Origin of the sequence: Arthrobacter zhaoguopingii (genome assembly GCF_009828605.1) — a bacterium.
Classification (GTDB): Bacteria; Actinomycetota; Actinomycetes; order Actinomycetales; family Micrococcaceae; genus Arthrobacter_D; species Arthrobacter_D zhaoguopingii.
The window spans coordinates 1-55,754 of sequence record NZ_WIAE01000017.1 but is presented as its reverse complement, the minus strand read 5'-3'; the positions used below and the strand labels follow the sequence as shown (position 1 = coordinate 55,754).

The following is a 55,754-nucleotide window of genomic DNA, read 5'->3' as shown; positions in this document are numbered from 1 at the left end:
GTGCCCCGCCGGCCCCGGCGGGGCACGGACAGCGGATCAGCGACAATGGAGTGTGCCAGTTCTTACCGAAGCCCCCCTCACCGATCCCGCGGCCGTCCGGCGCGAAGCCTCCCGGCGCCGCACCTTCGCCGTGATCTCCCACCCCGACGCCGGCAAGTCGACCCTGACCGAGGCCCTGGCCCTGCTGGCCCGCGCCATCCAGGACGCCGGGGTAACCCACGGCAAGTCCAGCCGCCACGCCACGGTCTCCGACTGGATGGGCATCGAGCAGGAGCGTGGAATTTCGATCAGCTCGGCCGCCCTTCAGCTCACGTACCGGGACACGATCCTCAATGTCGTCGACACCCCCGGCCACGCGGACTTTTCCGAGGACACCTACCGGGTGCTCGCCGCCGTCGACTCCGCCGTGATGCTCATCGACGCCGCCAAGGGCTTCGAGCCGCAGACGGTGAAGCTGCTGGCCGTCTGCAAGGCCCGGAACATCCCCATCATTACGGTGATCAACAAGTGGGACCGTCCCGGCCTCGACGCACTGGGCCTGATCGACGACATCGGCGAGCGGACCGGCATGACGCCGGTGCCTCTCACCTGGCCCGCGGGGATCGCCGGGGACTTCCACGGGCTGCTCGACATTCCGGGTAAGCGGGCGTTCCGGCTCGAGGCCGTCGACGGCGGTGCCCAGGCGGCGACGGAGACCGAAGTGCGGCCCGCGGAGCTCGACCCGATCGAGGCGGCGCGCTGGGTGGACGCCGAGGAGGAGGCCGGGCTCGTCGAATCCTCGAACGGCGCCTTCGACACCGCCGAGTTCGCCGCGGCCAGGCAGACCCCGGTCCTGTTCGCCGCCGCCGCGAAGAACTTCGGCGTCTCCCAGCTGCTCGACACCCTCGTCGACCTGGGCCCGGCGCCCTCGCCGCGGGAGACACTCAGCGATGCGCCCCGCCCGCTGGAATCTCCGTTCTCCGGGTTCGTCTTCAAGGTCCAGGCCGGCCAGGACAGCTCCCACCGTGACCATATCGCCTACCTGCGGATCTGTTCCGGCAGCTTCGAACGCGGCATGGTCATCACCAATCAGCGCACCGGCAAGCCCTTCGCCACCAAGTACGCCCACCGCGTCCTGGGCCGCAGCCGCGAGGTCGTCGACACCGCCTGGCCGGGCGACGTCGTCGGGCTGGTCAATGCCACCAGCCTGCGCGTCGGGGACAGCCTCTTCGCCGAGGAACCGGTGCGTTTCCCCGACATCCCCCGGTTCTCCCCCGAGCTGTTCGCCGTCGCCCGGGCCAAGGATCCGGGCCGGTACAAGCAGTTCCGCCGCGGGATTGAGCAGCTTGAGCACGAGGGCGTGGTGCAGGTGCTGCGCTCGGACCTGCGTGGCGACCAGGCGCCCGTGCTGGCCGCGGTGGGCGCGCTGCAGTTCGAGGTCGCCGCGCAGCGGCTGGGCACGGAGTTCAACGCGCCCACCTCGCTCGACCACATCTCCTACACCCTGGCCATGGCCGTGGCCCCCGAAAGCACCGGGGTCCCGGAAACCTTCCGCGGCGGGGAGATCCTGCACCGCGCCGACGGCGAAATCATCGCCGTCTTTGGCGACAAGTGGAAGGTCGGACACTTCCGCAAGGACTACCCGGGCGTGGTGCTTGAACCGATCGGCGCCGCAATCGACTAGGCCGGCATCGAGAAAGTCGGCATCGAGAAAGACGGCCGCAAACACATCGGCTTCACGGAAAACGGCGGGCCCGGTTGTACCGGGCCCGCCGTTCTATGTGTTGCTCGTAGGCGCTGTTACGGGGTGATGCCGCCGGAGCAGGACGCGCCGGGCTCGGGGGTCTGCTCGCCCTGGATGTACTTCTCCATGAACGCCGCCAGCCGGGGATCGTCGGCGGAGTCGACCTCGAGCTGCAGGCCCCAGGCGCTGGCCGCGATCGGGGATTCCTGATCGGGGTGGGGGCTCAGGACCACGTAGCTGCGGGTGCCGACGAGGTCGGTGAGCGCAGCGATTTCGGCCGAATCCAGCCCGGGCTGGTAGCTGATCCAGACGGCGCCGTGCTCGAGGGAGTGGACGGCGTTCGTGTCGGGCACCGGCTCGGTGTAGACCCCGCAGTTGAGCCAGATGGGACTGTGATCCCCGCCGACCGGAGGCGACTGCTCGTAGGTGACCTCCTCCTCGGTGTGCTCCCGGCCCAGGTCCTCGAAGGTTGCCACGCCCTCGATCGGCTTGGCGGCGGCCTCCCTGGCGGCGTTGTTGGCCTGGACCTGATTGACGATCACCAGGGTCACGGCGATGATGATCGCGAGGATGACAGCGCCGATGCCGCCGAAAATCAGAGCGCTGCGCTTGCGTTCACTGGCCCGCTGCTGGGCCTGGATGGCGGCAAGCCGTGCCTGGCGGTCCGAGTTCTGCTGGGCTCTCTTCTTATTCAACGGTTATCTGTCCTTCGTGGCGGGATGGGGAGCGCCCTGCACAGGGCGTACCGGCTGTAGTCCAATCTACCGCCGGTGCCGGCTATCGCCGGTCAAGCAGGTCCTGCAGGGCACCGATTTCCGACTGCTGCGCCGTGGCCATCTTGGTGGCCAGCGAGCGCACCTGTTCGGTCTCGGCCAGTTCCGCGCCGGCCTCGGCCATGTCGGCCCCGGCGGTGTGATGGTCGATCATGAGTTCAAGGAAAAGGCGTTCGGCCTCGACGCCGGAGGAGGCCTCCAGCTGGGCCAACTGCTCCGGCGTGGCCATCCCCGGCATGAGTGCTCCGGCGGTGTGTGCCGGGGCGCCGTCCTTCCCACCGTGGTGGCCGTCGGCGGAGGAGTCAAGCCATGCCATCGCCGGCGCGGAGCTGCTCTGGGGCAGGCCCCACTCCTGAAGCCATGCGTACATCTGCCCGATCTGGTGCTGCTGGGTGAGCGCGATGTCGTAGGCGACGGCCCGCAGGTCCTCGTCGGTGCTGCGGTCGCGGATCAGCAGGGACATCTCGACGGCCTGCGCGTGGTGTACCTGCATATCGCGGGCGAACCCGGCGTCCGCGCTGGCCCCGTTCGGGTGGTCCTGTCCGGCAGAGATGCGCCCCGCGGTGAAGACCAAGCCCAGCAGCGCCAGCACCGCGACTCCGGCCAGGATGAGCAGCAGCCGTTTTTGCCAGGAGAGCAGGGAGTTCGTCATGGGTTTCCTCGGTGGAAGGTGGGGTTCAGCCTTCCACCGTAGGCCATCAGGCTGGAAGTTCCCTTGATGCCCCTGCTCCAGGAGTGCACGTGGTTTGGGATTGCAAGTGGTTCGGGAGTGCAGGCAGGAGTGCAGCCTGCACGGAGTGGCCGGCGGTGCCGGGCCTCCGGCACCGCCGGCCGTGGGGAGGGCGGGCGTCCTCCTATCCGGCCTGGCCGGGGACCAGCCGCAGGGTGCGCTGGGCGAGTTCGTCGATGGTGATGTGGTCGTAGCCGCGCACGTCGCTGCGTACGTGCTCGTGCGTGGTGCCCACGAGGTCGGCGGGAACCGCGTTGGCCCCGTGCAGGGCACCGTAGGCGCTGCCCACCGTGGCCGCCGTTGAGTCGGTGTCACGCCCGCCGGAGATCGCGATGGCGACGGCGCCGGCGAAGTCCCTGCCCCACAGCAGGCCGATCGAGATCAGGGCGGCGTTGTGGATGGTGTGGACCCAGCTGTAGTGGCCGAGCGTCTCGTCCACCCAGTTCAGGGCCTCCTCGGAGGACGCACCGCCGTCGAAGAGCCCAAGGACCCCGCGGAGGGCCTCGGCCAGCCGGGAGCGGTCGGGGACAACACGCAGTGCGGTGCCCAGGGCGTCCCGCGCCGAGTCGGTGGTGAAGGCGGCCGCCAGGAGGGCTGCGGCCCACATCTCTCCGTAGGCGCCGTTGGCGGTGTGGCTCAGGCGGGCGTCGACCAGGGCCAGGCGAGCGGCCTCCGCCGGGTCTCCGGGGTTCACGTAGCCGAAGATGTCCCCGCGGATGAGTGCGCCGATCCACTCCCGGTAGGGGTTGGCCTCGGTGGCGGTCGCCGGTGCCTGCAGGCCGGCGATCAGGTTGCGGTAGGCGGCGCGTTCGGCCGTGTAGATCTGGGTGAACGGGAGCCGGCCCAGCCACTCCGCGGCGATGTGTTCGGTGGTGAGGCCGCGCCCGTACGTTTCGAGCAGGTTCAGCCCAAGGATGGTCCAGTCGATGTCGTCGTCGCGCGGCACCTCGGTGAAGGTTCCCTCTGAGGCCGTCGGGGCCGACGGGTGGAGCCGGTCCACCCCGGCCGGCAGTGGGTCGAGCAGCCGGACGAAACCGGTCTGGGGCCACTGGTCGGCGGCCCGCAGGTAGGTCTCGACCTCGCCCCGGGTCAACCCTTCGATCGGCTTACCCATGGTATTGCCCACCGCCCGGCCCAGCCAGGCACCCCGGACCCTGCCGGGGAGTTCGGATGGCTCGTACGCCGTCTTCTCCACCTGGCGGGCCAGTTCGAGCAGGACGGCCTCGTCCCCGGGCTCCTCGTAGGCCCAGTCCGGGTCGCGCTGCAGTCCGGCGAGGGTCTGCCCGATGGCGGCCAGGCGGAGCAGGTCGGAGGCCTCCGCCGCTTCCCGGGCCTGCTGTTCGAGGTCGCCGACGGCGTAGCCGGAGTGCGCCAGCTGTTCGGCCTCGTCGGGAATGATGTCGCGGGGATCGAGTACGTCGTGCATGGTTTTCCTCGTTGCTGGTCAGGAGTGGGGAGATTTGGCGGGGAGTTTGGGAGCGGGGCCCGGGATGGAGCCCCAGGGGGTCCTGGGGGACGGCCCGGGCCGTCCTCCGAGCGTGTTACTGCTGAAAGGCGGCGTCAAGATCGGCGGCGACGTCTTTCGCGCTCTTCTGGTTGGTCAGCATGGCCTGCACGCCCTTCCACATGGCGTCGTTGAAGACGTCGGTGGACAGCACGTCGACGTTGGAGCCGAACTCGCCGGTTCCGTCCGAGATCTTCGAGGCGTCCTCGATGACCTGCGCGAACAGGGGGTCGGCGTCGATGCCCTCGGTGTCCACCGGGAACGGCGGGATGGTGTTGAAGTTCTCAACGGTCCACCGTCCGTGCTCCGGGCTGACCAGGTAGTCGAGGAACTTCTCGGCCGCCTCGGTGTTCTTCGAGGATGCGGAGATGTACGGGCCGGAGCCGAGGCCGCCGCTGAAGATGCCCGGGCCGTCCTCGGCCGGGAAGGGGATGAAGCCGACCTCGAAGTCGGTGTTCTTGGCGATCTCGTCGGTGGCCCAGCTGCCGGTGGGCAGGATGGCGGCCTCACCGGAGTAGAACAGGGCGTTCCCGCCGTCGTAGGTTAGGGACGTGGGGTAGTCGGGCAGGTACCCGGCCGCGTTGAAGGACTTCCACGTGTCCAGGGCCGCTACGACCTCCGGGGAGGTCCAGGGCATCTCACCGCCCAGCAGCTTGTCCACTCCGTCGGCACCGACCCGGCTGGACAGGGCCATGCTCAGCAGGTGACCGCCCTGCCAGCCTTCCTTGTCGCTGGCCGCGATCGGGGTCTGCCCCTCCTTGGCGATGGCGGCTGCAGCGGCCTCGAGTTCGCCGAGGTTCGTCGGTTCGCTGATGCCGAGGTCCTCGAAGACCTGCTTGTTGTAGAACAGGCCGATGGTCTCGATGTCCCCGGGCACCCCGTAGACCTTGCCGTCGAAGGTCACGCCCTCCTTGGCGAACTCGTAGACGGGCCAGTCGTGCTCCTCGTAGGCGTCCGTCAGGTCGTGGAGCAGCCCGGCGTCGGCGAGCGCGCCGGCGTAGCCGGGGCCGGATCCCCAGCTGAAGATGTCGGGGCCCTCGCCGGAGCGCAGCTGGGTCTGGAGCACGGTGCGCATGTTGTCGGTGGGCAGGACCTCGAGTTCGACGTCGATGTCGGGGTTCTGCTTTTCGAAGACGGCGATGTCCTCGTTGATCAGGTCGACGGCGGCCGGGTCCTCGGGCTGCTCGATGAGATAACGGATCTGCTCACCATTCCCGCTGTCGTTCTCTGCGGCCGACGAGGTGCCGGTGCATCCCGTGACGGCGAAGGCGAACGCGGCGGTGACCGCGGGGATCCGGAGAGCTGCAAGGCGTTTCATAGGGTGCTTTCTGGTCGAATCGGTGGGGTGCGTACGGGTGTGCCTGGGGTGCTGCCCGGTCAGGCCGGGGGGTCCTGGAACCAGCCGCGGGCCGGGTTGGTGACCGCGGGCGGTGTCCGCCCGGCGGAGGGCTGCGCCGCCCAGCGGACGCCGTTGGCCAGGACCGTCCGGATCTGGGGATGGTGGTAGACGGGATACGCCTGGTCTCCGGGGCTGAAATAAAAGATGCGTCCGCGCCCCCGGGTGAAGGTCACTCCCGAGCGGAAGACCTCGCCGCCGCTAAAGGAGCTGATGAACACCAGGTCATCCGGGGTGGGGATGTCGAAGAACTCCCCGTAGGTTTCCTGTTTCTCGATCACCAGCGGACCCTCGATCCCCGCCGTGATGGGGTGGGTGGGGTTCACATTCCAGACGAGTTCCCGCTCCGCCCCGTTGCGCCACAGCAGGGAGCAGGTGGTGCCCATCAGGCGGGTGAAGATCTTGGAGAAGTGGCCCGAATGCAGCACGAGCAGGCCCATCCCGCCCAGGACGTGCCGCTGGACCCGGTCAACCACGTCGTCGGACACCTGGTCGTGGGCGATGTGGCCCCACCACAGGAGGACGTCGGTCTCCGCGAGGACCTCTTCGCTGAGCCCGTGGTCGGGATCGGCCAGGACGGCCGTCCGGATCACCGGGTCCCCGTCGAGGAGGAGCCGGAGGCCTTCGGCGATGGCGCCGTGGATGCCGTCCGGGTAGATGGCGGCGACCTCCGGTTCGGTTCTCTCGTGGATGCCCTCGTTCCAGACGGTGATCCGCAGGGGCGGGATGGTGTTGTGCTGCATGAGAATCCGTTCGTCGCGGCTTTCGCCTAGTTCTTCAGCAGGCCTAGTTCGCCAGCAGGGCCGGGCTCTTCAGCAGGGCCGAGACCTTCGGGAGGACGTCGCGGACCGGGCCGCTGAGGCGGCACTCCATGGCGAGCCACCCGTCGTAGCCGATCTCCTCCAGCGCGGCGAGCGTCGCGGGCCAGTCGTAGTGGCCGGCGCCCGGCTCAAGCCGGTTGCTGTCGCCGAGCTGGACGTGGCGGATATGCTTCCCGGCGGCCCGGATGGAGGCGGGGATGTCCGCCTCCTCGATGGACATGTGGAAGGTGTCGGCGATGACGGCGACGCCCGGGGAGGCCACCTCCTCGACGATGGAGACGGCGTCGGCGAGGGTGTTGACCATGAAGTCCTCGTACCGGTTCAGGGGTTCGAGCAGGACCAGGGCGCCTTCGGCCTCGGCGTGGGCGCCGAGCTCCGCCAGGGCCTCGACGAGGACTGCACGCGATTCCTCGTCGCTGCGGGGCGGCTCGAACGGGGGAAGCCGGCGGCTGAACAGGGCGTAGGCGTTGGGCGTGACGGCGCCGAACCCTCCGGCCTCGGCGATGCCTGAGAGCAGGTGCTTCATCTGTTCGCGTGCGTCCTTGGCCCGGGCGGGATCGAAGTCACCGATGAAGTGGTCCATGTTGACGCAGACGCTGGGCAGGACGACCCCGGCGGCCCGGGCCTCACGGAGTTCCGCGGAGCGTCCGGCGAAGATCCCGTCGCCCTTGCCCAGCAGCTCGATGCCGTCGAAGCCGCGTTCCTGCGCGAACTCGAACTTGTCCATGAGGTTCCTGCCCTCGAGGAAGTGTTCCTGGATTGCCAACCGGAAAGTCACTGGTTCTCCTCAAAGCTGAGGACGACCTGGAGGGCGTCCTGAGGGTTTTCGTCGAGCATGCTGAAGGCGGCTGCGGCGTCGGCCAGCGGGACGGTGTGGGAGATCAGGTCCACGAGGTTCAGCTTCCCGGCGACGGCCAGGTCGATGGCGGTGGTGTTGAGCCGGTAGGTGTCCCACCGGTGCTGCAGGGCCGGGGACACGCCGGAGATCTGCGAGGAGATGACCTGGATGCGGTTGTGGTGGAACTCCTCGCCGAGGCGCAGGCCCATGCCGTCGCCCTGCAGGAAGCCCGCGGCGCAGACGCGGGAGCTGTAGGCCACCGAGCGGATGGCCTCGTGGAGGGCCCGGTAGTTGCCGGTCACCTCGAGGGCGGCGTCGGCGCCGCGGCCTCCGGTGAGCTCGCGGATGCGCTCGGCGACGTTCCCGTCGGCCGGGTCGAGGACGATGTCCGCGCCGAGTTCCTCGGCGAGCTTTCGCCGGCCGGCGATGCCGTCGACGGCGATCACGCGGGCGCCGTTGAGCCGGGCCAGCTGCGCGACGATCTGGCCGGGAACTCCAAGGCCGAAGACGGCGACCGTCTCGCCGACGTGGATGTCGGCGTCGAGGACGACGTTCAGGGCGATGGCGCCGATCTGGGAGAAGATGCCGATGCGGGGGTCCGCGGAGGGGTCGAGGATGCGCGCGGCGGCGTACTCCTCGGTCTTCACGGTGGAGGACCGGTGGCCCCAGGTGCCCCAGATGCGGTCGCCGAGGGCGACGGTGGTCACGTCGGAGCCGATCTCGACGACCTCGCCGACCTCCTCGTAGCCCCAGCCGTGGACCGGGTAGGAGAGGGTGGATTCGCCGTCGACGAACAGCCGCCGCTCGGGGCTCCACTGCTTCTGCAGGTAGGGGTTGCTGCCGCGGTAGGCGGTGAGCTCGGTGCCGGCGGAGATGCCGGAGTAGAGGGTCCGGATGCGGACCTCGTTGCCGGCGAGTGCTGCTTCGGACTCGTCGGTGATTTCCGCGACGCGGGGGGAGGTGAAACTGACAACGGATGCCATGGGGGCGGTGTCCTTCGTGTGTTGGTGATTCTCGATCTGGTGGGGAAGATGTGTCCTGGTCAGCCCTTGACGGCGCCGGAGATGAAGCCCTCGGCCACCTGGCGCTGCATGAGCAGGAACAGGACGACGACGGGGATGATCGTGATGAGGGTTCCGGCGGCCAGCGGACCGATGTCCAGGGAGCGTCCGCCGGTGAACTGGTACAGCCCGGTGGTGAGGGGCCGGAACTCCCCGCCCGGCAGGTACAGCAGGGGCACCAGGAAGTTGTTCCAGTTCTGGATGAAGGTGAACACGCCCAGCGCGCCGGCACCGGAGGAGACCAGGGGGAGCATGACCTTGATGAAGATCTGCCACTCCGAGGCCCCGTCCACCCGGGCCGCCTGCTCCAGTTCCAGGGGGAGGTCCGAGAAGAACGCCCGCATGAAGAAGGTTCCGAAGGATACGCCGGTGGAGGTCAGCACCAGGATCGCGCCGGGGAGGGTGTCGAGGAGGCCGAGCCCGCGGAGCTGGAAGTACAGCGGGATCATATAGGCGAAGAACGGAACGAGCAGGCCAAGGACCACGAGGTAGAAGGCCGCGGTGCGCCCCCGGAACGGAACGCGGGCGAAGGTGTAGCCGGCCATGGTGGAGAGCAGGACGACGAGCAGGGTGCTGGGCACGCTCAGCAGGATGCTGTTGAGCAGGTAGCTGCCGAAGTCGCCCACGACCCAGGCGTTCTGGAGGTTCTCCAGGGAGAACGAGGTGAACAGCCCGAAGGGATTGGTGCGCACGTCCTCCTCGGACTTCAGCGCCGTGGAGATCACCAGGATCACCGGGAAGAGGGAGACCGCGGAGAGCACGATCAGCAGGAGGTGTTTCCCGGTCAGGGCCGTGCGGCGGCGGGCCGACATGGTGTTGTCCTGCCGGGCATCCCGTGCCTGGCGTCGGGGGGTGGGATCCGTTTCGGGGGTGGTCGGTGCCGTTGTGGTGGTCATGCGCCTGTTCCTTGGAGAGAGAGCCGCCGCTGCAGCCGGTTGAGCGCCACGGCGAAGGGTACCGAGAGCGCGGTGATCAGCAGGGCCAGGGTGGTGCCGTAGCTGATCTGGCTGAGCTGGAAGGCGTTGGTGTAGGCGTAGGTGCCAATGACGTTGGTGGCATTGGCGGGGCCGCCGCCGGTCATGATGAAGATGATGTCGAAGACGCTGAACCCGCCCACGAGGGTGACGGTGGTGACCATGAGGAAGACGGGCATGATCTGGGGCAGGATGATGTACACCAGCTGCTGCACGGCGTTGACGCCGTCGAGCCGGGAAGCGTCCATGAGCGCTCCGTCGACGTTGCGCAGCGCGGACAGGAAGATGATCAGCACGAAGCCGGTCGTGGCCCAGATCGCGGTGACCAGGACCGCGTAGAGCGCCGTGTTCGGGTTGCCCAGCCAGCCGGTGGCGAGCTGATCCAGACCCACCACCTGCAGCGCCTTGTTGACCCAGCCGCTCACCGGGTCATAGATCCAGCCCCACACAATGCCGATGGCCACCTGGGGAAGGACGTACGGGAGGAAGAACGCGAGCCGGTAGAAGATGCCGGCGTTGCGGACCTTCCACAGCAGCAGCGCCTGCGCGAGTCCGATCAGCAGGGGTGCGGCGGTGCCGATCACGATCCAGATGGCGTTGTTGCCCAGGGCGTGCCACACCTCGGGGTCCGTGAGCAGCCGGGTGTAGTTCTGCAGGCCCACGAAGGCAGGCGTCGGGTCGATTCCGTCGAAGTCGACGAAGGAATAGTAGATCGCGTTCCCGAGCGGGAAGAGGAAAAACACGATCACCAGCAGCATCAGCGGGCTGATGAGCGCGATGCCCAGGCGGGTCTGGGCCCGCCGGGTGACCTTGGGGGTCGTCAGAGAAATAGGTGTGCTCATGTCACTTGTCCTCGGCAGCTTGCTTGCTTGCGGTCTGGAGGTCCTGGGCGACGGCCTCGGCGGTCTTCTGGCCCGTGAGGATGCCCTGGAAGCCGTCCCACATGGTCTTGTTGAAGGTGTCGGTGGTCAGGACGTCGATGTTGTAGCCGAACTCGCCCGTGCCTTCGGCGATCTTCGCCGTGTCCTCGATGACCTGGGCGAACAGCGGGGAGACTTCGAGTCCTTCGGTGTCCACCGGGAAGGCCGGGATGGTGCCGATTTTTTCGACCTGCCAGCGCCCGTGCTCTTCGGACTGGAGGTAGTCCAGGAGCTCGACGGCTCCTTCGGGGTTCTCCGTGTCGGCCGAGATGAAGCTTCCGCCGCCGAGGCCGCCGGTGAAGATACCGGGGCCGTCCTCGGCAGGGAAGGGCAGGAACCCGACCTCGAAGTCCACCGTCTCCTGCAGTGAGGAGATGAGCCAGCTTCCGGTGGGGTTCATGGCGGCGTCGCCCTTGTAGAACAGGGCGTTGCCGTTGTCGTAGGTCAGGGCGTTGGGAGAATCGGGCAGGTGTCCATCCTTGGCGAAGCCGCTCCAGGTCTCCAGGGCGGCAACCACCTCGGGCGAGGTCCACGGCATGCTGCCGTCGAGCAGCTTCTCCATGCCGTCCGGACCGACGCGGCTGGACAGGGCCATGCTGAACAGGTGGCCGCCCTGCCAGCCTTCCTTGTCGTTGACGGCGAAGGGGGTCACGCCCGCCGCGGTGAAGGTTTCCGCCGCCCGCTGGAGGTCGGAGAGGTCCTTCGGCTCCTGCACACCGTGCTTCTTGAACAGGTCCTTGTTGTAGAAGATGCCGACCTCCTCCAGCTGGGTCGGCACGCCGGAGATCTTCCCGTCGAAGGTGACCCGCTCACGGGCGAAGTCGTAGATTCTCCAGTCGTTTTCCTTGTACGCGTCGGTGAGGTCGTACAGGAGGCCCGCTTCGGCGAGGGTGCCGGCGAAGCCGGGGCCCGTGTCGTAGTTGAAGACGTCCGGGCCTTCGCCGGAGCGCAGCTGCGTCTGCAGGACGGTGCGGAGGTTCTCCAGCGGCAGGACGTCGAGGGTGACCTCGATTCCGGATTCCTTCTCGAACTCCTCCAGATCGGACCGGATCGCATCAAGTTCCGAGGGGCGTTCGGGCTGGCTGATGAGGTAGCGCAGGCCGTCGGATCCCTTCCCCGCGGCATCCGGCGCGGCTCCGGTGCATCCCGTCACTGCCAGAGCCAGGATTGCTGCGGCGGCTGCCGCCGCCCGGGTCGAAGCTGGTTTCTTCATCGTTGACTTCCTTGTCGTGGTGTTGTGCATGGAGGAACGCTGAGGGAGCTGCGGACGGCTAGCTTTCCGGCAGGGAAGCCCCGGCCGTCGACGCGGTGACCAGCACCGGGGAGAAGTCCCCGACCCGCACCCAGGTTCCGCGCTCGGCGGAGGCAAGAACCGCCTCGGTGATCGCCACCGTCCGGAGTCCGTCCTCGAAGGTCGGCATCCGGTCCACGGCAGCGCCGCCGGAGACACTGGCATAGACATCGGCGACGAAGGCCCGGAAGGCGTCGTGGTAGCCCTGGGGATGCCCGGCCGGAAGCGTCGACAGTTCGGCCGCCTCCGGGGAGAGCGTGTTCGGGTCGCGGGTGAGAACCTGGTTCCCTTCGCGTCCACCCACCCACAGGGTCTCGGGCTGTTCCTGGTCGAATCCAACGCTCACGTTGGCCGTACTGATCTCGAACCACAGCCTGTTCTTGCGCCCCGGCGACACCTGGCTGATCACGACCGAGCCGACGGCGCCCCGATCGGTGCGGAAGGCGACGCTTGCGATGTCTTCGGTGGATACCGTTCCGGCCGCACCGGGCCGGTCCGCGTAGGCAGTCTTGGTGAGTGCGGAGACCTCCTGGATGCGGTGGCCGCTGACCCACTCGACGAGGTCGCACCAGTGGGACCCGATGTCGGCGAAGGCCCGCGATGCGCCGCCCTTCCCGGCATCCACGCGCCAGTTGGTGTCCTCCGGGTTGGAGAGCCAGTCCTGGAGGTAGGAGCCGTGGATGAGGTGGATGCTGCCCGCCGAACCGGCCTGGACCCGCGCCCGGGCCTCGGCGACGAGCGGGTGGTAGCGGTAGATGAACGGAACGGCCGCGGTCAGCCCCGATGTGCGGGCGCTGCCGGTCAGGGCGCGGGCCCCGGCGAGGTCCAGGGCGAGGGGCTTCTCGCAGACAACGTGCTTGCCGGCCTCGAGGGCCCGCGCGGCGAGCGGCTCATGGAGGTGGTTGGGCACGCAGAGGTGCACAACATCGACATCAGGGTGGGTGATCAGGTTCTCCACTCCGAGGGCGGCGCTGCCCCCGGCCCATTCCCGCACGGCCCGCTCGGCCGAGGTGCGTGAGGATCCCGCGACGGCAACGACGCGTGCACCGACCCGGCGCGCGGCGTCTGCGTGGATCCGGCCCATCATGCCCGTTCCCACAATGCCAATACCCAGCTGTGTCACATGGCTCCCAAAGTTGAATGGATGACCGAAGTATCACTGGGATCACCAGCAACATTCTGAGCATATGTTCTGTTTGATATGTAGACAAATGGTGGAAGTTATCCAAATCTTGGCTAAACAATGGGAGGATACTTGCATGACCTCCCCTTCCGGACGATCCCGCCCCGAGGCCCTCCCGTCGGTGCACGCCGACCTCAGCGCCCTCCTGCACGCCATCGCCCGGCGGCCCCGGTGCACCCGGGCCTACCTGACCCGGCTCACGGGCCTGTCCCGGGGAACGGTGGCGACCCGGATCGAGGAGCTGATTGCCACGGGCCTCGTGGTCGAGGAGGCGGGCGCCTCCAAGGGCGGCAGGCCCCCGGGGGAACTGAGGCTCAACGGGGCGGCCGGGGTGATCCTGGGGGCGGATCTGGGATCCTCGCACTGCCGGGTCTCGGCGAGCGACCTCGCAGGTGTCCCCCTCGCATCCGCTTCCTACGACCTGCGGATCGCCGACGGCCCCGCCGCGGTCCTCGGGGGCCTTGATGAGGCATTCCAGGGGCTGCTGTCCTCCGCCGGAAAGCGTCCCTCGGACGTCCGCGCCATCGGGATCGGCGTCCCGGGCCCGGTCGAGCACAGCACCGGCACCGTGGTGCGCCCGCCGATCATGCCGGGCTGGGACGGATTCGCCATCCCTGAGTTCTTCGCGGACCGGTACGCCGTCCCGACGCTTGTGGACAACGACGCCAACCTCGCGGCGCTGGGTGAGTACTGGGCGCGCAAGGAGGACTCCGAACACATCCTGTACGTCAAAATCAGCACCGGCATCGGCTGCGGCATCGTCAGCGGAGGCGCCCTGCACCGGGGCGCCCAGGGCGCGGCCGGGGACATCGGCCACATCCGGGTGCCCGGCGGAGAGGACCTGCTGTGCTCGTGCGGGAACATGGGCTGCCTCGAGGCCGTCGCGGGAGGAGACGCCCTGGCGCGCCGGCTGCGCGACCAGGGGGTGGCGGAGGCGCGGACCAGCCGGGACGTGACCCGGCTGGCCGCCGAAGGCAACCCCTTCGCGCGGCGGGCCGTGCGCGAGGCCTCCGAAAGCATCGGAAGGGTGCTCGCGACTCTCGTGAGTTTCTACAACCCGAACGCGATCGTGGTCGGCGGGCCGTTCGCTGAGCTGAACGAGGAACTCCTGGCCGGGATCCGCTCGGCCATCTACCACCGCGCGCTGCCCCTGGCCACCCGGTCGCTGCGCGTTGAGTCGAGTTCCCGTGCCGAGACGGTGGGCGTCCGGGGCGCCGAGGTACTGGCGCTACAGCAGGCGCTGTCCCCGGCGGGCCTGCAGCAGCTGCTGGCGGCGCGCGTCGGCTCCTGAACGGCGCCAGGTGAAGGCCCCGCAGCCCGCGCCCCGCGGATCGGCCGGCCGACACCTGCGCACGCTTTCCCTCCGATACCCCCTCGGGGTATGATTGAGCGGAGGAGGCACCCATGACCCAGGAAATCACCACAGCATCAACCGCTGCGCCGGCCGGCGCACCGACCACGCACGGCTACAGCGGCGAGAAGGACGCGTACCTCAAGCGTCTGAAGCGCATCGAGGGACAGGTCCGCGGCATCGCCCGCATGGTCGACGAGGAAAAGTACTGCATCGATATCCTCACCCAGGTGGCGGCGATCAACAAGGCCCTCCACGCGGTCAGTCTGGGCCTGCTCGAGGACCATATCGCCCACTGCGTCGTGGACGCGGCCCAGGAATCCCAGGCCACGGGAAACCCCGATCTCGTCCAGGACAAGGTCCAGGAGGCTGCTGCGGCCATCGGCCGCCTGCTGCGCTGAGTCCCACCCATCACCCGCTAAGGAGCACACACCATGACAACCACCACGGTCAGCATCTCCGGCATGACCTGCGGCCACTGCGTCGACGCGGTCACCAGCGAACTGCAGTCCCTCGACGGCGTCCAGGGCGTTGAGATCGACCTGAACAAGGAGGGCATCTCCACGGCCACTGTCACCTCCGCGGGCCCGCTGGCCCCGGCCTCCATCGGCGAAGCCGTCGCCGAGGCCGGCTACCTCGTGGTCTCCAACGACGCATGACAACCCGCGCTGACAGGCCGGCGCCGGCCGCGGAGACCCGGGTCGTCGAACTGGCGATCCAGGGAATGACCTGCGCCTCCTGCGTCAGCCGTGTCGAGCGCAAACTGGGCAAGCTCGAGGGCGTCGAGGCCAGCGTCAACCTCCCACTCGAGTCGGCCGTGGTGCGGGTTTCGGCCGGCGTGCCGGACCAGGTGCTGCTCGACACGGTCAAGGCCACCGGCTACTCGGCCCGCCTCAAGGACCCCGAGGGGCCGGGAGTCCAGGACGGCGGCGACGGAGCTCCTCCGGCCGCCCGGCTGCGCCCCCGCCTGCTCACCGCCGCCGTCCTGACAGTGCCCGTCCTGCTGGTCTCGATGGTTCCCGCACTGCAGTTCCCGGGGTGGGGCTGGCTCGTGTTCGCCATGTCGGCACCGGTGGCCACCTGGGCCGCCTGGCCCTTCCACCGCGCCGCCCTCGTCAACGCCCGCCACGGCGCCTCCACCATGGACACCCTGGTGTCCATCGGGGTGGCCGCAGCGTTCGGTTTCTCGGCGTGGCAGCTCCTCTCGGTGCCGGACCTGACCGCGCACCCCGGCATGGACATGGGGGCACACGCCCTCTACTTCGAGGTGGCTGCGGTTATTGTGACCTTCCTCCTGCTCGGCCGCTACCTCGAGGCCAACGCCAAGCAGCGGGCCGGGAGCGCCCTGACGTCGTTGCTGAACCTCGGGGCGAAGGACGCCCGCGTGCTGCGCACCGTGGACGGCGAACGCATCGAGCTCGGCATTCCGGCCTCCCAGCTCATCCCGGGGGACGAGATCGTGGTGCGCCCTGGGGAGAAGATCCCCACCGACGGCGTGGTGGCGCACGGGCACAGCGCCGTCGACACCTCCCTGCTGACCGGTGAGTCGGTCCCGGTGGAGGTCGGACCCGGTGACCGCGTCACCGGCGCCACGATGAACACTTCGGGCCGCCTCGTCGTTCAGGCCACCCGGGTCGGCAGCGAGACGACACTGGCGCAGATGGGCCGGCTGGTCAGCCAGGCCCAGAGCGGCAAGGCCCGGATTGCACGCCTTGCCGACCGCATCAGCGCCGTCTTCGTGCCGGTCGTCCTCGGCATCGCCGTCGTCACCTTCGCCGCCTGGATGCTCCTCACCGGGGACCTCCAGGGCGCCTTCACCGCAGCGGTGGCCGTGCTGGTCATCGCCTGCCCCTGCGCGCTCGGCCTCGCCACCCCGACGGCCCTGCTGACCGGGTCCGGGCGGGGCGCGCAGCTCGGCATCCTGATCCGCGGCCCCCAGGTGCTCGAGGACACCCGCACCATCGACACCATCGTGCTGGACAAGACGGGCACCGTCACCAGCGGCCGGCTGTCGGTCAGCGGCGTCGAGGTTCTCGGCCGCTACGGATCCGACGAACTGCTGCGCCTCGCCGGAGCGGTCGAAGCCGCCAGTGAACACCCCATCGGCACGGCCATCGCCGCCCGGACCGCGGCCCTGCCCGCGGTCACCGCATTCACCAGCGCCCCCGGCGGTGGCGTCCGCGGCACCGTCGAGGGGCAGAACGTGGTCGTGGGCCGGTCCGGCTGGCTTCAGGAGCACGGCATTCTCCCCGGAGCCGCCGAGGCCGAGGTGTTCGGGGCGGCCGAGGGCGCGGGCGCCACGGCCGTCTGGGTCGCCGTGGACGGCGCCGTGGCGGGGGTGATCTCCCTGACCGACACCGTGAAGGACGGGTCGGCACGGGCTGTCCGGCAGCTGAAGGAACTGGGCCTGCGGCCGATCCTGCTCACCGGGGACAATGCGGCCGCCGCGGCCCGCGTGGCCGCAGAGGTCGGCATCCCCCCGGCCGATGTGCGTGCCGGTGTGCTGCCGGAAGGCAAGGTGGCGGTGGTCCGTGCGCTCCAGCAGGAAGGTGCGACAGTCGCCATGGCCGGAGACGGCGTGAACGACGCCCCGGCGCTCGCCCAGGCCGACCTCGGGATCGCGATGGGCTCGGGCACCGACGTGGCCATCGAGGCCGCGGACATCACCGTGATGGGAAGCAGCCTCGAACAGGTGGCCCAGGCCGTTCGGCTGTCCCGCCGCACCCTGGCCACCATCAAGACGAACCTGTTCTGGGCCTTCTTCTATAACGTGATCGGAATACCTGTTGCCGCGCTGGGCCTGCTGAACCCCATCCTGGCCGGCGCCGCCATGGCGGCAAGTTCGGTGCTGGTGGTGGCCAACTCCCTGCGCCTGCGCCGCTTCGGCCGCTGAACCGCTGACCGCACGCACCCCGGCCGGCCGCCGGGGTGCGCGGCCGGCTCCTGGTATTCACTGGAGCTTCCCCCACCAGCCACCTTCCGGACCCGGCCTATCACCGTAGGAGTGCGACGGTGATCCGGTGAGGATCGTGGTCGTCGCCGAAACATTCCTGCCCGCCGTCAATGGGGTCACCCACTCCGTACAGAAGATGCTCGAGCATTTCGCCGTGCGCGGAGACGAGGTCCTGGTCATCGCGCCCTCCGCCGGCGGCCCTCCGGGGCCGTTGCCGGGAGCCGCCGCCCGGGTCGTGCTGCTTCCGTCGGTTCCCCTGGCCCGCTACGCCAGCGTCCGCATCGCGGTCGGCGGCGTCGCTCGAATCCGCCGGATCCTCGCCGAATTCGCTCCGGACGTGGTCCACCTCGCGTCCCCCTTCGAACTGGGCTGGCGGGCCGCCCGCGCCGCCGAGCAGCTGGGACTGCCGGTCATCGCGGTCTACCAGACCGATATTCCCGGCTACGCGGCCAGGTACGGCGTGCCGTTCCTTGAGAACTGGGCCTGGCAGCGGGTCGAGAACATCCACGGCGGTGCCGCACGCACCCTCGCACCGTCGGGCCCGGCCGTTGCCCAGCTGCACGACCGGGGCATTCCGAGGGTCCGCCTGTGGCGGCGCGGCGTCGACACGCACCGGTTCCACCCCTCTCGACGCAGCACCACACTGCGGGCCGGCATCGCTCGGGACGGGGCCCGGCTCATCGGCTATGTGGGACGGCTCGCCGCCGAGAAACAGGTGGAGGACCTGCGGGCCCTGGCCGGTATCGACAACACCCGCCTCGTCATCATCGGCGACGGGCCCCAGCGGCCGGCCCTTGAGGCAATGCTTCCCGACGCCGCGTTCCTGGGGTTCCTGGGCGGGAATGCGCTGGCCGCGGCGATGGCCAGTCTCGACCTCTTCGTCCACCCGGGTGAGCTTGAGACGTTCTGCCAGACCATCCAGGAAGCGATGGCCTCGGGCGTCCCGGTCGTCGCCACCGCCCGGGGCGGTCCGCTGGACCTGGTCGACAATTCCCGGACGGGCTGGCTCTACGAACCGGGCAACCTTGACGAATTCCGGCGCTACGTGGAGGACCTGGTCGGAGACGACGCGAAACGCGCGGCCTTTTCCGCCGCTGCCTTCGCAGGCGTCCAGGGGCGCACCTGGCCGGTCGTGTGCGAGCTCCTGGTCCAGCACTACGAAGAAGCCATCAACGATCATGCCCTCCTTCACCTCTGAGCTTGGGGAAACACCATGAAGATCTCCGTCATCGGATGCGGCTACCTGGGTGCCGTCCACGCCGCCGCACTGTCCTCGCTGGGTCACACCGTCACCGGCATCGACACCGACCCGGCCCGGGCCGCGCAGCTGGCGGCCGGTTCGGTGCCCTTCCACGAGCCCGGGCTTGAGCCGCTGCTTCAGGCAGGACTCCGGGGCGGTACGCTGCACTTCACCACGGACCCCGCCGCCGCGGCCGCCGCCGACGTCCACTTTCTCTGCGTCGGCACCCCGCAGGAGAAGACAACCCGGCGCGCCGATCTGGGCTACGTCACCTCGGCGGTCGAGGACCTCGCTGCCCACCTGAGCCCCGGGTCGACCGTGGTGGGCAAGTCGACAGTCCCCGCCGGGACCGGCGCCATCCTCACCCGCCTCCTCGCCGGAACCGGGGCGGACCTGGGCTGGAACCCCGAGTTCCTCCGCCAGGGCACCGCGGTCGCCGACTCCCTGCAGCCGGACCGGCTGGTCTACGGCGTGCCCGACGGCGCGGCGGGAGCGCGGGTGGCCCGCGTCCTGGACGAGGTCTACGCTCCCCTGCTCCACGACGGTGTGCCCCGCATCATCACCGGCCTCGCGACGGCCGAACTCACCAAGTCGGCGGCCAACGCGTTCCTGGCCCTGAAGATCTCCTACCTGAACGGCATCGCCGAGCTGTGCGAGAACGCGGGCGGCGACGTCGTCCACCTGGCCCGGGCCCTCGGCCTCGATGCCCGGATCGGTCCGAAATACCTGCAGGCCGGCGCCGGCTTCGGCGGCGGATGCCTCCCGAAGGACATCCGCTCACTGCAGGCCCAGGCCGAGGATGCCGGTGCGGGCTCCCTCGGGCGGCTGCTGGCCCTGGTCGACACACTGAACACCGAAACCCGGCACCGGATCCACGAGACGGCCCGCCGGATGTGCGGAGGGCAGCTGGCCGGGCGCCGCGTCACGGTGCTGGGGGCCGCCTTCAAGCCCGACACCGATGACATCCGCGACTCCCCTGCCCTCGACATCGCCCTTCGGCTCGCCGGCTCCGGCGCGGTGGTCACGGTCACGGATCCCCGGGCGGCAGGCCAGCCGTGGTTCCGCTACCCGGAGCTTCGCTTCGAGCCGGACACGGCAGCGGCACTGCGCGGTGCCGAACTGACGGTCCTGCTCACCGAATGGGCCGAGTACCTCGCGCTCGACCCGCGCGAGGCCTCGTCCCTGGTGGACCGGTGCGCGGTCCTGGACGGACGCAATGCGCTCGATGCCGCCGCGTGGCGGTCTGCGGGGTGGTTCCACCGGGGTATCGGACGCGGCCGACGTGCTGGACTCTCCACCGTCGACGCGGCCCACTCGGGCGTGGGGTCCTGAGGCCGGGGCCGCTCATGCACCTCCAGCCGCCGGGGCTCCCGGGGCGCTACGTCGCTCTCGGCGATTCATTCACCGAAGGAGTGGGGGATCCGAGCAGGGTCCTCCCCAACGGCGTCCGCGGCTGGGCAGACCGGGTGGCCGAGCGGCTCGCGAAGTCCGCGCCCGGATGGGAATACGCAAACCTCGCCATCCGAAGCAAACGCCTGCGCCACATCGCCGCCGAACAGCTCGGCCCAGCCCTGGCCATGGAACCCACCCTGATCACGCTGTACGCCGGAGGGAACGACATCATGGATGCGGGGACCAATATCATCGAACTCCTCTCTTCCTATGAGCGGCTCGTTGCCCCCCTTTCGGCGACGGGGGCCCGGCTCCTGCTCTTCACCGGATACGACGTCGAGGTCTCCCCGGCGCTGCGCCTGCTCCGGAAACGCAACCATGCCTACAACGACGGGGTCCGCGCCATCGCCGACCGGCATGGTGCGGTCCTCGTGGACTTCTGGGCCATGGATGCCTACCGGGACCGGAGGATGTGGGCGGCCGACCGCCTCCACATGTCGAAGGCAGGACACAAATACATGGCCGCGCAGGTCCTGAACCTGCTGGGCGTGCGGCACTCACTCACGCCCAAGGAATGGGACCCGGTACCCCCGCGGACGCTCCGCGAATGGGAGTATGCCCAGCGCCGGTGGGTGCATGACTGGGTCCTCCCACTGGCGCACCGGAAGCTCCGCCGGATCACCCTTGGCGATCACCTCCAGCCCCGCTGGCCCGAGCCGGTCCGGGTGCCCCCGAAGGGCGGCCTCCGCAGGCTGGCCAAGGCCGCGCGGTGACACCGCGCCGGTCGGCCTGCACACCAGAAGAGGTGTGCTGTTCAGGTACCTGTCACGCCGCCGTCCGGCCCTGTTGGCCCCGGCTTGGAACCCTGAAGGTGCCCGCCCCGCAGCGCCGCAGCGACGGAAAGACCCTGCCCGCCCCGCCAGGAGACCGCTGATGAATTTCGTCCTGACCGCACCGCCCGGCCCGCCGGCCCCCGCAGCGGCGCCGCCGACCGCACCACCCCGGCAGGACCTCCCGCCGCGCATCGACAGCGGGATGTGGCGCGCCGGGCACGTCCAGGGCATCGCGGTCGACACGGCCCAGGGCTTCGTCTACTTCTCCTTCACCACCCTGCTGGTGAAGACCGACCTTTCCGGCACCGTCATCGGTTCAGTCACGGGGTTCACGGGCCACCTGGGCGATGTGGCCCTCAACCCGCACGACGGCCGGGTCTACGCTTCCCTTGAGTACAAGGCTGCGGCGTCGTTCTACGTGGCCATCTTCGAGGTGGACCGGGTGACCCGCCGGGGAATGGACGCGGAATCCGACGGGGTGGTCACCACCGTGTACCTGAAGGAAGTCGCCGACGATTTCACGGCGACCGTCCGGACCGACGACGGACGGCACCTGCCGCACCGGTACGGCTGCAGCGGGATCGACGGCATCTCCTTCGGCCCCGCCCCGGGCGATCCCGGCGGCCCGTGGCACCTCATGGTGGCCTACGGCATCTACTCGGACACCAGTCGAAACGACAACGACCATCAGGTGCTCCTGCAGTACAACCCGGCGGCATTGAGGCCCCACGAGCGGACCCTGCAGCAGGACCATCCCCACCGGAACGGCCCGGACAGACCACAGGACAAATTCTTCGTCCGCACCGGAAACACCCGCTTCGGGGTGCAGAACCTGAAGTACGACCCGCACACCGGGCACTGGTTCCTCGGTGTGTACCAGGGGGCCAAGGACGCCTTTCCCAACTACCGCCTGTTTATGGTCGATGGAACGGTCCCGCCGGTGCGGGCTCCGCTCCGGACGGACGCCGGGCCGGCGCACGGCCGGATGCTGCAACTGCACCCGTCCGGGCTCCACGATCCCGCCTCGGGCATCAGCGGCTGGGATTTCCGCGCCGACGTCGGATTCGAGGCGCTCGGGAACGGCTACTACTACGTCTCGGAGCAGCGCACGGGCCCGGCGGGCAGCGGAAGCCTCCTGCGCCTCCACAGGTGGACGGGGAACGCACCGGCACCCTTCGACCCGGCGCCTCCCGGTCCGTTGGACCGGACGGCCCGACCAGCGCCGGTGCCGGTTCGGCCTTCGGCCCCCATGCCGGCCCGGCCGCCGGTCCGGTCCTCGGTTCAGGTCCGGTCCGCGGTGCCCGTCGACGGCGGGCTCAGGCGCGCGGCAGCGGCTCCACAACATTCGGCTGGTTGAGCGGATCGCGCGCCGCCCTCCCGGCGGCACGCAGTTCATCCACCCGCACACACACCACGCCCGCGACGATCAGGGCGCCGCCGGCCAGCTGGATCAGCCCCGGGAGCTCCCCCAGGATCAGCCAGGCCGCGAGGACGGCGAAGACCACCTCGGTGAGCGCGGCGAAGGACGCCACCTTGGAGCCAAGCCGCTGGGCGGCGATGATGCCCGCGACGTACGCGGCAACCGTGGAGATGAGGACCAGACCGGCCACCGGCACCAGCCAGGATGTCTGCCAGCCCGCCAGCACCACGTCGGTGAACACGAAACGGAACGGCATCAGGCCGGTCAGGCCCAGGACCATGATGGTGAGTGCCCCGGCCACCATGCCGCCGCCGGCCATGACCAGCGGCGGGAGGGAGTCCTGCACCCGGGCCGACATCAGGAAGAAGACGACGAGGCACACCGCCGCGGCGAGTCCGAAGAGCACCCCGACGGGGTCGAGCCGTTCCTCGGCGCCCAGGTCGAGCACCAGCAGCAGGCCGAGGACGGCGACAACGGAGCCCGCGGCGGTCAGCCGGTGCGGTGCCCGCCGCGAACGGATCCACAGCCAGCCCACCAGCAGCACCGGAGCCAGGTATTCGAGCAGCAGTGACACGCCGACCGACATCCGGGCCACCGCGTTGAAGTAGAAGAGCTGGCACAGGGCGATCGCCGTGACGCCGTAGATGGTCAGGGTCAGGGCGTTGCCGCGCAGTGTCGACCAGCGCCCCCGCAGGGACACGAGCACCGGCACCAGGAGCACCAGGGCCGCACCGCCGATGCGCACACCGACCGCCGCACCCGGGCTCCAGCCGATCTCAAGCAGGGACTTCGCGAATGGTCCGGAGACCCCGAAGGTTGCAGCGGACAGCAGCGCCACCCAGATGCCGGACGGTGGACGCTGTGCCATACGCTTGCCTCTCAGGTGACGATCCGCGGGTTGCCCCCGCCTACCGTGGTGTAATGACCAAAATATGGTTATGGTCGTGACACTAGTGGGCCGATTTGTCAGGAGTCAAGATGTCTTTCGCCTATGACACGGAAGTTGCGCTGGTGTCCGCTGCGGCGCTGATCAACACCGCCGCGGAGGACCCGGACGGGCTTTCCACGCTGGCCGACCTCGACGCATTCCTTGCCGCCCAGCAGTTCTCCGGATCCCGGACCCACACGCAGGCCGAGCTCGACGACGTGCGCGCGCTCCGCACCGAACTTGAGGCCATCTGGCATTCCCCCGAGGACGAGGCCGTTGAGCGCGTCAACCGCATCCTCCGCGCGGCGCACGCGCTGCCGCAGCTGGTGCGCCACGACCATTGGGACTGGCATCTTCACGCCACGGGGCCGGAGGCGCCCCTCGCGGACCGGATGGCCACCGAGGCAGCGATGGCCCTCGCCGACGTCATCCGCGGGCACGAGCTTGAGCGGCTGCGCACCTGCGCGGCGGAGGACTGCGCGGCCGTCGTCCTTGATCTCAGCCGCAACCGTTCCAAGCGCTTCTGCGACACCGGAAACTGCGCCAACCGGACGCATGTGAAGGCCTACCGGGCCCGCCGGGCGGGGGCCTGAACCGCGGGCAGGACCGAAGGCACCGCCGCCGGAGTCCGGCGACCGACGGGCCACATGAACCCGACCGGCCGCCCGAAACCGGTTGGCCGGCGAACCATTCCTAGGGAGCGGGCGGCACGGGACTCCCGGTGGTCGACGGCGTCAGGACAGAAGTTGTGCTGCGCCGAAGGAGACGCCGAACTGAACGCACCACAGGTCGACGGCCACATATCGGGAGAGGTCGACGTCAGGCGGGATGTTGTAGAGCTGGTCACCCTGGTTGCCCTTGATCGGGCCCAGATCAACGAAATCAGCACCGCCTGCGGTGTACCAGCCGTCGCGCCCCTCGACGACGTCCGCGGCGCTGAGCCAGACATGGATGTCGGGACCGGTCGTGGTGTCGAGGCCGGTGATGGCCAGGAGACGGCTGCCGTCGGGTTGCTCGATAATCCTCACGCCGCCCGTCGTGGGGTGCTCATGGCTGATGAAGGTGCCGGCGCTGAGTTGACGTGGCTGCGCCTCAGCGGTCGCAGTCTCCGGGCGTCGGAGGGCATCCGGGGTGCCGGGCTGCAACGGTGCCGCGGAAGCCGGCCCGGGCCGCGCTTCGCCCGAGCCGAGGGGCTGGGCGACCTGCGGGATGGTGTCGTTGACCCGCGAGTCGACGAACAGCAGCCAGGGCTTGAAGACTAGACCTGCCGCCGCCACAGCGAGGACGCCAACCAGGACCACCAGCATGGTGAGGCGGCGGCGCGTCACCTCTGGGCCCCGTCCGGCCCAGAGGCGGTGGGCGGGGCAATCAGCAAGGGGACGGCGGTACCGGGGGCCGGGCGCAGCACCCGTGCTGAATACTGACCCCGAGAGCATGAATCCGTCCGCATGAGCGCAGGGGAAAGTCTTGGGCGGGGACTGGGCAACGGATGTGCGGGGCTGGCTGCTCTCACAGCGGTCCTATCGGTGGATGGGCCCGCCAGGAGCGACGCGGCGGTCGGTGTCGGTGGGCTGCACCGGTCGGTAGATTAGCAGTGGATCCAGATTTCCGACAGAGCCGTCGCATGGCACTCAACGACCGACCGCGTCGGTGACGCCTTGGTTTTCAGGCGTCGGGGCTGCGCTGCCCGTAGCGCGGCTCGTCCGTTCCGCCTTCCGGCGCCGTCGGCGTGCCCGCGGCGCCCGACATTCCGGGCCCGCCGGCCCCGGCCGAGGACCGGTTGACCCCGGAACCTTTGCCCATGTGTTCAGGGTTGGGCTTGGCGGAGATCATGAGCATCGCACAGATGACCAGGGACACGATGAAGGCGATGCCTGCTGCCGTGATGCCGAGATCAACGCGCAGGGCCCTGCCTCCCCCACCGGTCGCGAAAACCGTGGTGGCGACGCCGGCCACGACCGCAAGGACCGCCGAAAAGACGAGGGGCCCCTTCACGCCGAGGCGCTCGCTGCCCTGGCCGGGCTGCCCCGGTTGGCTCTTAGCCACTGTCAATCCTTCCGGTGGAGCATAGATGGTCGGGGCTTCTACGACCAGTAGAAGCACCGCTCCTAGTTTACGGCGTTCCCGGAGGGGCGCGCACCGCCCTCCCCGGTGCCGGCCGGCCGGCCTCCTGCCGGTAACTCAGGGCGGCGATGCCCAGCACGACGGCGGTCAGCAGCGCTCCCCCACCGGCCACGCCGAGGAGCGCATGGGCACCAAGCAGCACGACGAAGGGCAGGACGTAGACGGACGGCTCCTGCCAGAAGATGGTGAGCAGGCCGAAGACCGCGGCCGTGGCGGCCCGGAGCAGGAAGGGCTTCTAGATAGAGGAACCGTCCCGGCTGTCCGGCCCGGAGGCGCCGTCGGCACGGGAAGTCGTGGTCATCCCGCTCTACCTTTGGGGGGAACCGGGCCGCAAAAACCACCTCCGGCACCGACAAGTGGAGGCGGCCGCACGGGCCTGTTCACGCCGGACGGCCGCCGGGGCCGGTGACCATCCACCGGTCATCGCGCACGCGCCAGCCCAGGGTGGCGGCCCGTGCCGCCATGTAGCCGAGGGCGAAGGCGGCCCACAGCCAGACCAGGCCGGCAGCGCCGGTGAGCCCGGTGCTGTGCAGCCAGGCGAGCAGTGGAAGATAGACGATCAGGTTGAGGACTCCGGCGAGGGCGAGGTAACGCGCGTCGCCGGCTCCGATCAGCACGCCGTCGAGCACGAACACGAATCCGCACACCGGTTGGGCGGCGGCGAGCACCCAGAGGCCCGCGGCGAAGGCCGCCTGGACCGATTCGTCGGGGGTGAAGATCCAGCCGGCGAAGGGCGCGGCCAGGGCCAGCAGGGCGCCGGTGAGCACGCCGAAGCCGATGCCCCACACGATCATGCGCCGGGTCAGGGCACCGGCAAGGGTTTTGTTTGCCGCGCCGAGTTCCTTCCCGATCAGCGCCTGGGCCGCAATGGCCAGAGCGTCGAGCGCGAAGGCGAGGAATGTGAACACCGTCATGACCAGCTGGTGGGCCGCGAGGGACACCGGACCCTGCGCGGTGGCGACGAAGACCGTGGCCAGGATGGCCAGGCGCAGGCTGAGCGTCCGCAGCATCAGCCACGAGCCGACAGTGGCGGTGGACCGCACCCCGCGCCAGGACGGCCGCAGCGGCACCGCGCCGGCGCGTGTGGACCGGAAGATGATCGTCAGGAAGGCCGCTGCCATGCCGCACTGGGTGATGCTGGTCCCGAGGGCGGATCCGGCGACTGACAGTCCCGCTCCGTACACGAGCAGCAGGTTAAGCACGATATTGACTCCGAAGCCCACCGCGGCGACGATCAGCGGTGTTCGGGTGTCCTGCAGGCCGCGCAGCACCCCGGTGGCGGCCAGGACCACGAGGATCGCGGTGAGCCCGGGCATGGACCAGCGGAGGTAGTCGACGGCGAAGGCGTGCACCTCGCCCCGGGCACCTAGGCCCGCGGTGAGCGCCGGGGCAAAGATCCAGCCGGCCGCGGAGAGCACAACGCCCAGGAGCACCGCCAGGCCGATGCCGTCGCGCCCGGCGGCCAGGGCCTCCTCGCGTCGGCCAGCCCCGAGGAGGCGCGCCACGGCCGGGGTGGTCGAGTAGGCGAGGAAGATCATCAGGCCCACCCCAGTCTGCAGGACCGTGGAGGCGAGGCCGACGCCGGCGAGCTCGGCGACGCCCAGGTGCCCGACGATGGCGGAGTCGGCCAGCAGGAACAGCGGTTCGGCGATGAGCGCGCCCAGCGCGGGCACGGCCAGCCGGAGGATGCTGCGGCTGAGCTGCCGGTTTCCGGGGAGGGTTTCACTCACCGGCTCAGCCTATAAGCCCGGCTCGTTCCTTACCGTCCCGCTACCACCCGGACAGCTCTCCTCCGACAGCGGTTGGACCGATACACTCAATTTGCCGCGTTCTGGGGTGAGAGTGCGCCGCGAGCGCGTATCAGCCCCCCCACACGCCGGCGGAGGCCGAATCGGTGCAGCCAGTTGACACGAATAATGAAAATCATGGGGGTAGAGCAGTGGTGTATCCGGTCGGCCGGCGCAGGCTTTTCGTAGCGGGAGTAGTCTCCGCGGCCTTGGTGGGAGGACTGACCGGTTGTTCCGACTCTCCCGATGCGGAAGCCGGCAATGTTGTTCGCGTCGTCGATGGAGACACGCTGGTCATCGAGATGGGCGGTGATGAAAAAACCGTCCGCCTCCTCAATATCGACACTCCCGAGACGAAGCACCCGGACAAGCCGATAGAGTGCCTTGGCCCCGAGGCGACGGAATTCCTCAAGGAGTTGACACCGCCAGGCACGCAGGTCGGCCTCGACTTCGATGTGGAGCGGGAGGACAAGTACGGCCGGACCCTGGCAGCAGTGTTTCTGACGGACCGGACCTTGGTTAACGCCGAAATTGCCCGCCAGGGGCTCGGCGTGCCCGTGGTGTTCGAGCCCAACAGGAAGTACCTCGACGAGGTTCAAGCCGCGCACAGTGAAGCCAAGGCAGACCGTGCAGGACTCCACAGCCCGCAAACCGAATGTTCACTCTCCACCCAGGTGGAAGATGCTACCCAGGCTCTGGCCGAAGCTTCAGCGGTGCCAGTGGGCGGAACCGCGGCGACAGCGGCAGCAGCGGCAGCAGGTCTCGCTGCCGCTCTAGCCACCGCCAAGGCTGTGCAGGACGCTCTTGCGCTGCAGAAGAAATCTGCGCTCCGGCTCGCCCTCGGCAGTGCAAAGGCGAGTTCCCTAACCTCCGACCTGACCGCTGCAATCAGTACCGGGGAGTCGGAACTGCGCGCCAGAGAGGAGGCCGGAAGGGAGTTCGCCCGGACGGAGGCCCGGGCTGCTCAGAAGGCCAAGGAGGCAGCTGAAGCCAAAGCCGCGGCGAAGCGCCAGCAGGAGGCCGACCGGATCGCGGAGGCGGAACGAGTTGCGGCCGTAGCAGCCGCAGCAGAGGCCGACCGCATCGCGGCTGAGGCGGCGGCCGCCGCGGAACGTGACCGGATCGCGAATCTTCCACCGACCCCAGATCCATATGTTCCGCCGGTTCCAGCGCCCTATGTTCCCGCACCCGCTCCGGCGCCGGCTCCCGCACCTGCCAACCCGTACCCCGGATACAACGGCCCTCGCTGCTATGCGCCCGGAGGCCTCACCTGGAAGCCTTGCTGATCTGCCACAACCGCCCCAGCCAAGTGAATCGACGTCGTGCAGACCCGGCCAGGACCTCGGCCAGGAGCGCCGGACGGTTGGTGATGACGCCGTCGACTCCCATGGCGATCAGTTCGCGCATGCGGCGCGGGTTGTCGACCGTGTAGGGCCACAGAACCATCCCGCCGCCATGGACGCGGCGGACCAGCCCAGCGGTTACCTTGGTGTTCTTCGGGTTGATGCAGTACGCCCAGCCCGCAGCGCCGTCGATCTCCTGCGGGGGCGGCGGCCCGCCCAGCAGTCCGACGGGGACCTCCGGCAGGAGGAAGTGGAACTCCTTCACGAAGGTCCAGTCGGCTGACTGCACCACCAGCCGCCCGGCCGGGGCGTCCTCCAGCCAGTCTGCGGCGTCGAGCACCGACCGAAGGTCGGCGGCGATGCCCGGGGCGGACCCGGGGTCCTTGACCTCAAGCAGCAGGCCCGCCCGGCCGGCCAAGGCGGCGAGGACCTCCCGGAGGGTCGGCACGCGCTCCCCCGCGAAGGCGGGCCCGAACCAGCTTCCCGCATCGAGGGACCGGATCTCGGCCAGGGTGAACCCGGCGACGTCGTACCGGGCGCGGCCGGGATACAGCCGGAGCACATCGGTGGTCCGCTGCAGGGTGGAATCGTGGATGACGACCAGCTCCCCGTCCAGGGTCCGGCGCACGTCGATCTCCACGAAGTCCGCGCCGTGGTCGACGGCGAGGTCGATCGCCGGCAAGGTGTTCTCCGGGGCGTCGGCGGACGCGCCGCGGTGCGCGATGACGTGGATTTTCCCCACGGGGCTCACTCCCTTCGGCCGGACCGGAACTGTTTGGCGCCGGCGCGGCGCCCACCGGCGGACAGGGCACAGCCTAACCCGTCCGCCGGCGGAGGGCGGACGGCGGCCCCGGGACGCCCTGCGCGGGCGGCCCAGGGCCGGAACGGGTGTCTCAGGAACTGACCGCGGACGCCTTCCGGGGAGCGCGCAGCAACACGAAGACGGCGCCGGCAAGGACCACGGCCGCGCCGGCCAGGGTCGCGGCCGAGACACCCTCGACGAAGGCCCTGGCGGCGGCGTCAATGAGCGGCTGCGCTGCCGGGCCGAGGTCCCTCACCCTCTCGGACTGGACGAAGGCGATCGACGCGGACGCCCCTTCGGCGACCCGGGCGGGAAGGCCCTCGACGGCCGGTGCGAGGGCGTCGCGGTAGGTGGAGGTGAGCAGGCTGCCCAGGAGCGCGATGCCGAGGGCGCTGCCGAACTCCCGGGAGACGTCGTTGACCGCCGAGGCGACGCCCTGGCGGGACTCGGGGAGGGACCGGGTGATCGCGGTGGTGGCCGGGGTGCCGGCCAGTCCCATGCCGACGGCGAAGAAGAAGAGCCCGGAGTAGAAGGTCACTGCGGAGAAGGACACCGTCAGGGTGGAGATGATCGCCAGTCCCGCGGCGATCGATCCCAGGCCGAGCGCACCGGTGATGTTGATTCCGATCCGGTCGGCTAGCCGGGGCGCCAGCCGCGCCGTGGGAATAAGGAGGAACGGCAGAGGGAGGATGGTGAGGGCCGCCTCCAGCGGCGTGCGCCCGAGAACGAACTGGAGGTACTGCAGAATGAGAAAGAAGAACCCGAAGGCGGCGAAGAACTGGATGGTGATCGACACCGATCCCGCGCTGAACCCGCGGGAGCGGAAGAGCCGCACATCCAGCAGTGGTGCCGCCGCGGTGAGCTCCCGGGCCACGAAGCCGGCCAGGCTGAGCACCGCGGTCGCGGCGGCTACGAGGGTCAGGGGTTCGGCCCAGCCCTGGTCCGAACCCTCGATGATGGCGAAAACCAGCGAGGACACGGCCACGAGGGCCAGCACGGCACCGGCTGTGTCGAAGCGGCCCGGCCCGCTGCTCCGGCTTTCGGGAATGAGGACGATGGTTCCCAGGAGGGCCGTGGCGGCCAGGGTGACATTCAGGCCGAAGAAGGAGTTCCAGGCGAAGTACTCGAGCAGGATGCCGGAGGCGAAGAGCCCGAGCACGGCCCCGCCGCCTGCCACCCCGACCCACAGGCCGATCGCCCTGCCCCGCTCAGCCTCCGGGAAGGAGGTGGTGATGACCGCCAGGGTGGTCGGCATCACCGCCGCCGCGCCGATGCCCATCACCGCGCGGATGACGATCAGCGCGGACGGGTCGTCAAGCGTCATGGCCCAGCCGGCGCCGGCACCAAAAACGACCAGCCCGGCGACCAGCATCCGCTTCCGGCCGTACCGGTCACCGAGGGCGCCGGCGCCAAGCAGCATGCCGGCGAACACCACCGTGTAGGCGTCAACGATCCAGGTCAACTGGGTCTGGCTGGCACCGGTGTCCCGGGCCAGCTCCGGCAGCGCGACGTTAAGGCCGCTGACCGCCGAGACCACCATCATCAGGGCCACCGCAACGACCGCCAGGATTCCGCGCCGGCGCCGTGGAGAAAGCTCCACCGCGCCGTCGTCCGGCTGCACCGTCGCCTGCCTGCCATAATTCCTCATGTGAGGAATTCTTCACCTGGGGAATTCTTCTGTCAAGTGCCAGAATGGGACCATGCCGACTCCGCCCCGTCCGCCGCTCAATCCCTCCCCGCCGGCCCGCCCGGGCCGCCGGCCGGGGGTCAGCGAGACGCGCGAATCGATCCTCGCCGCGGCGCGGCGCCAGTTCGCCGAAGGGGGCTTCGCCAAAACCTCGGTGCGGGGCGTGGCCAAGGAGGCAGGGGTGGATCCGGGCCTGGTGCGGCACTACTTCGGCTCGAAGGAAGACCTCCTGCGGGAGGTGATCAGCATCCCCGTCGATGCATCCGCACTCATCCGGCAGATCGTTGAGGGACCGCGCGACGCCGCGGGCAGCGTCCTGGCCGCCGCGATTGCGGGGATCCTCGCCGACGATGAGAAATCGGCGGTCATCACTGCACTGGTCCGCACCGCCGCGACGGAGCCCGAGGGGGCACGGATGGTGAGGGACGCCGTCAGCAGAACCGTCATCACCCCCCTGGCCATGGCCCTCCAGTCGGATCAGGCCGAACTCCGGGGAGCCCTGACTGCCTCGCAGACGATCGGATTTTTCGTGGCACACCGGATCGTGCGGCTGGAACCCCTGCAGGGCCTGGACCGGCAGACGGTCGTCGCCCTGCTCGGACCGACACTGCAGCGCTACCTCACCGGGCCCCTGCCCTAGCCCGCCGGGTGCCAAGATCGGTTCGACGGGATGAGCCGGGACGGGGCCCGGGCCGGGCAGGGTGCCCCGGGGGTCAGGGCAGCCGGGTGGCCCGGCGCAGGGCCGGAACATGCGCCTGCCCGGGCTCCAGCGGAACGGGGCTGACCAGCACGGCCGGCCCGCGGTGCAGCACGCCGTCCGAAAGCACCTGGCAGCGGATCCCCCCGCGCCCGCGCATCGCGGAGTGCACGCCGGGGGCCATCACCCGGTCCATCCAGACACAGGGGTGGGCCGGACGCCCGCCGCGAAGCGTCACGGTGTCGCCCCCGGATTCGAGCGCGAACTCCTCCCCGACCAGGGGTGCGAGCTGAGCGCCCCGGAGGATCACATTCCGCCGGGGAAGCAGCGGGTCGAAGTGCTCGACCCCCAGTTCATCGGCGATCGCATCGAGTGCCTCGACCGCCATCAGCGTCACCGCCGCATCCATGTGCGCCGCCTTGCCGAAGAACCGGTCGCCGACGATCCCCTTGCCCGCCACAAGGTCAACCCTGTCTGCGTCCGTCGTCGGGACGTCCGCCGCCCCGTCGCGTGCGCGGCCGAAGTAAGCGTGCGCCGGTGACACGAGCAGGTGCAGCACCTCCACCTCGTACCGGAACGATGTCGTCATACCGTTCGATTCATCCCCGCGAGCCCGCGGGCACGGCATATGAGGCGTCGCGGCCGAACCTGCCCTGCGGATCCACCCGCCGGCGGACCGCCTCGACCTGCTCCGCCACCGAGTCGTCGAAGGACCGCTGCGGCCCGTCGAAGCGGTCAACGAAGCTTGGAGCGGTTCGGCCGGTGTCCCAGGGCTCAAGCGCCGCACGCAGTGCGGCCAGTTCGGCCTCCACCCCCTCCGCGGCATCAGGGCCGGCCAGGATGCCTACGCTGACCGCGCCGTACGTGCCGGACAGGGAGTTCACGACGCCCCCTCGCGGGTCGGGGGCGGCCAGGGCCCCGCCCAACTGGCGGAGCTCAACGATCGTCAGGTGGGCTCCAGCGGCCGTGCCGGCGATCGAAAGCAGCGCCTGGCGCCCGGCGGCACCGAGGGGTTTCAGCATCTGGTGGTCGCCCACGAACGGCGCCGGGTCCGGCGGGTCCATGTGGGTTGCGGGCACGTCGGTCGGGACCCCGGGGTGCCAGGTGTCGAGGATCGGGTCGACCCGCCGGCGGAGGGGCTCCAGCAGGTCCGCGGCGATCTCCGCCCCGGAGCGCCCCTCCCCGTCGAGTACGGCTCCGTCAATGCATACAACCGGGCCCGCCGTGAGCGCCGGTGGGATCCCGGGCAGGGGCGGCAGGTTCATGACGCGGAACGCCGTGGAGGCCTCGGGCGGGGCGGTTTCGGCCCATTCCTCCCACGCCTGAAGCAGGAACGGGGCCTCGGCGGCCGGCCAGAACGCGGCCCCGGTGAACACCGGGTCGATGGCAAAGAGGGACACGGTCACCGAGACGACGACGCCGAAGCCGCCGCCACCGCCGCGCAGCGCGTCGAACAGTTCACGGTCGTTGTCGTGGTCCACCGTGACCACGGCACCATCCGCGGCAACAAGCGTGATCGAGGTGACCGAGTTCGAGGCAAGGCCGTACCGCCTGCCGTAGAAGCTCAGCCCCGTCCGCAGCAGGTAACCGACCGCCCCCACCGTCGGGGAGGACCCGTGCAGCGGAACCAGGCCGTGGGGGGCGGAGGCGGCCAGCACCTCCCCCCAGGGAGTGCCCGCCGGAATCACCGCCGTCCGGGCCTCCGGGTCGACGGCGACTCCGCCTTCCATCCGCACCCGGATGAGCACGTCATCCGCCCCGTAGGGAAGCGCCGATCCGGAGGCATGCCCGGTGGCATGCACCCGAACCGACAGGTTCTGAGCCGCCGCCTCCCTGAGGATGGCCTGGACTTCTGCGACGGTGGTGGCCGTCGCGGCGAACTGTGGACGGATCTCCACCGCAAGGTTGTAGCTGGAGGTCGCGGCTGCGTAGGCGCTCTCCCCGGCGGCAGCCAGAATGGGGCCGGTGGCGGCTGGATTCGGTTCTGCGGTCACTATGGTCTCCTGAATTTCCTGGGTTTCCTGGGTCCCCTCAGAAGGGCACTCGCGCCCGGGCAGGCCGTCACCGACGCCTGGTCGATGCGCGGCCGTGAGGGGAATGGGTTCAATCGGCCCGGGATGCCGGCTTAGTATCCCGGGACCTCCGACGGAGCAGCCGTCTGGGCGGCCTTCTTGCCGGTTCCGTCGATCGTGAACCAGGTGCCCCCAATGCCCTGGCCAAGCGCCTGACCCGGGGCTGTATCCCCGGCGAAGTAGTAAACGGGCCATCCGCCAAGAGTCACCTGGCAGGTCCCGTCGGACCGTTCGACGTAGCCGATCAGGCTGGCGTCGACGTTCTCAGTGTAGATTTTGGCGGTGCCGTCCACCAGTAGCGGCGGCCAGTTCACCGCGCAGTCATCGACACAGGTGGTCGTGGACGGGCTGGCGGTGTCGTTGTCGAAGCGGTAGAGGGAGAATCCGCCTGCGTCCGTCACGGCGGTGCCGGCCGCCGGCCCCGCCGTAAGCTGGATGGCGTTCTTGGCGCTGTACCTGTCGGCGGTGTCCAGCAGAGTCGGGGCGGCGCCGTCGAAGATCTGAACGGCGCCCTGGGTGCGGACCAGCGTCGGAGCCTTTGCGGGCGCCGGGGATGCTTCGCCCGGTGCGGGGGCAGCCTCCGCCGGGGTGGGCGCGGCCGTGGAGGACGGCGCGGCGGAGGCGGACGAGGCCGGCTCGGCGGCCGTGCTGCAGCCGGCCAGGGTCGCCAGGAGAACGGGAATCAGTGCTGCTTTGAGGGCGGTGCGGTTCAGGGTCATTCGATCATCCTTTGACTGGGGGTGGAGGCGATGGCGGTCCATCACCTCCACCACACGGACCATGGCGCCGAACGGTTCACCGGGGGGCTCCGGCCGATCCGCGGCCGGGAACCGGGTAAAGTAGTGGGGTCCCGGGCACGCAGTTCCCCGCATCATCGCTTCGGGATCTTTGTTCGGAAGGCGCACCACCTGAATTCCAGATTTGTCCGGCGCAACGGAGCAAGAGTTCTACCGTCCGCCGTGGGTCCACTCCGTGTTTCGTAAACCGGGAGGGAAGTTCAAGGCTCCCGCCCTTGCCTTCCTCCTTGCCGTTCTCGCCGCGCTCACCGCGGGTTTGTTGTTCCTCCCGGGGGCCGCAGGGTCGTCGCCGAGCGCCGCCGCGTACGAGCCGATCTCGAAGGCCCCCCGTGCCGCTGCCTCCCCCGAAGCGCAGCCCGGGGCCTCCCTCGGGTCGTTCACCGTCGACTGCGGAGTAAACAGCGGCAAGGTGCGGAACTCCGACAATCTCGTCGTCAGCCCCGGCAAGCGGGGCGCTGCGCACCACGTCCACGATTACGTCGGCAACCTCTCCACCAACGCCTTCTCCACCAAGGAGAGCCTGACGGCTGCTGGGACCACCTGCACAAACGGCGACCGGTCGTCCTACTACTGGCCCGTGCTCCGGGTCGGTCCGGGGGCGGGACTCGGCACGCACGGCTCAGCAGCCGACGACGACGGTATCCTCACCCCGAGCTCGGTCCTCATCGAGTTTCGGGGCAGCCCTGCCGCCAATGTGGTGGCGTTGCCCCCGAACCTGCGTACCGCCGCCGGGAACGCCCACGGGTACACCGAGGCCGGGGCGGGCACGGACCACCTGCGGTGGTCCTGCTCGGGCAGCCCCGACCTCGCCAGCCGCCACTATCCGCTCTGCCCCTCGGGCGAAGACACGGTGCGCATCTTTGATTTCCCCAGCTGCTGGGACGGCCGGTCGACCGACAGCCCCAACCACCGCTCCCACCTCGGGTATCCGGACGGCGCCGGCTTCTGCCCGCCCGGCACGTTCCCGGTGCCGCAGCTCCACCTCGAGGTGGCCTATACCGTGCCCGACGGCGCCCGGTACGTTGTCGACGCGTTCCCAGAGGAACGCTCAAGCCCGGTGAGCGACCATGCCCACTTCATCAACCTGATGTCCGCCGGGCTGATGGAGAGCGTGCTGGCGTGCCTCAACGAGGGGCGGCACTGCGTCCCTGAGTAGCGCCTTTCTGTCCGCGCCGACGCGCAGATCGGGGTGTTTCACGATCCGCCGGCCGTCCATTGAACCGGTTCGGCCCGGGGCACGTGTTCCCCTTTGTACCGCTGAAAAGAAGCAGAGGAGGGACATGCACGCGTCTGCGCGACAGAACGCTGCTCCCGTAATGGGTAGGGGCCGGGCACGGGGGCATTCCGCCTGCCGGTCGATGCCGATGAAGGGACAGGGCGAATGATCCTACGACGGCGGGCGCAGGAGGATCCCGGGGACGAATTCATCCGCACCCTCTTTCAGGAGCACGGCAATGCGATGCTCGCGTACGCCACCCGCCTTACCGGCGACCGGGCCGCCGCCGAGGATATTGTGCAGGAAACTCTCATCCGGGCGTGGAAGCACGAGCAAACCCTCGGCAACGGCAAAGGGTCGGTGCGCGGATGGCTCCTCACGGTGGTCCGCAACATCATCACCGACCGGGTTCGGGCGCGCAACGCCAGGCCGCTCGAGGTTGCGGAGAACGAAATGACGGTGCCGCTGGAGCCCGACCATTCGGCGTCGGTCGTGACCACCATGGTGACCATGGATGCGTTGGCGCAGTTGTCCTCCGACCATCGTGATGTGCTGAGATGCGTCTACCTTGAGGGGCGGACGGTTGGGGAGACGGCGGAGCGGCTCGGCATTCCGCCGGGCACCGTGAAATCCCGAACTTACTATGCCCTGCGCACTCTGCGGGAGCGCTTCAATGATCTGGGACTCAACATAGAAGGAGTAGCCCATGAACATGTTTGATGCCCACCTCGATGTCCAGGCAGTGTGGCTGGACGAGCTGACCGGCGAGGAGGAGAGGCACGCGCGGGACCATCTTGCGTCGTGCCAGGCCTGCCGGGATGAGCTCGCCTCCCTGCGGGCGCTCGAAGGCTCCCTGCGGTCCCTTCCCCCGGAGGCCCTGCTTGATGGACCGCCGCCCGACGCGGATCTGCTGCTGCAGCGCACCCTTCGGCAGCGCCGCACCCTCGAGGCACCGCAGGCACGCGCCGGACGACGGCGGGTGGCCACCTTCGCGTCAGCCGCAGCGCTGGTGGCGCTTGTCGCTGGAGTCAGCGGGACGCTGGGGTACACGATGAACGCCCCGCAGGCGTCCACCCCCGTTCCGCCCGCCCCGCCGGCGGCCACCGCTCCCGCGACCGAGGTGCCGGGAACCCGGTATGCAAGCACCGTCGACGCGGCCACCGGCACCCGGCTCACCGTGAGCGTGCAGCCGGCGGCCGGGTTCGTGAAGGTCAACGCTGCCGTGACCGGCATCCCCGCGGGGGAACGGTGCCGGCTCATCGTTGAGGGCATCGACGGGAACCGGGAGATCGCCGGAAGCTGGGTCATTTCCGAGAAGGGCGCGGCCGAAGGGGCAACGATCAACGGAAGCGCGATCTTCGATCCTTCGAAGGTCCGGGCCGTCATGATCGAGAACTCGGACGGCAAGCGGTTCGCGGCGGCGACCCTCTGACCCTGCTGCGGGCGCCGGTTCACACGGCCTCCGTAACCCGGCGGACACTGGACGTCGCCGGCGCCGGCGGGCACGGAGGGGCCGTACCCGCCGGCGGCGGCTACTCCGTCGGGCGGGTGGTCTGCTCCGCGAGGGTGTCCCAGAAGGACGTGTCGGCGGAACTGATTGACCCGTCGGCGATGGCGCGGGCCGTCGCATCGAGGGTGATAACGGTCTGCCGGATCAGGTAGCCGTTGCTCTTCTGGCCCAGCACCGCGGACTCGGCGGTGTTGTCCGACATTCCGCGCATTTCGAAAAGCAGCGTCGAGATGCCGTACTCCACGGCGATCCCGTTGCGGCTGATCGTCTCCGCCGTGCCGCCGACGTACCGGCCCAGGTGTCCCCACCCGGTGGAGTCGACGGCATCGAACACCACCGATCCGAGCCGCTTGGAGCCCTCAAGGACCGCAGGCTCGACATTGGCGGTGGTCGGATAGAGGATCGAGCCCGAAACCAGCTGCCCGTCGCGTTCGCTACGGGTCCCCTGATGGTGAAGGTCGATCATGTAGTCAATGTCGTAGGCCCGCATGACGTTGTTGTGGAGGGCCTGGGTCTCGGGCTGGAGCTTGGTCACGTGGTCGCGGTTGAGGTCGACCCCGTTCGCGTTGGCCCGCGTCAGCGTCCTTCCGCCGTCGGCGATGTAGCCGTCCAACGGGAAGTTGACGTCCCCCATGGCACCGTCGGGGTTCAGCATGGGCACCACCAGGATGTTCACGCCCGCGAGTGCCCCCCGGGACTTTCCGGTCCCCAGGTGCTTGATGAATTCGAGGGCACCCTCGGTGGTGAGCTGCTCATTGCCGTGCTGCTGCGTCAGGTAGAGGATCGTGGGGTTGTCCGGATTGTTGATGTACTTCGCCAGGTACAGGTCCCGGCCCTTGACCGACTGCCCGATCACCTCCAGCTCAAGCGCGGACTGGCGGGCGTCCTGGTTCTTCAGCTCCGCGACGACCTCGTCGTAGGAGCGCAGGATCGAGGTGTTGATGGTCTCGTGGCCGCCGTAGTTCGGGCCCTCGCCCACTGCGAAGGCCGGGGCCGCCGCCGTTGCGCCGGTGGTGAGCAGCACGGCCAGCGAGAGGGCGGCGAATTTCCTGGATGACGTCATGGTGTTCCTCCCCAAGGAGCGGATGTGGTGTCCTGAGTCAACCGTTACCGGTTGCCCGTGTCAACCTTTTCTACGGAAGCCGAGCCACACCAAGAACTGGTGCCAGATCGTCCTTCCCGTATAAACAACCCACGCGATCACGGGCCACACCGCGGCATTGGTGGCCGAGTACCCCCATGCCATCAGGACCAGGAAAAGCCCGAGCGCGATCAAAGCCGCCACCAGCACACGGGCCCACCACGGCATCCGCCGCAGGCGTGCAAGGCTTGACCAGAAGGGCGGTGTCCGCTGGGGCTGTACGCCGGGGTTCGCATCCTGCAGGGCCCGCCCGAACTCGGCGAGCGCCGCCGCGCGCGCCGGACGGTCCTCCTCGAGCCACCGTTCCAGTTCCTCGCGGGATTCGACAATGCCAAGGGCCCGGGCGGCAACCGGCGGCGACGAATGCCCCCTCTCGTTGTGGACGGCGGCGAGGCTGAGCCAGACATCGTTGTCGTCCGCGCCGCGGGAGAGCGCGAAGGCCTTGTCAACGCCGAAGTCGCTGCGGATCCAGGCGGTGGCCTCCTCCAGAGTGGCCCCTTTCGCAAGATGGTCCCCGAACTCGCGCCGAACGTCCAAAGCGTCGTCGTTGTCGAAAATTTCCGTCCCCCAGGAGCCCATCCGATGAGCCTAAGGGCGCGAAATCCTCCGGCAGCCCCGGTGGGTGAAGATTGCGCAAATACTGCGCCGCGCGCCACCGCCGCGGACGGCCTGCACCCCCGGGGCGGGCGCCCCGAATCGACGGCGGCATGCAAGGGCCGTGTTTGAAGTTGGCTGGCACGCACCGGAAGCGGTGTAATGAGTCAAACGACCAGTCGACGATGCCTGGCGCTATCCCTGCGTCCCATCCGGCTGGATGAGTACGCGCCGGTGCTCCCGGCGCAGTGAGGGACACAGTTGACGCACGACGATCCGACCACGAGCCGCGGGACCTGGATGGACCGGGAGGCGCTCGCCGAAGCGATGATCCCGCTGATCGGCCGCCTGTACCGCACCAACAATGTGGTGACCAGCATCCATGGCCGCAGCCTCATCAATAAGTCGACAATGAACATCCTCAAGGCGCACCGGTTCGCGCGGCGGATCAGCACGGAGGAACTCCGCCTCGAGGACACCCTGCCGATGCTCGAGATCCTCTCGCGCCTCGATCTCGGCGCGGCGGCGATCGACATCGCAAGGCTGCGTCTGAAGTACGACCTCGAGGGTGGGAGCCGCTCACTTGAGGACTTCCTCCGCGACGAACTCGCCGACGTCGTGGGCAAGGGCGGCCGTGACGAGCGGACGAGCACCGACGTCGTCCTCTACGGTTTCGGCCGGATCGGGCGCCTCCTGGCCCGCCTGCTCATCGAAAAGGCCGGTGGCGGCCATGGCCTGCGGCTGCGCGCCGTCGTCGTCCGCCGGGGCTCCGACAACGACCTCGTGAAGCGGGCGAGCCTGCTGCGCCGCGATTCGGTTCACAGCTCCTTCGAAGGCACCATCCAGGTGGACGAGGAAGCGGAGATCATCACCGCGAACGGGATTCCCATCCAGATGATCTACTCGAACGATCCCTCGACCATCGACTACACCCGGTACGGCATCCACGACGCGCTCGTGGTGGACAACACCGGCCGCTGGCGCGACGCCGACGGGCTGTCCCAGCACCTGCTCAGCAAGGGTGCGGCGAAGGTCCTGCTGACCGCGCCGGGCAAGGGCGCGCTGAAGAACATCGTGCACGGCATCAACCACGGCACCATCAGCGGCGATGACACCATCATCACCGCGGCATCGTGCACCACGAACGCCATCACACCCGTCCTGAAGGCCGTCAACGACCGGTTCGGGGTGGTGCACGGGCACGTGGAGACGGTCCATTCCTTCACCAACGACCAGAACCTGATCGACAACTTCCACCGCGGGGACCGGAGGGGGCGGTCGGCAGCCCTGAACATGGTGCTCACGGAGACCGGTGCGGCAAAGGCCGTCGCCAAGGCGCTGCCCGAACTCGAGGGGAAGCTGACCGGCAGTTCCATCCGCGTTCCCACCCCGGATGTCTCCATCGCGATCCTGAACCTCACCCTGCGCACCGGCACGACGAAGGAGGAGGTCAATGCCTACCTGCGGGAGATGTCGCTGCAGTCGGACCTGCGCAAGCAGATCGACTACATCGACTCGCCGGAGGTTGTCTCAACCGACTTCGTCGGCTCGCGGCGCGCGGGAATCGTCGACGGCCTGGCGACCATCGCCGACGACACCTTCCTCGTCCTGTACGTCTGGTACGACAACGAGTTCGGCTACAGCTGCCAGGTGGTGCGGGTGATGGAGGAAATGGCAGGGGTCCATCCTCCGGCCTTCCCCGCGAAGGAAGCCGACGCGCGGGTCGCCGTCGGGCGCTGAGTCCGGGTGCCGGGAAGGCGGGCGGAAACCTTTACAACTCCGCCCGCCGCGCGCACAATGGCTCGCATCACAGCCTCCACTGCCTCGACAGCGCGCTGCCTCTCCCCACCCCAAAAGCAGAAGGTAGAACGATGGATGACGTGAAGATTGCGTCCGACGCGGACCGGGCGCTCAAGCAAAAGCACCGCGCCATGTGGGCACAGGGCGACTATCCGACCCTGGCCAGCGACCTGATCTCCGAGCTCGGAGCGGTCCTCGTCGAAGCGTGCGGAATCCGGCCCGGGCAGCGGGTCCTTGATGTTGCAGCCGGTGCGGGCAACGCGGCCATCCCGGCGGCCATGATGGGTGCGGACGTGATCGCCAGCGACCTCACCCCCGAGCTGTTCAACGCCGGCCGTGACCACGCCGCGGCCCGGGGCGCGAGCCTCGAATGGCAGGAGGCCGACGCCGAGGCCCTGCCCTTTCCCGAGAACGGATTCGACGTGGTGATGTCCTGCGTGGGGGTGATGTTCGCACCGCACCACCAGGCGGCCGCCAACGAACTGGTTCGGGTGTGCCGGCCCGGCGGCACCATCGGCCTGCTGAGCTGGACCCCCGGAGGGTTTATCGGGAAGATGTTCGCCACCATGAAGCCGTTCGCTCCCCCGCCCCCGCCCGGCGCCCAGCCGCCGCCCCTGTGGGGCAGCGAGGACCACGTCCAGGAACTGCTGGGAGCGCAGGTCACCGATCTCCGGGCGTTGACCCAGACGGTGGTCATCGACAAGTTCGCCGGGCCGGAGGAGTTCCTCCACTACTTCAAGGACTTCTACGGACCGACGATCTCGGTGTACAAATTCATTGCCGATGACCAGGAGAAGGTCGATGCCCTGGACAAGGCCCTGATCGAACTGGCCGGCAGCTCCGGCCAAGGGGCGCCGCTGCGGATGGAGTGGGAGTACCTGCTGCTCACCGCCCGGAAGATCGACACCGGAGGATAAACTGACCTACCGGGCTCCCTCCCCCGGGATGCGGAGCTGCCGGTGGATGTTCGACGACCTCAAGCCCCTGCCGGGGCCGCCGCCCGGGTGGTGGGCCGGTGAGCCGCGGCCTGCCGCTGGGGGCTGCCGCAATCCTCGTGACCTCTTTCCTGTGGGGCACCACCGGCACGGCCGCGACCTTTGCCCCCGGCGTGGGGCCCCTGGCGATCGGGGCCGCCGCCCTGGGGATCGGCGGGCTCCTGCAGGCGGTGATCGCCGTCCCGGCACTACGCCGGGCCCGCCCCGGCCTGCGCCGCCACGCGCCCCTGGTCGCCGCCGGCGCGGTGTCCGTCGCCGTCTACCCCCTTGCCTTCTACAGCTCGATGCACCTGGGCGGGGTGGCGGTCGGCACGGTGGTGTCACTGGCCTCGGCCCCGCTGGCCTCGGGCGTGCTCGAACGGGTCCTCGAGGGCCGCTCCCTCAGCCGCTGGTGGATGCTTGCCGCGGCGCTGGGCATCGCGGGAAGCGTCCTGCTCTGCCTGTCCAGGCTGGAAGGCTCCCCGGCTGCCGTCCTCCCGCTGGCCGGAAGCATCGCGCTCGGTCTGGTTGCCGGCGCCACCTATGCCACCTATTCCTGGGTGGTGCACCGCCTGATGTCCTCCGGCGTGGAACGGGCCGCCTCCATGGGCGCGGTGTTCGGCACCGGCGGGGCCCTCCTGCTGCCGGTCCTGCTTCTCACGGGGGCACCGCTGCTCGCCTCCGGGCAATCGATCGCCGTTGGGGCATATATGGCGCTGGTGCCGATGTTTCTGGGATACCTGCTGTTCGGTTACGGCCTCACCCGGGTGCGCCCCAGTACCGCCACCACGCTCACGCTCAGCGAGCCCGCCGTCGCGGCGCTCCTTGCGGTCCTCGTCGTGGGCGAACACCTGACGGCGGCCGGGTGGGCCGGACTGGCAACCATCGCCGCGGCCCTGGTGGTGCTCGCCGTCGCCCCGGCCACCAGCGGTCCCCGCCCGGACGCTGCGGGGCCCGTGCGCCGCCGGGATCCGGAGGGAATCAGGAGTGTTCCTGCCCCGCCCCATCGACGGTGATGAGGCCCTCCGTCCCGTCGATTCTCCGGCCCGCCTCAATTGACGCGCCGGCGTCGACGATTGCCATTGTGACCTCCGCCCCCGCGGCCACCGTGACCCCCTCGAGCAGCACCGAGTTCCGGACGACAGCCCCGGATTCCACCACGGCGTCGGGGCCGATGACGCTGCCGGAGACGTGGCCGCGCACTGTGGATCCGGGGGACAGCAGCGAATTCTCGATGCGTGCGCCCGCGGCCACGAAGGCCGGCATCCGGCGCGGAGCCCCGGTGAGCATGGGCCACTTCGGGTCATCGAAGTTCAGGCCTTTGCCTTCGAGCAGGTCCATATGGGCGCGGTGGTAGTTCTCGGGCCGCCCCAGATCCCGCCAGTAACCCTCGAGCCGGTGCTCGGCAACCTTGGTGTTCTTCACCAGGTGAGGGACCAGTTGGTGGCCGTAGTCCTTCAACTCCCCCTCCGTCTCCTGCAGCATCGCCAGGGTGTCAAGGAGCGTTGAGGCGTCGTAGAGGAAGATCTCGGCTGCGACGAGGTCTGTCGAGGGCTCGTCCGGTTTGTACTGGAACCCGGTGACCAGGCCGTTCTCCGCTTCGACCACGCCGTGCTGGGAGGCGTCCCCGTCAAAGCGGGTGGTGACCATGGTCAGCACCGCCCCGGAGTCCAGGTGGGTCTGCACCACCTCCCGGTAGTCCAGCTGATAGAGGTGATCGGCGCTGAGGACCAGCACGAGGTCAGGGCCGTACTCGCGGATGAAGTCCGCCTGCCTGTAGATCCCATCGGCGTTGCCTTCGGCGAATCCCTCACCGTCGTTGCCCTGGAAGGGCGGCAGCACCCGAAGGCCCCCTTTGGTCCGGTCAAGGTCCCAGGGCCGGCCGTTGGCCAGGTGGTCGTTGATCGATGTGGGCTGGTACTGCTCAACGATCCACACGTCGGCATAGCCGCTGTGATAGAGGTTCGACAGGGGAATGTCGATCATCCGGTAGGTGCCGCCGACGGGAAGCGCCGGTTTGGCCCGGTGGTCCGTCAGGACACCCAGCCGGCCGCCGGCGCCTCCGGCCAGGATGAGGGCAAGGACCCTGGGCTGTTGCATGTGCTCTTCCTCCCGTTCGGATTCCCCATCATCGGATTCCCCATCGACAGTTCAATTGCACCAAATAGGGCCGATAGGGGCACCCCTTCCCCCGAGGTACGGATCAGGTGAGGGTGGCGCTCGCCGCCTCGATGGCCTCCGGCGATAGGACGTGGGCGATCGCCATGACCGCGGCACCGAGCACACCGGCGCGCTGGCCTGCGACGGAGGGCACCACCCGCAGGTGCTCGGTGGCCAGCGGCAGGGACCTCCGGTACACCACCTCCCGGATTCCGGCCAGCAGGTGCTCCCCCGCCTGCGCGAGGCTGCCGCCGATGACGATGACCGAGGGGTTGGTCAGGTTCACGCAGGTCGCCAGGACGTCCCCGATGTCCCGGCCGGCCTGCCGGATCACCTGGATGGCGGTGCTGTCCCCGGACCTGACCAGCCGGATGACGTCCGCGCTGGAGGAGAGCGTCAGCCCGGTCTCCGTGTTGAGGGCCGCGGCGAGCGCGGGCCAGCCGGCCAGCGCCTCGAGGCAGCCGGTATTGCCGCAGCGGCACCAGATCTCCCCGCCGCGGGGCACCCGGACGTGGCCGAGGTCCCCGGCCGTGCCCTGGGCTCCACGCTGGAGGGAGCCGCTTGAAATAATGCCGGCCCCGATCCCGGTGGCCACCTTGATGAACATGAACTCGGTGATGTCGGGCCAGTGGAACCGCTGCTCCCCAAGCGCCATGATGTTCACATCGTTGTCGACGAGCACCGGAACGGAATAGCTCCGCTGCACGAGGGTGGGGACATCGATGCGGTCCCATCCGGGCATGATCGGCGGGTTCATGGGCCGGCCCGTCTCGTGCTCGACCGGCCCCGGGAGGCCGATGCCGATAGCGGCGAGCTCGGCGACGCTGCGGCCGGCGCGGGTCAAGAGCGCCCCGATGGTCTCCGTGAGCCAGCCCACGACGCGCTCCGGCCCGTCGGTGATCGGGAGGTCCGCCTGGGCGCTGTCGAGCTCGGTGCCGGAGAGGTCGCTGAGGATCACCCGGGCGTGGGTGGCACCGAGGTCGGCGCCGATCACCACGCGCGCTCCGGGGTTGAGAGCAAACAACGACGGCGGACGGCCGCCGGTGGAGGCAGCACCACCATACGGGGCGACCAGGCCCAGCCGGATAAGGGTGTCAACGCGCGAGGCGACGGTAGAGCGGGCGAGGCCGGTCAGCTGCGCGAGTTCGGCCCGGGTGCGCGGCTGCCCGTCCCGAAGCAGCTGGAACACTTCGCTCGCCCCCGGCGCGGGAACCGTTGACGGGCGGGCTCCCGTCCATGGAAGCGCTGGAAAAGATGACACGCGTTCAGTAAAGCACGCGCACTTTCACTCGTCACGTCAGCAGGTAACGAGCAAGTAGTACGCGACTTTTGAATGAGTATCGACAGAAGTTGTGAGCTCTGTCACAGTGATTCCATGAACGGGATCGTCTCTCGGCCGGTGCTCCGCGTGACCGGCCTCTCCAAGGCCTTCTTCGGGGTGCCGGTGCTCCAGGACGCGGCCCTCGAGCTGCGCGCAGGTGAGGTCCACGGCCTCGTCGGCGAGAACGGGGCCGGCAAGTCGACGTTGATGAAACTGCTGGCCGGGGTCTACCAGCGCGACGCCGGAACCATCGAAATTGACGGGGAGCCCGTGGAGTTCCACCACCCCACGCAGGCCCACCTCGCGGGCCTCTCCACGGTGTTCCAGGAGTTCAACCTGCTCCCCGACCGTACCGTGGCCGAAAACATCTACCTGGGCCGGGAACCGCGCCGGAGCCTCCTCGTCGACACCAAGGCGATGAACCTCCGGACGGCCGAACTGCTCGACCAGCTCGGCATCGGCAACATCCGGCCCAGCGCAGCTGTCAGCTCGTTGTCGGTGGCCCAGCAGCAGATCGTCGAGATCGCCAAGGCCGTCAGTTACGACGCCCGCATCATCTCCATGGACGAACCCACCGCCGCCCTCGCCGGGGCGGAGGTCGAACTCCTCTACGCCATCGTGCACCGGCTGAAGGAACGCGGCACGGCCATCCTCTACGTCTCCCACCGGCTCAAGGAGATCTTCGACCTCTGCGACACCATCACGGTGCTCAAGGACGGGCGGATCGTCGGCACCCAGCCGGCCGCCGAGCTCAACGACGCCGCCCTCGTGCGCATGATGGTCGGCCGTCCCATCTCGGCCTACTACCCGGAGGAACACCCCGGCACCACAGTGGGACGGGTCCTGCTGAGCATCGAAGGAGGCGGCAACCACCAGCTCGATGCTATCGACCTCGACCTTCGGGCCGGGGAGATCGTCGGGGTAGCCGGACTGCAGGGCTCGGGGCGCACCGAGCTGGTCGAGGCGATCTTCGGCGCAGCACCCTTCACCCGCGGCCGGATGGAACTGGACGGCAGGCCCTTCACCGCCACCTCCCCGCGCGAGGCCATTCGGAGGCGCATCGCCCTGATCACCGAGGACCGCAAGGCGCAGGGGCTGAGCCTGAACCAGTCAATCCTCAACAACGCCCTCGGCGTCATCCGGTCGGTCTTTCCGCGGCGCACCCCCGAGGCGCGCGCAGCGACCCCCGGCATCCTGTCCTCCCTCGAGGTCGTCGCACGCGACCTCGACCAGGAGGTGCAGTACCTCTCGGGCGGCAACCAGCAGAAGGTGGTGCTGGCCAAGTGGCTCGCCATCGACCCGCTGGTGGTCCTGCTCGACGAACCGACCCGCGGCATCGACGTCGGGGCCAAGCTCGCGGTCTACAACCTCATGCGGGCCCTCGCCGCCGAGGGCAGGGCGCTGCTCATGGTCTCAAGCGAACTGCCCGAACTGCTGGGCATGAGCACCCGCATCCTGGTGATGCGCGACGGCAGGATCGCCGGCGGGCTGCCGGCCGGCGCAAGCGAAGAACAGGTCCTGCAGCTTGCCACCGGGGCCCGGAACGAAACGGCACTTCCATGAAAATCACCTCCCGGCTCACCTCGACCCACATCGTCTACCTCGTGGTGTTGCTGACCATCATCGCCGGCACCATCCTCGTGGCCGCCGCAGGGCGCAGCTTTTTCAGCGCCGGCAACATCTCCTCGATCCTCACCGGAACCAGCGTGCTGGGCTTCATCGCCATCGGACAGACCCTGGTGATCCTCGTGGGGAGCCTCGACCTCTCCGTGCCCTACGTGGTGAGCCTGAGCAGCCTGCTCGCGGCGGGAATCATGGCCAACCAGCCGGCCAATATCCTCCCCGGCGTCCTCGTGGCACTGGCGGTGGCCGCGGTCATCGGCCTCGTCAACGGGCTCGTCGTGTCGGGGCTGAAGGTCCACGGTTTTATCGCCACCCTGGGCACGGGCCTGATCATCAGCGGCTACCTGGCCACCAACTACAAGGGCAGCTCCGGGCAGGCCCCGCTGTCCTTCCGGCTGGTGGGTGCGACCGGCCTGGGACCGGTGCCCATCTCCACCCTGATCATGCTCGCCTGCGCCGCCGTCGTCCTGTTGGTGCTCGACCGCACCCGGCTCGGGCACTCGATGTACGCCGTGGGGGGCGACATCAACGTCGCCCGCATGTCGGGCATCCGCACCAGCACCCCCATCATCGCCGCCCACGTCATCTGCTCCGTCCTGGCCGGCATGGCGGGATTGCTGCTGGCGGCGCGGCTCGGCGTGGGCAGCCCCACCATCGGCAGCCAGGGCGGCTACGACCTGCTTTCCATCGCCGCCGTCGTCCTCGGCGGCACCCTGCTGGCCGGCGGGAAGGGCTCGCTCGTGGGAACCCTCGGAGGCGTCCTGATCTTCGCGATGATCGACAACATCATGAGCGTGATGCAGATCAATCCCTTCCTCAAGGACGTGGTGCGCGGCATCGTCATCGTTGCCGCCGTCGCGGTCTACGCCGGACGCCGGGTGGCTAGCCGGACCGCCCGGTTCGACGACACGCCGCAGGAAACCGTGTCGACCCGGCAGGAGGTCGGCGCATGAGTACCCTCGCCCCGGACCGGAAGGCCGAACTGCGGCGCGACCGCTCACCCCGGAAGGACCGCCTGCTGCGCGGCATGCGCACCCCCGGGGGCGCGGTGTTCATCCTGCTGCTGGCCCTGCTCGCCGCCGTCATCTTTGTCAACCCGTCCTTCGGCGAGCCGGGCTCCCTGATCCGCTTCATCGGCCGCACCGCACCGATCGCGATCGCCGCGATCGGGCAGTACTTCGTCATCGTCTCGGGCGAATTCGACCTCTCCATGGGATCGGTGGTGACGGCCCAGGTCATCATCGCCGGGAACCTCATCGGCCAGGACGACGCGAAGGTCCTTCCCGTACTGCTCCTGATGCTGGCCTTCGGCGCGCTGATCGGCCTGATCAACGGCCTGGCGACGACGCTGCTGAAGATCCCAAGCTTCATCGTCACCCTCGGCATGATGCTCGCACTGCTCGGCCTGGTGCTCTACTGGACCGGCGGCGCCGCCACCGGAAACCCCGCGGACACCTTCCGCCAGATCGGCCGCGGCGGCATCGAGAACATTCCGGTGCTGGAGATCCTGCCCTACCCGGTGCTGATCCTCCTGGCCATCGCCGCCGGGGCCTTCTGGCTGATGCGCCGGCCCTACGGGCGCACCCTGATCGCCGTCGGCGACAACGCCCGCGCCGCGGCCCTGACCGGGGCCCGGGTGTGGTGGATCCGCACCCGCGCCTTCATCCTCTCCTCGCTCGCCGCCACGGTCGCCGGCATCATCCTGGTCGGCTACGCCGGGGTGCACCCCTCGGTGGGGCGCGGCTACGAGTTCACGGCCATCACCGCCGTCGTCCTCGGCGGGGTGGTCCTGGGCGGCGGCCGCGGCTGGGTGCTCTCCGCGGCCGCCGGGGCCTTCGCCCTGGAGATGCTCTTCGCGCTGCTGAACTTCGCCGGCGTCGCATCGACCTGGCGCGACACCGTCCAGGGCATCATCATCGTCACCGCCGTCGCTGCCGGAGCACGCACCTGGGAGCGCCGCCGGCGCGGGGCGTCAAGCGCCACCCACGACAAGCAGATACCAATTGCACAGCCGCCCGCAGTGGGCACCAATGAGGGAGGAAAATGATGCGCCGAAGCATCCAATCAAAGGTTACGGCGGTCGCAGCGGCAGCGCTGCTCGCCCTGACCGCGTGCACCACCGATCCATCCATCGAGAATCCGCCGGCCGCCGAGACCGAAGGCGGGCAGGCGGCGGCCACCCCGGCCGAGGAGGGCGGCGACGAGTGGTTCGACCAGGAGGCGTTCGACGAGCAGTCCGAGCAGCGCTCGGCCAGCTTCACCGGCGACCCGGAGCAGCCGTGGCTGCAATACCTCGAGGGGGAGATGACCGACACCTCCGAGTTCGCATCCGAGGGCGCCAAGAAGGTGTGCTTCGCCAACGCGTCGATCTCCAACCCGTGGCGCCAGACCGGCTGGATCACCATGAACCAGCAGCTTGAGGTGCTCGTGGAGCAGGGCGTGATCTCCGAGATGGAGACCCGGGACGCGCAGGACGACGACAACACCCAGATCGCCGACATCGACTACTTCATCGCCGAGGGCGACTGCGACGCGTTCATCATCTCGCCCAACTCCACCGCCGCCATGACTCCGGCCGTCGAGCGGGCCTGTGAGACCGGAAAGCCCGTGATCGTCTTCGACCGCGGCGTCGATACCGACTGCGCCACCACCTTCATCCACCCGATCGGCGGTTTCGCCTGGGGCATCGACACCGCCGAATTCCTAGTCGACAACCTCGAGGAGGGCGACAAGGTGGTGGCCCTGCGGATCCTCCCCGGCGTCGACGTGCTCGAGCAGCGCTGGGCGGCGGCGGAGAAGATCTTCGAGGAGAACGGCATCGAGGCGACCGACTACTTCACCGGGGCCGACCCGACCGAGATCAAGAAGATCATCTCGGATGAGCTGGCGACCGGCGACGTGCAGGGCGTGTGGATGGACGCCGGTGACGGCGCCGTCGCCGCCATCGAAGCCTTCGAGGACGCCGGCAAGGACTACCCGGTCATGACCGGCGAGGACGAGATGAGCTTCCTGCGCAAGTGGGAGGAGACCGGGCTCACGGGACTCGCACCCGTCTACTCCAACTTCCAGTGGCGCACCCCGCTCCTGGCCGTGGAGAAGATCTTCGCCGGCGAGGAAGTGCCCAAGGAGTGGGTGCTCCCCCAGACCCCCATCCCCGAAGAGGAACGGGCCGACTTCCTTGCCTCGAACGAGGGCATGCCGGACGGCCACTACGCCAAGTTCGGCGGCACCGACCTCCCGGGGTACCCCGAGGTCTGGCAGGAACGTCAGATCCCGTAACCGGCCGGCAGCACGTTCAGGAGGCAGGGCAGCATGCACCGCAGCATCGGCGTCAACACCTGGGTGTGGGAATCCCCGCTCACCGACGCCACCCTGCCTCCTCTGCTTGCCCGCATCGCCGCCATGGGCTTCGATGCGGTCGAGCTGCCCCTCGAGAACGCCGGGGACCTCTCCGCTGAGGCGGTGCGGGCCGCCCTGGGCGGCCTGCAGCCCTTCGTGGTCGGGGCCATGGCCCCGGGTCGGGACCTGGTTTCGGCCGAGGAGCCCGTGATCGCCGAAACCCAGGGCTACCTCCGCGCGTGCATCGCCCTGGCCCGGGACATCGGTGCCGGGGCGGTGTGCGGGCCGTTCTACTCCTCCACCGGCCGCGTCTGGCGGATGGACGAAGCGGCGCGGCAGGACGCCTACGCCCAGCTGCGCCGGAACCTGGCCCCGCTGGCCGACGAGGCGCTGGAGGCCGGTGTCGTGCTGGGAATCGAACCCCTCAACCGGTACGAGACCTCGCTGCTCAACACCACCGCCCAGGCGCTGGAGGCACTCGGTCCGCTGCTGGGCCGGGGCGTGGGCCTGGCCCTGGACACCTACCATCTGGGCATCGAGGAGCGCTCCTCGGCGGACGCCATCCGGGCCGCCGGGGAACACCTGGTGCACCTGCAGGTCTGCGGCAACGACCGGGGCGCCCCGGGCGGTGACCAGACCGACTGGACCGGCATCTTCACGGCCCTCGACGCCATTGGCTACCGGGGCGCGGTGAACATCGAAAGCTTCACGGCGGACAACGCCAGCATTGCGACGGCCGCCTCCATCTGGCGCCCGCTAGCGGAGTCACAGGACGCCCTGGCCCGGGACGGACTGCGGTTCCTGCGCTCGGTCCCCGCAGCCGCCCTCTAAGGAGATCCCTACATGACCACCACCGTTCCGGCACCCGCCCCTTCCCCGTCCGATGTTTCGGCGGACCCCCTGGGGGTGGCGGTCCTCGGCTATTCCTTCATGGGCAAGGCCCACTCCAACGCGTGGCGCAATGTGAATGCCTTCTACCCCTCGCCGCGGGTCGCCCAGAAGGTGCTGGTGGGCCGGGATCCGGCGCAGGTGCGGGAGGCCGCGCGGCAGTTCGGCTGGGAGGAGAGCGCCACCGACTGGCGCTCCGTCCTTGAGCGGGACGACGTCGCCATCGTTGACATCTGCACTCCCGGGCACCTGCACGCCGAGCTCGCGATCGCCGCCCTGGAGGCCGGCAAGCACGTCCTCGTGGAGAAACCGCTGGCGAACTCCGTGCCGGAGGCGGCGCTGATGGCGGCGGCCGCGGTGAAGGCCCGCTCCCGCGGAGTGCAGTCGATGGTCGCCTTCAACTACCGCCGGCTGCCGGCGCTGGCCCTGGCCCGTAAGCTCATCGCCGAAGGCCGGCTCGGGGAGGTCCGCCAGGTGCGCCTGAGCTACCTGCAGGACTGGCTCTCGGACGAGGGCGCCCCGATGTCCTGGCGCCTGCGCAGGGAAACCGCCGGCTCCGGTGCCCTCGGCGACCTCGCCTCCCACGCCGTCGACCAGGTGCTGTTCCTCCTTGGGACGCCCGTCGTCTCGGTGTCCGGAACCGTGAACACCTTTGTTCCAACGCGGGAGGGAGGACACGGACCGGAACCGGTCACGGTCGACGACGCGGCCTGGGCGACGCTGCGGCTGGGCAGCGGCGCAGTGGCCAGCCTCGAGGTCTCCCGGGTCGCCACCGGCCGGAAGAACTCATTCCAGATCGAGGTGTTCGGCTCCCGCGGCGGGCTGCAGTTCAACCTGGAACGGCTCAACGAGCTGCGGTTCTTCGACGCCGGAGCCCCGGCCGACGCCCAGGGCTACAGCATGATCCTCGCCACCGAGCCCTCCCACCCCTACCTCGAGGCCTGGTGGCCGCCCGGCCACCTACTAGGCTGGGATTCGACGTTCACCAGCCAGGCCGCCGACCTGCTCCGGGCGATCGAGTCCGGGACGGCGCCGTCCCCCTCGTTCGAGGACGGGCTCGCGGTGCAGCGGGTGCTCGAGGCCCTGCTGGTCAGTGCGGCCCAGGGCAGCCGGGCGGTGGACCTGTGACGCCGGAGGCCGGGCCCCACGCCCGCTTCCCGAACCGAGGAGATGCTTAGTGGGACGAAACTACACGCTGTTCACGGGCCAGTGGGCCGACCTGCCCTTCGAGAAGGTGGCCGAACTGGCCGGCCAGTGGGGGTATGACGGCCTGGAAATCGCCGTCTCCGGGGACCACCTCGACGCCTGGCGGTGGGACGACGACGCCTACATCCAGGACCGGCTGGACATCCTCGAACGCAACGGGCTGAAGGTCTGGGCCATCTCCAACCACCTCAAGGGCCAGGCTGTGTGCGACGACCCGATCGATTTCCGGCACGAGGCGATCGTCGGGCCCAGGGTCTGGGGCGACGGCGACCCCGAGGGCGTGCGCTCCCGGGCCGCCGAGGAGATGACGCTGACCGCACGCCTGGCGCAGCGGCTGGGCGTGAAGACCGTCGTGGGCTTCACCGGTTCCTCCGTCTGGCAGTACGTCGCAATGTTCCCGCCGGTCTCCGCCGAGGTGATCGAGGCCGGGTACCGGGACTTCGCCGACCGCTGGAACCCGATCCTCGACGTGTTCGACGAATGCGGGGTCCGCTTCGCGCACGAGGTGCATCCGTCGGAGATCGCCTACGACTACTGGAGCACCCAGCGCGCGCTGGAAGCCATAAGGCACCGCGAGGCGTTCGGCCTGAACTGGGATCCGAGCCATTTTATGTGGCAGCAGATCGACCCCGTGGCGTTCATCTCCGACTTCGCGGACCGGATCTACCACGTCGACTGCAAGGACACGAAGATGCGGATGGGCGGCGGGCGCAACGGCATCCTCTCCTCGCACCTGCCCTGGGGGGACCAGCGCCGGGGCTGGGACTTCGTCTCGACCGGCCGCGGCGACGTCCCCTGGGAGGCAAGCTTCCGGGCCCTGACGGCGATCGGCTACGACGGGCCGATTTCGGTGGAGTGGGAGGACGCGGGCATGGACCGTCTGCAGGGCGCCCCTGAGGCGCTGGCCTTCCTGAAGTCCTTCGACTTCGCCCCCTCCGGCGCCTCCTTCGACGCCGCCTTCAAGCAGTAGCCAACGCGGTACGGCAGCCGGTCGCGGGCCGCCCGCAGGCAGGGGCCCACCGCCTCCGCCGAGTGTGCAGCTCACCACGCTTTGCCATGCGTGAAGGGTGGTTAACTGCAGTTTCGGCGAGAAGAGGAGCCGACGGCGAAGGGGCGCCCGCGCCTCGCCCTGCGACGGCCCCTCGTCGCAGGGCCGGACGGCCGGCGCCTACCGCCTGGGGAGGTTGCGGATATTGCTGCGGGCCATGCTGACGGCTTCGCCCGCCCCTCCGTTGAGGACCACCTTGGACATCGACGTGGCGAAACCCACGACCTGGTCCCGGGTGATTTTGGGCGGGATGGACAGGGCCAGCGGGTCCGTGATGAGCTCCACGAGCGCAGGGCCGGGATGGGCGAACGCCTCGCGGTAGGCGCCGGCGATCCCTGCGGGGTCGGTGACCCGGGCCGAGTGGAAGCCCATCGCGCGGGCTACCTCGGCATAGTTGATGTCCGGCACGTCCACACCGAAATCGGGGAGGCCGTCCACGAGCATCTCGAGTTTGACCAGGCCCAGAGTCGAATTGTTGAAGACGACGACCTTGACCGGGAGCCGGGACGCCACGGCGGTGAGAAGGTCCCCCAGCAGCATGGACAGGCCGCCGTCGCCGGACACCGACACCACTTGACGCCCGGGGTAGGCCGCCTGGGCGCCGAGGGCATGCGGCAGGGCGTTGGCCATGGAGCCGTGGAGAAAGGAACCGATCAGCCGGCGCGTCCCCAGGGGGTTGATGTAGCGGGCGGTCCAGACATTGCACATGCCCGTGTCGGCGGTGAAGACGGCGTCGGAGGCTGCTGCGTCATCCAGGAGCGAGGCAGCGTACTCCGGGTGGATGGGCCGGATCTTCTCCACGTCATGGGTGTACGCTCCGACCGCCTTGTTCATCAGGCGGTCGTGTTTCTTCAGCATCTTCTCGAGGAACTGCCTGTCGGTCTTGGGGACCACCAGCGCCTCGAGTGCCCGCAGCGTGGGCAGGACCTCGGCGTGGACGGCGACGTCGACGTCGGTCCTGCGGCCAAGGTGGTCCGGCGCGCTGTCGACCTGCGCGGTACGGACGCCGTCGGGCAGGAACTGGTCGTAGGGGAAATCGGTTCCCAGCAGGAGCAGGAGGTCCGCCCCCTCGATCCCGGCCGCCGCTGCCCCGTAGCCGAGCAGGCCGGTCATGCCGATGTCGAGCGGATTGTCGTACTGGATGAAGTCCTTGCCGCGCAGGGTATGCCCGATCGGGGCGCCGATCTTCTCCGCAAGGGCGATCACGTCGTCGTGGGCGCCCTCGACGCCGGCTCCACAGAAGATGGCGACGGTTCCGGCGTCATTGATCGCTGCGGCAAGGGCGCGGACCGCGTCGGGGTGCGGAACGAGGGTGCCCCGGGTGAAAGGAGCACACAGCGGAGTGTCCGCCACCGCATCGTGCTCGGCAAGGTCCCCGGGAAGCACGACGACGCCAACGCCGCGCAGCCCCACGGCGTGCTGGATGGCGCTCTGCATGACCCGGGGGGCCTGCGCCGCGGTGCTGATCAGTTCGGAGTACACGGAACATTCGCTGAAGAGCCGGTCCGGGTGGGTCTCCTGGAAGTACCCGGTCCCGATCTGCCGGCTGGGGATATGCGAGGCGATGGCCAGGACGGGGGCGCCGCTCCGCTGGGCGTCAAAGAGCCCGTTGATCAGGTGCAGGTTGCCCGGGCCCGCCGAACCGGCGCAGACGGCCAGCCGGCCCGTGAGCTGGGCTTCGGCCGCCGCGGCAAAGGCGGCCGATTCCTCATGGCGGACGTGGATCCAGTCGATTCCCCCCTTGGCGCTCCCTCCGGTCTGCCGGACGGCATCCACGATGGAATTGAGGCTGTCCCCCACGATGCCGTAAATGCGCTGCACCCCTGCGGATTGGAGCTGTTGAACGAGCTGGTGAGCAAGATTCTTGGCCATCAGGGTCTCCTGGAGGTAAGCGCTGGTGCCCTTGCAGTCGCCAGTGTAGGCGGGCTCCGGCGCCCCCCGCCCGAAACTCCGTCACAAAGGGTCAGCCCGCTGCCACAATTCCTCCTCCGGGGACGCCGGCTCCGCGCAGCGGGGCTCATCCCCCTGACTCCCACGACGCTGCCGCTGAGTCATGCCGGGCCCGGACAGCGATCGGCTACGGCGGGCCGACCTCGGTGGAGTGGGAGGACGCGGGCATGGACCGCCGTCTCGCGCCGAGTGTGCAGATCACCACCCTTCGCCGCCCGGCTGTCTCAGGTTGTTAGCGCAACACCGGTGATCAGTTCGTTGAGTTTGTCATAGGGTTTGCGCCAGTGGAGGGTTTGTCGGGGGCGGATGTTGAGTAGCGTTTGGACGTCGGCGAGTTCAGCATC

Annotated in this window: 51 protein-coding genes; 25 read left to right on the top strand and 26 right to left on the bottom strand. The window is 69.3% G+C overall.

Going from position 1 to position 55,754, the window contains the following annotated elements; genetic code table 11:
* Positions 1-52 precede the first annotated feature (52 nt).
* Positions 53-1,663, top strand: coding sequence for a peptide chain release factor 3 (locus tag GVV77_RS16395; protein WP_159620170.1), 1,611 nt, complete (start codon positions 53-55; stop codon positions 1,661-1,663).
* Between the two features lie 116 nt (positions 1,664-1,779).
* Here GVV77_RS16395 and GVV77_RS16390 read toward each other — a convergent pair whose 3' ends face one another.
* The 11 genes from GVV77_RS16390 to GVV77_RS16340 all read right to left on the bottom strand — a co-directional run bounded on the left by GVV77_RS16390 (position 1,780) and on the right by GVV77_RS16340 (position 13,154).
* Entirely contained in the window at positions 1,780-2,418 is a 639-nt protein-coding gene (locus GVV77_RS16390; protein ID WP_159620168.1) for a thioredoxin-like domain-containing protein, read from the bottom strand.
* 82 nt (positions 2,419-2,500) lie between these two features.
* Entirely contained in the window at positions 2,501-3,148 is a 648-nt protein-coding gene (locus GVV77_RS16385; RefSeq protein WP_159620166.1) for a DUF305 domain-containing protein, read from the bottom strand.
* A gap of 202 nt (positions 3,149-3,350) precedes the next feature.
* Positions 3,351-4,652 carry an ADP-ribosylglycohydrolase family protein gene (locus tag GVV77_RS16380; RefSeq protein ID WP_159620164.1) on the bottom strand — a complete coding sequence of 434 codons (1,302 nt, stop codon included), beginning with the start codon at positions 4,650-4,652 and terminating at the stop codon, positions 3,351-3,353.
* A 115-nt stretch (positions 4,653-4,767) separates the two neighbouring features.
* Positions 4,768-6,048: an ABC transporter substrate-binding protein gene (locus GVV77_RS16375; protein WP_159620162.1), complete on the bottom strand. Its 1,281-nt coding sequence runs from the start codon at positions 6,046-6,048 to the stop codon at positions 4,768-4,770.
* 59 nt (positions 6,049-6,107) lie between these two features.
* Positions 6,108-6,869, bottom strand: a complete 762-nt coding sequence (locus tag GVV77_RS16370; protein WP_159620160.1) for a ThuA domain-containing protein — start codon at positions 6,867-6,869, stop codon at positions 6,108-6,110.
* Positions 6,870-6,912: 43 nt separating this feature from the next.
* Positions 6,913-7,725, bottom strand: a complete 813-nt coding sequence (locus GVV77_RS16365) for a sugar phosphate isomerase/epimerase family protein (RefSeq protein ID WP_246199873.1) — start codon at positions 7,723-7,725, stop codon at positions 6,913-6,915.
* Entirely contained in the window at positions 7,722-8,768 is a 1,047-nt protein-coding gene (locus GVV77_RS16360; RefSeq protein WP_159620158.1) for a zinc-binding dehydrogenase, read from the bottom strand. The genes GVV77_RS16365 and GVV77_RS16360 overlap by 4 nt, the downstream gene beginning before the upstream one ends.
* A 59-nt stretch (positions 8,769-8,827) precedes the next feature.
* Complete coding sequence (locus GVV77_RS16355) at positions 8,828-9,742, bottom strand: carbohydrate ABC transporter permease (protein WP_159620156.1); 915 nt, start codon at positions 9,740-9,742, stop codon at positions 8,828-8,830.
* Complete coding sequence (locus tag GVV77_RS16350; protein WP_159620154.1) at positions 9,739-10,662, bottom strand: carbohydrate ABC transporter permease; 924 nt, start codon at positions 10,660-10,662, stop codon at positions 9,739-9,741. The genes GVV77_RS16355 and GVV77_RS16350 overlap by 4 nt, the downstream gene beginning before the upstream one ends.
* 1 nt (position 10,663) lies before the next feature.
* A complete protein-coding gene (locus tag GVV77_RS16345; RefSeq protein WP_159620153.1) occupies positions 10,664-11,953 on the bottom strand; it encodes an ABC transporter substrate-binding protein in 1,290 nt (429 codons plus the stop codon).
* 58 nt (positions 11,954-12,011) lie between these two features.
* A complete protein-coding gene (locus GVV77_RS16340) occupies positions 12,012-13,154 on the bottom strand; it encodes a Gfo/Idh/MocA family protein (protein ID WP_159620151.1) in 1,143 nt (380 codons plus the stop codon).
* A gap of 136 nt (positions 13,155-13,290) precedes the next feature.
* Between GVV77_RS16340 and GVV77_RS16335 the strand changes: the two genes are divergently transcribed.
* From GVV77_RS16335 to GVV77_RS16300, 8 genes are all read left to right on the top strand, one after another.
* Entirely contained in the window at positions 13,291-14,505 is a 1,215-nt protein-coding gene (locus GVV77_RS16335) for an ROK family transcriptional regulator (RefSeq protein ID WP_159620149.1), read from the top strand.
* Positions 14,506-14,618: 113 nt separating this feature from the next.
* Entirely contained in the window at positions 14,619-14,966 is a 348-nt protein-coding gene (locus GVV77_RS16330) for a metal-sensitive transcriptional regulator (protein ID WP_159620147.1), read from the top strand.
* 33 nt (positions 14,967-14,999) lie between these two features.
* Entirely contained in the window at positions 15,000-15,224 is a 225-nt protein-coding gene (locus GVV77_RS16325; protein ID WP_159620145.1) for a heavy-metal-associated domain-containing protein, read from the top strand.
* Positions 15,221-17,458 (top strand): heavy metal translocating P-type ATPase, encoded by a 2,238-nt coding sequence (locus tag GVV77_RS16320; protein ID WP_159620143.1) that lies wholly within the window; start codon positions 15,221-15,223, stop codon positions 17,456-17,458. Before GVV77_RS16325 ends, GVV77_RS16320 begins: the two co-directional genes overlap by 4 nt.
* A 127-nt stretch (positions 17,459-17,585) precedes the next feature.
* A complete protein-coding gene (locus GVV77_RS16315; RefSeq protein ID WP_201293262.1) occupies positions 17,586-18,716 on the top strand; it encodes a glycosyltransferase family 4 protein in 1,131 nt (376 codons plus the stop codon).
* A 15-nt stretch (positions 18,717-18,731) separates the two neighbouring features.
* Positions 18,732-20,090 (top strand): UDP-glucose dehydrogenase family protein, encoded by a 1,359-nt coding sequence (locus tag GVV77_RS16310; protein ID WP_159620141.1) that lies wholly within the window; start codon positions 18,732-18,734, stop codon positions 20,088-20,090.
* Between the two features lie 14 nt (positions 20,091-20,104).
* Entirely contained in the window at positions 20,105-20,923 is an 819-nt protein-coding gene (locus GVV77_RS16305) for an SGNH/GDSL hydrolase family protein (RefSeq protein ID WP_159620139.1), read from the top strand.
* Between the two features lie 160 nt (positions 20,924-21,083).
* Positions 21,084-22,340, top strand: a complete 1,257-nt coding sequence (locus tag GVV77_RS16300) for a hypothetical protein (protein WP_159620137.1) — start codon at positions 21,084-21,086, stop codon at positions 22,338-22,340.
* On the opposite strand, the gene GVV77_RS16295 is transcribed toward GVV77_RS16300, so the two are convergent.
* On the bottom strand, positions 22,300-23,271 hold the full coding sequence (locus tag GVV77_RS16295) for an EamA family transporter (RefSeq protein WP_159620135.1): 972 nt from the start codon (positions 23,269-23,271) through the stop codon (positions 22,300-22,302). The genes GVV77_RS16300 and GVV77_RS16295 overlap by 41 nt on opposite strands.
* 110 nt (positions 23,272-23,381) lie before the next feature.
* On the opposite strand from GVV77_RS16295, the gene GVV77_RS16290 reads away from it, so the two are divergent.
* Positions 23,382-23,924: a CGNR zinc finger domain-containing protein gene (locus GVV77_RS16290; RefSeq protein ID WP_159620133.1), complete on the top strand. Its 543-nt coding sequence runs from the start codon at positions 23,382-23,384 to the stop codon at positions 23,922-23,924.
* 141 nt (positions 23,925-24,065) lie between these two features.
* Here GVV77_RS16290 and GVV77_RS16285 read toward each other — a convergent pair whose 3' ends face one another.
* The 4 genes from GVV77_RS16285 to GVV77_RS16270 form a co-directional block, all read right to left on the bottom strand.
* The gene (locus GVV77_RS16285) at positions 24,066-24,659 is read right to left on the bottom strand and encodes a DM13 domain-containing protein (RefSeq protein ID WP_246199872.1); all 594 of its coding nucleotides are present in this window, start codon (positions 24,657-24,659) and stop codon (positions 24,066-24,068) included.
* Positions 24,660-24,996: 337 nt separating this feature from the next.
* Positions 24,997-25,377, bottom strand: a complete 381-nt coding sequence (locus GVV77_RS16280) for a hypothetical protein (RefSeq protein WP_246199871.1) — start codon at positions 25,375-25,377, stop codon at positions 24,997-24,999.
* 67 nt (positions 25,378-25,444) lie between these two features.
* Positions 25,445-25,597, bottom strand: coding sequence for a hypothetical protein (locus GVV77_RS18425; RefSeq protein WP_246199870.1), 153 nt, complete (start codon positions 25,595-25,597; stop codon positions 25,445-25,447).
* A 238-nt stretch (positions 25,598-25,835) separates the two neighbouring features.
* Positions 25,836-27,185, bottom strand: coding sequence for an MATE family efflux transporter (locus GVV77_RS16270; RefSeq protein WP_159620129.1), 1,350 nt, complete (start codon positions 27,183-27,185; stop codon positions 25,836-25,838).
* A 209-nt stretch (positions 27,186-27,394) separates the two neighbouring features.
* Between GVV77_RS16270 and GVV77_RS16265 the strand changes: the two genes are divergently transcribed.
* Entirely contained in the window at positions 27,395-28,528 is a 1,134-nt protein-coding gene (locus tag GVV77_RS16265) for a thermonuclease family protein (protein WP_159620127.1), read from the top strand.
* Here the strand turns inward: GVV77_RS16265 and GVV77_RS16260 are convergent.
* Positions 28,509-29,327 (bottom strand): glycerophosphodiester phosphodiesterase, encoded by an 819-nt coding sequence (locus GVV77_RS16260; RefSeq protein ID WP_246199869.1) that lies wholly within the window; start codon positions 29,325-29,327, stop codon positions 28,509-28,511. The genes GVV77_RS16265 and GVV77_RS16260 overlap by 20 nt on opposite strands.
* Before the next feature lie 151 nt (positions 29,328-29,478).
* Positions 29,479-31,035: an MFS transporter gene (locus tag GVV77_RS16255; RefSeq protein ID WP_159620125.1), complete on the bottom strand. Its 1,557-nt coding sequence runs from the start codon at positions 31,033-31,035 to the stop codon at positions 29,479-29,481.
* A gap of 52 nt (positions 31,036-31,087) precedes the next feature.
* Here GVV77_RS16255 and GVV77_RS16250 point away from each other — a divergent pair, with 52 nt between their 5' ends.
* Positions 31,088-31,714: a TetR/AcrR family transcriptional regulator gene (locus GVV77_RS16250; protein WP_159620123.1), complete on the top strand. Its 627-nt coding sequence runs from the start codon at positions 31,088-31,090 to the stop codon at positions 31,712-31,714.
* Between the two features lie 73 nt (positions 31,715-31,787).
* Here GVV77_RS16250 and GVV77_RS16245 read toward each other — a convergent pair whose 3' ends face one another.
* The 3 genes from GVV77_RS16245 to GVV77_RS16235 all read right to left on the bottom strand — a co-directional run bounded on the left by GVV77_RS16245 (position 31,788) and on the right by GVV77_RS16235 (position 34,562).
* Entirely contained in the window at positions 31,788-32,360 is a 573-nt protein-coding gene (locus tag GVV77_RS16245) for an MOSC domain-containing protein (protein ID WP_159620121.1), read from the bottom strand.
* A 10-nt stretch (positions 32,361-32,370) separates the two neighbouring features.
* On the bottom strand, positions 32,371-33,765 hold the full coding sequence (locus GVV77_RS16240) for an FAD-binding oxidoreductase (protein WP_201293261.1): 1,395 nt from the start codon (positions 33,763-33,765) through the stop codon (positions 32,371-32,373).
* 131 nt (positions 33,766-33,896) lie between these two features.
* Positions 33,897-34,562: a COG4315 family predicted lipoprotein gene (locus GVV77_RS16235; protein ID WP_201291478.1), complete on the bottom strand. Its 666-nt coding sequence runs from the start codon at positions 34,560-34,562 to the stop codon at positions 33,897-33,899.
* Positions 34,563-34,815: 253 nt separating this feature from the next.
* On the opposite strand from GVV77_RS16235, the gene GVV77_RS16230 reads away from it, so the two are divergent.
* The 3 genes from GVV77_RS16230 (at position 34,816) to GVV77_RS16220 (ending at position 37,288) form a co-directional block, all read left to right on the top strand.
* Positions 34,816-35,796, top strand: a complete 981-nt coding sequence (locus tag GVV77_RS16230) for a DUF1996 domain-containing protein (RefSeq protein WP_201293260.1) — start codon at positions 34,816-34,818, stop codon at positions 35,794-35,796.
* Positions 35,797-36,021: 225 nt separating this feature from the next.
* Positions 36,022-36,576 (top strand): sigma-70 family RNA polymerase sigma factor, encoded by a 555-nt coding sequence (locus GVV77_RS16225; RefSeq protein WP_159620117.1) that lies wholly within the window; start codon positions 36,022-36,024, stop codon positions 36,574-36,576.
* Positions 36,563-37,288 (top strand): anti-sigma factor family protein, encoded by a 726-nt coding sequence (locus tag GVV77_RS16220; protein ID WP_159620115.1) that lies wholly within the window; start codon positions 36,563-36,565, stop codon positions 37,286-37,288. The genes GVV77_RS16225 and GVV77_RS16220 overlap by 14 nt, the downstream gene beginning before the upstream one ends.
* A gap of 100 nt (positions 37,289-37,388) precedes the next feature.
* Here GVV77_RS16220 and GVV77_RS16215 read toward each other — a convergent pair whose 3' ends face one another.
* Positions 37,389-38,429 carry a M14 family zinc carboxypeptidase gene (locus GVV77_RS16215; protein ID WP_159620113.1) on the bottom strand — a complete coding sequence of 347 codons (1,041 nt, stop codon included), beginning with the start codon at positions 38,427-38,429 and terminating at the stop codon, positions 37,389-37,391.
* Between the two features lie 60 nt (positions 38,430-38,489).
* Positions 38,490-39,086 (bottom strand): hypothetical protein, encoded by a 597-nt coding sequence (locus tag GVV77_RS16210; RefSeq protein WP_159620111.1) that lies wholly within the window; start codon positions 39,084-39,086, stop codon positions 38,490-38,492.
* Between the two features lie 276 nt (positions 39,087-39,362).
* Here GVV77_RS16210 and GVV77_RS16205 point away from each other — a divergent pair, with 276 nt between their 5' ends.
* From GVV77_RS16205 to GVV77_RS16195, 3 genes are all read left to right on the top strand, one after another.
* Positions 39,363-40,841, top strand: a complete 1,479-nt coding sequence (locus GVV77_RS16205) for a glyceraldehyde-3-phosphate dehydrogenase (RefSeq protein WP_281350604.1) — start codon at positions 39,363-39,365, stop codon at positions 40,839-40,841.
* 131 nt (positions 40,842-40,972) lie between these two features.
* Positions 40,973-41,818: a class I SAM-dependent methyltransferase gene (locus tag GVV77_RS16200; protein WP_159620109.1), complete on the top strand. Its 846-nt coding sequence runs from the start codon at positions 40,973-40,975 to the stop codon at positions 41,816-41,818.
* 98 nt (positions 41,819-41,916) lie between these two features.
* On the top strand, positions 41,917-42,891 hold the full coding sequence (locus tag GVV77_RS16195) for a DMT family transporter (RefSeq protein ID WP_159620107.1): 975 nt from the start codon (positions 41,917-41,919) through the stop codon (positions 42,889-42,891).
* Here the strand turns inward: GVV77_RS16195 and GVV77_RS16190 are convergent.
* Positions 42,857-43,975 carry a glucose-1-phosphate adenylyltransferase family protein gene (locus GVV77_RS16190; protein ID WP_159620105.1) on the bottom strand — a complete coding sequence of 373 codons (1,119 nt, stop codon included), beginning with the start codon at positions 43,973-43,975 and terminating at the stop codon, positions 42,857-42,859. The genes GVV77_RS16195 and GVV77_RS16190 overlap by 35 nt on opposite strands.
* A 103-nt stretch (positions 43,976-44,078) precedes the next feature.
* Entirely contained in the window at positions 44,079-45,296 is a 1,218-nt protein-coding gene (locus GVV77_RS16185; RefSeq protein ID WP_159620103.1) for an ROK family protein, read from the bottom strand.
* 114 nt (positions 45,297-45,410) lie between these two features.
* Between GVV77_RS16185 and GVV77_RS16180 the strand changes: the two genes are divergently transcribed.
* From GVV77_RS16180 to GVV77_RS16150, 7 genes are read left to right on the top strand one after another with little or no spacing between them, the layout of a single operon-like run.
* Complete coding sequence (locus GVV77_RS16180) at positions 45,411-46,919, top strand: sugar ABC transporter ATP-binding protein (protein ID WP_159620101.1); 1,509 nt, start codon at positions 45,411-45,413, stop codon at positions 46,917-46,919.
* Positions 46,916-47,932, top strand: a complete 1,017-nt coding sequence (locus tag GVV77_RS16175; RefSeq protein WP_159620099.1) for an ABC transporter permease — start codon at positions 46,916-46,918, stop codon at positions 47,930-47,932. The genes GVV77_RS16180 and GVV77_RS16175 overlap by 4 nt, the downstream gene beginning before the upstream one ends.
* Entirely contained in the window at positions 47,929-49,026 is a 1,098-nt protein-coding gene (locus tag GVV77_RS16170) for an ABC transporter permease (protein WP_159620097.1), read from the top strand. Before GVV77_RS16175 ends, GVV77_RS16170 begins: the two co-directional genes overlap by 4 nt.
* On the top strand, positions 49,026-50,258 hold the full coding sequence (locus GVV77_RS16165; RefSeq protein WP_159620171.1) for a substrate-binding domain-containing protein: 1,233 nt from the start codon (positions 49,026-49,028) through the stop codon (positions 50,256-50,258). Before GVV77_RS16170 ends, GVV77_RS16165 begins: the two co-directional genes overlap by 1 nt.
* 33 nt (positions 50,259-50,291) lie before the next feature.
* Positions 50,292-51,149: a sugar phosphate isomerase/epimerase family protein gene (locus GVV77_RS16160; RefSeq protein ID WP_159620095.1), complete on the top strand. Its 858-nt coding sequence runs from the start codon at positions 50,292-50,294 to the stop codon at positions 51,147-51,149.
* Positions 51,150-51,161: 12 nt separating this feature from the next.
* Positions 51,162-52,334 carry a Gfo/Idh/MocA family protein gene (locus GVV77_RS16155; RefSeq protein WP_159620093.1) on the top strand — a complete coding sequence of 391 codons (1,173 nt, stop codon included), beginning with the start codon at positions 51,162-51,164 and terminating at the stop codon, positions 52,332-52,334.
* 49 nt (positions 52,335-52,383) lie between these two features.
* Complete coding sequence (locus GVV77_RS16150; RefSeq protein WP_159620091.1) at positions 52,384-53,382, top strand: sugar phosphate isomerase/epimerase family protein; 999 nt, start codon at positions 52,384-52,386, stop codon at positions 53,380-53,382.
* 198 nt (positions 53,383-53,580) lie between these two features.
* Here the strand turns inward: GVV77_RS16150 and GVV77_RS16145 are convergent, their stop codons facing one another.
* Complete coding sequence (locus GVV77_RS16145; protein WP_159620089.1) at positions 53,581-55,332, bottom strand: pyruvate dehydrogenase; 1,752 nt, start codon at positions 55,330-55,332, stop codon at positions 53,581-53,583.
* Between the last annotated feature and the right edge of the window lie 422 nt (positions 55,333-55,754).

Excerpts from the sequence above, each read along its gene's own strand:
- GVV77_RS16385 (WP_159620166.1), bottom strand. The coding sequence starts at position 3,148 with ATGACGAACTCCCTGCTCTCCTGGCAAAAACGGCTGCTGCTCATCCTG.
- GVV77_RS16325 (WP_159620145.1), top strand. The coding sequence starts at position 15,000 with ATGACAACCACCACGGTCAGCATCTCCGGCATGACCTGCGGCCACTGC.
- GVV77_RS16300 (WP_159620137.1), top strand. The coding sequence starts at position 21,084 with ATGAATTTCGTCCTGACCGCACCGCCCGGCCCGCCGGCCCCCGCAGCG.
- GVV77_RS16160 (WP_159620095.1), top strand. The coding sequence starts at position 50,292 with ATGCACCGCAGCATCGGCGTCAACACCTGGGTGTGGGAATCCCCGCTC.
- GVV77_RS16220 (WP_159620115.1), top strand. The coding sequence starts at position 36,563 with ATGAACATGTTTGATGCCCACCTCGATGTCCAGGCAGTGTGGCTGGAC.
- GVV77_RS16175 (WP_159620099.1), top strand. The coding sequence starts at position 46,916 with ATGAAAATCACCTCCCGGCTCACCTCGACCCACATCGTCTACCTCGTG.
- GVV77_RS16290 (WP_159620133.1), top strand. The coding sequence starts at position 23,382 with ATGTCTTTCGCCTATGACACGGAAGTTGCGCTGGTGTCCGCTGCGGCG.
- GVV77_RS16345 (WP_159620153.1), bottom strand. The coding sequence starts at position 11,953 with ATGAAGAAACCAGCTTCGACCCGGGCGGCGGCAGCCGCCGCAGCAATC.
- GVV77_RS16375 (WP_159620162.1), bottom strand. The coding sequence starts at position 6,048 with ATGAAACGCCTTGCAGCTCTCCGGATCCCCGCGGTCACCGCCGCGTTC.
- GVV77_RS16355 (WP_159620156.1), bottom strand. The coding sequence starts at position 9,742 with ATGACCACCACAACGGCACCGACCACCCCCGAAACGGATCCCACCCCC.
- GVV77_RS16330 (WP_159620147.1), top strand. The coding sequence starts at position 14,619 with ATGACCCAGGAAATCACCACAGCATCAACCGCTGCGCCGGCCGGCGCA.
- GVV77_RS16380 (WP_159620164.1), bottom strand. The coding sequence starts at position 4,652 with ATGCACGACGTACTCGATCCCCGCGACATCATTCCCGACGAGGCCGAA.
- GVV77_RS16350 (WP_159620154.1), bottom strand. The coding sequence starts at position 10,662 with ATGAGCACACCTATTTCTCTGACGACCCCCAAGGTCACCCGGCGGGCC.
- GVV77_RS16235 (WP_201291478.1), bottom strand. The coding sequence starts at position 34,562 with ATGACCCTGAACCGCACCGCCCTCAAAGCAGCACTGATTCCCGTTCTC.
- GVV77_RS16165 (WP_159620171.1), top strand. The coding sequence starts at position 49,026 with ATGCGCCGAAGCATCCAATCAAAGGTTACGGCGGTCGCAGCGGCAGCG.
- GVV77_RS16200 (WP_159620109.1), top strand. The coding sequence starts at position 40,973 with ATGGATGACGTGAAGATTGCGTCCGACGCGGACCGGGCGCTCAAGCAA.
- GVV77_RS16250 (WP_159620123.1), top strand. The coding sequence starts at position 31,088 with ATGCCGACTCCGCCCCGTCCGCCGCTCAATCCCTCCCCGCCGGCCCGC.
- GVV77_RS16180 (WP_159620101.1), top strand. The coding sequence starts at position 45,411 with ATGAACGGGATCGTCTCTCGGCCGGTGCTCCGCGTGACCGGCCTCTCC.
- GVV77_RS16295 (WP_159620135.1), bottom strand. The coding sequence starts at position 23,271 with ATGGCACAGCGTCCACCGTCCGGCATCTGGGTGGCGCTGCTGTCCGCT.
- GVV77_RS16225 (WP_159620117.1), top strand. The coding sequence starts at position 36,022 with ATGATCCTACGACGGCGGGCGCAGGAGGATCCCGGGGACGAATTCATC.
- GVV77_RS16360 (WP_159620158.1), bottom strand. The coding sequence starts at position 8,768 with ATGGCATCCGTTGTCAGTTTCACCTCCCCCCGCGTCGCGGAAATCACC.
- GVV77_RS16305 (WP_159620139.1), top strand. The coding sequence starts at position 20,105 with ATGCACCTCCAGCCGCCGGGGCTCCCGGGGCGCTACGTCGCTCTCGGC.
- GVV77_RS16320 (WP_159620143.1), top strand. The coding sequence starts at position 15,221 with ATGACAACCCGCGCTGACAGGCCGGCGCCGGCCGCGGAGACCCGGGTC.
- GVV77_RS16210 (WP_159620111.1), bottom strand. The coding sequence starts at position 39,086 with ATGGGCTCCTGGGGGACGGAAATTTTCGACAACGACGACGCTTTGGAC.
- GVV77_RS16310 (WP_159620141.1), top strand. The coding sequence starts at position 18,732 with ATGAAGATCTCCGTCATCGGATGCGGCTACCTGGGTGCCGTCCACGCC.
- GVV77_RS16370 (WP_159620160.1), bottom strand. The coding sequence starts at position 6,869 with ATGCAGCACAACACCATCCCGCCCCTGCGGATCACCGTCTGGAACGAG.
- GVV77_RS16155 (WP_159620093.1), top strand. The coding sequence starts at position 51,162 with ATGACCACCACCGTTCCGGCACCCGCCCCTTCCCCGTCCGATGTTTCG.
- GVV77_RS16190 (WP_159620105.1), bottom strand. The coding sequence starts at position 43,975 with ATGCAACAGCCCAGGGTCCTTGCCCTCATCCTGGCCGGAGGCGCCGGC.
- GVV77_RS16245 (WP_159620121.1), bottom strand. The coding sequence starts at position 32,360 with ATGACGACATCGTTCCGGTACGAGGTGGAGGTGCTGCACCTGCTCGTG.
- GVV77_RS16145 (WP_159620089.1), bottom strand. The coding sequence starts at position 55,332 with ATGGCCAAGAATCTTGCTCACCAGCTCGTTCAACAGCTCCAATCCGCA.
- GVV77_RS16215 (WP_159620113.1), bottom strand. The coding sequence starts at position 38,429 with ATGACGTCATCCAGGAAATTCGCCGCCCTCTCGCTGGCCGTGCTGCTC.
- GVV77_RS16170 (WP_159620097.1), top strand. The coding sequence starts at position 47,929 with ATGAGTACCCTCGCCCCGGACCGGAAGGCCGAACTGCGGCGCGACCGC.
- GVV77_RS16335 (WP_159620149.1), top strand. The coding sequence starts at position 13,291 with ATGACCTCCCCTTCCGGACGATCCCGCCCCGAGGCCCTCCCGTCGGTG.
- GVV77_RS16255 (WP_159620125.1), bottom strand. The coding sequence starts at position 31,035 with ATGAGGAATTATGGCAGGCAGGCGACGGTGCAGCCGGACGACGGCGCG.